Below are 57,671 nucleotides of genomic sequence, written 5' to 3'. Positions count from 1 at the left end.
GTTGAAGATGTAGCGTGGGTTCCCGGTTTGGCGGTTCCAGTTGTTGGGGGCGTTGACTTTGAAGCGGTTTTTTATCAACAGTGGAATCTAACCCCCTTTTGCATCAAAAAAGCTTTACCGCCATCCCATCGTGCCGCATAATGCGGAATTCACCGTATTTTTCCGTATAATCAGGCAAAAGCGGCGGTTAACCCCTAACCTTATATAACCGGCGCTGGCAGTGAATCAACCCCTACTCATTGTCCCATATGCTTACCAAACTCTGCGCGGCGGCGCTGCTGGGCATCGATGCCCTGAAGGTCGAGATTGAAACCAACGTCTCCGGCGGCTTGCCCGCATTCACGGTGGTCGGGCTGCCGGACAGCGCGATCAAGGAGAGCCGGGAGCGGATTCTGACGGCTATCCGCAACTCCGGCTTCGAGTTACCGTCGAAAAAAATCACGGTCAACCTCGCGCCTGCGGACGTCAAAAAGGAGGGCACCTCGTTCGATCTTGGCATCGCCGTCGGGCTGCTTGGCTCGCTTGGCGAGATCAAGGGACAGTTCGAGGATACCATCGTGCTCGGCGAACTGGCGCTCGACGGCTCGGTGCGACGCATCAGCGGTACGCTGCCGATGGCCGTGATGGCCGCGAAGGAGAACATCCGGTGGATGATCGTGCCGAAAATGAACGCGGCGGAGGCGGCGGTGGCCATTTCGGCGACCGGAGCGGCGACGCAGGTGTTCGGCGTCGAAACGCTCGTCGAGGCCGCCAGGCTGCTCAACGGCTCCATCACCGCCGAGCCGGTGAACGTCAACGTGGCGGAGCTGTTCGACTGCGAGCCGGAGTACCCGGTCGATTTCGCCGAGATCAAGGGGCAACTCGCCGCCAAAAAGGCTATCGAAATCTCGGCGGCGGGCGGGCACAATCTCTTGATGATCGGCCCGCCCGGCAGCGGCAAGACGCTGCTGGCCAAGGCGATTCCGGGCATTTTGCCGCCGCTCGGCTTCGAGGAGTCGCTCGAAACGACCAAAATCTACTCGGTATCGAGCCTGCTCGAACGCAACCGCCCGCTCATGATCACGCGCCCCTTCCGCAACCCGCACCACACGAGCAGCAACGTCGCCTTGATTGGCGGCGGCGCGCAGGCCAAGCCAGGCGAGGTGAGCCTGGCGCACAACGGCGTGCTCTTCCTCGACGAGCTGCCGGAGTTCACCCGCAGCGCGCTCGAAGTGCTGCGCCAGCCGCTCGAAGACCGCGAAGTGACCGTCTCGCGGGCGGCGCTTACGACGCGCTATCCGGCGGGCTTCATGCTGGTGGCGGCCATGAACCCCAGCCCCGCAGGGCCGCTGAAAGATCGCGACGGCCTGCCGACCGCCTCGCCGGAGCAAATCCGGCGCTACCTCTCCAAAATCTCCGGCCCGCTGCTCGACCGCATCGACATCCACATCGACGTGCCGAAGGTCGAAAACATCGAGCTGTTCTCGAGCAATCTGGCCGAAAGCTCCAGCGCGATTCGCAAGCGGGTCATCGCGGCGCGAGCCGTGCAGCACGAGCGCTACGCCGCGCTGCCCTCGCCGCGCATCTTCACCAACGCGCAGATGAACTCGAAGCTGATCCGCAAGTTCTGCAAGCTCGACCAGCAAAGCGCCGAAAAGCTTATGGACGCCATGAACCGCCTGAACCTCTCGGCCAGGGCGCACGACCGGATTTTGAAGGTCAGCCGCACCATCGCCGACCTCGACGGCGCGGAGCATATCGAAATGAAGCACCTGGTGCAGGGCATCCAGTACCGCAGCCTCGACCGAGAGTTCTGGAGTTTTTGAGGGGGGAGAGCGAACGGATCAGGGGAAATGCGCTTGAGCGCGGATGTTCAGAGAAAAAAAGGCCGCTTGGCTATATTAGGAGCCTTACCGTTCTTTCTTGGACACATCCGACGATGCACATCAACACATTACCGATCACAGAATGAAAGCAAATGGATCATTCCGGCATACGCTACTGCTTGCCGGAGCACTTCTCGGTTCATCACCGGCCATCGCTGCCGAGCCGATCGAGCAGAGGATTGCCGGCCTCGAAAAGGAGCTTGCCGAACTGAAAGCCCTGGTCAAAGCACAGAGTGCGACTTCATCCACGTCGCAGACGGCTGCCGCCCCCCAGACCGCCAGCAAGCCCGAAGTTTCGTCTCCGGCGACCGTGACGGTCTCTTCGGGCGCGAAGCTCCAGTTTTACGGATTCGCCCGTTTCGACGCTTCGTACGACACAGGCCGGATCACGCCGGGCAACATCGCGCTCTACGCCCCCTCGGAGAGAACGGTCAACGACGATGCCGAATGGAACCTCACGGCAAATGCAACGAGAATCGGCATGAACCTCTACGGCCCCGATACCGAGACGATGAAGCTGACCGGCAACATCGAGTTCGATTTTCTGAGCTACGTCGGCGCGGAAAACAATTCGAGCCCGCGCCTTCGCCACGGCTACCTGAAAGCGTACTGGCCGACAAGCGATTTCAGCATCATCGCCGGGCAGACCTGGGACGTGAACGGCTCGCTCATCCCGTTCGTGGATGATCCGGCCATCATGTGGGATGCAGGAAACATCGGCGGACGCCATCCGCAGCTTCGCCTCACCAAAGGGTTCAAGTCGGGTGACAAGAGCCGCGTCGAGGTTGCCGTGGCGGCAGCGAGGACGATTGGCGAGACAAACATAAGCGGCGCGGATTCGGGCAAAGACGCCGCGATGCCCTCGATTCAGGGACGCCTGGCGCTTTCGACGCCGCTCCTTGTTTCCGGAAAACCGGCAACCATGGCTGTCTCTGGCCATTACGGGCAGGAGGAGTGGGACACGGCTGCCGACGGAACACATGAGACTCTCGACTCGTGGTCGTGCGTGCTCGAACTGTCGCTGCCACTGAGCGACAGGCTGCTTTTCGCCAGCGAGCTGTTCACCGGCGAGAATCTCGACGATTACTGGGGCGGCATCGGTCAGGGCCGGAACGGCGTCACGGCCATCCGCTCGCGCGGCGGCTGGGCGGCCCTGCGCTATGCGGCAAGCCCCGAGACGACGCTGAGCATCGGCGCGGGCATGGATGACCCGAATGATGATGATGTGCTGTCGATAACCGGCCGGACGCTGAACGAAACGCAGTTCATCTCGGTAACGCACCGCATCACGCCGAACTTCATTCTCGGCAGCCAGCTATCCCGCTGGAGAACCGACTACAAGGATGCCGACGAGGGCGACGCCATCCGCGCCCAGACTTCCGTGACCTACTCGTTCTGAGCTTTTCCGGGGCGGCTCTTGTGGCCGCCCCTGGAAAATTCAACCAACCGTCACTTTATCGTCACTTCGACCGGATCGAGCGCCAGCACTTGCGGCTCTTCCGTGCGGAGGAGGAAGCGGGCGGTTTTTGTGCCGGGCAGGCGGGTGAGCGGCTCCAGCTCGCCGAGCGATTGCCGGAGCACTCCGGCGGTCAGCGCCGATGCCAGCTCAGAGGCGTCGCCCGCGAGCAGGTATTCGAGCCAGGTTTTGCGGGCGGGCAGGTAGAGCAGCTCCGGCTTGGCTTTGGCGTCCATCTTCGCGAGCTTTTGGGCCTCCTGCACGGCGTCGGCGAGGCCGCCGATGCGGTCGATGAGACCAACTTCGAGCGCCCGCTTGCCGCTCCAGACGCGGCCTCCAGCCACGGCATCGACCTCGGCGGGCGTCATCTTGCGGCCTTTCGCCACTTTGGCGATGAAGTCGTCATAAATCGTGCCCGCGGTTTCGACGAACTTGCGGAACGATGCGTCGTCGAACGCCTTGAATGGCGTGTAGGCGTCGGCGAAACGTCCGCGCGTGAGCACTTCGCGGCGGATGCCGGTCTTTTCGAGCAGGCCGCCGAGGTCGGGCTTGAGCGAAAAGACGCCAATCGAGCCGGTTATGGTGAGCGGTTCGGCGAATATCTTGCTGCCCGCGAGCGCCACCATGTAGCCGCCCGAGGCCGCCACGCCCGACATCGAGGCCACGATCGGCTTTTGGAGCCGAGCCTCCTGGAGCAGTTCGAGCATCGTCGAAGCGGCAAGCGCGTCGCCGCCGGGACTGTCGATGCGCAGCACGATCGCCTTGACCTTCGGGTCGTCGAGCGCGGTCTGGAGCGCCTGCTTCACGGTGGAGACGTCAGTGACTTCGGCTTCACCCACTCCGCCCGCGCCGTCGCTGACGATCATGCCGGTGATGGCGACCACGGCGATCCGGTCGCCGCTGCTCTTCGGCCTCATGCCGCCGGTCGCGCCGAGATACTCCCGTCCGCCCACGAACAGCTCTCCGGCGGGTTTGCCGAGCCGCTCTTCGTACTCCTTTTCGAGCTGGCGCTCGGTGGCGACGCGGTCGACGAGGCGCAGCGCGAGCGCCTTTTCGGGCGTCAGCACGGCGAGCGAATCGACTACGTTCCTGAACTCAGCCGGGTCGATATGGCGATGCCGCGACACGGAATCGAGATAATCCGCCCAAGCGTCGTCGAGCAGCGCATTGGTCTCTTCGAGATTTTCCGGGCTTGGCGAACTCCGCGTGAAGGACTCGACGGCGCTCTTGTACTTTTTCCACTGCGCCGCCTGGAAGCTCACGCCAAGCTTTTTGAGCGGATCGCTAAAAAAGAACATCTCGGCCTTCAGGCCATCGAGCATCATCCACGAGCCTTTCCGGACGATGACGGAGTCGCAGGCGGCGGCGAGCCGGTAATCCTTGTCTTCGGGGGTATCGAGCAGGGCGGTCACTTTTTTGCCAGATTTCCGCAGTTCGGCGATGGAGCGCTCCAGCTCCTGCGCCTTCGCCGCCGGAGCGCCGAGGCCATCGATTTCAAGCAGCACCGAATCGACCCGCTTGTCGGCTCGGGCGCGATCGAGGATCGTCAGCAGCTCTTCGAGCGAGAGCGGCTGGCGCGCGCCGCCAAGGGGTAACGACGCGGCATCGGGCGAGCGCTCGTCGATAGCGCCGCTCACGGGCACGCGGAGCACGAAACGACCCGGAAGCCGGTTGCCCCACTGTTGCGCAAACCATCCCAACCCGGCAAGCAGCAGGACGGCGACGACCGCCGTCAGGCATCCGGCGCGGAAACATCCGCCTTTTTCTCGATTCTTGTCGGCCATATCAGATGGATTGAATCAATGATAAAGAATGCAGCTCACCTTGTGCGACGGGTCATCCTCGAGCGGCAGCAGCTCCGGCTCGCGCTTCCGGCACTCCTCTTTGGCGAAGGGGCAGCGGGGGTGGAAGCTGCATCCGTCGGGGATTGAGAGCGGCCCCGGCAGGTCGCCCTTGAGCACGATGCGCTCGCGCTTGTGGCCGAGTTCTGGCATCGGAATGGCCGAAAGCAGCGCCTGGGTGTAGGGGTGCTTCGGACTGGCGTAGAGCGTTCCGGCGTCGGCGATTTCGACGATCTTGCCGAGATACATCACCGCCACGCGATCCGAGATGTACTCGACCACCGAGAGGTCGTGCGCGATAAAAAGATAGGTCAGCCCCAGCTCGCGCTGCAAATCCTTGAGCAGGTTGATGATCTGCGATTGGATCGAGACGTCGAGCGCCGAAACCGGTTCGTCGCAGATGATGAACGACGGGTTGACGGCCAGCGCCCTGGCGATGCCGACGCGCTGGCGCTGGCCGCCGGAGAACTCGTGCGGATAGCGGTTGGCGTAGTCGCGGTTGAGGCCCACCGTGTCGAGGAGCTGGTCGATTTTCCTGGCGGTGGCCGACGCGCCTTTGGTGATGCCGTGCACCTTGAGCACCTCGCCGAGCGTCTGCCCGACGGTCAGGCGCGGATTGAGCGAACCGAAAGGATCCTGGAAGATCATCTGCATCTCCGTGCGCAGCGGCCTGAACTCCCGGTTGCCAAGGTCGGTGATGTCGCGGCCACAGAAGACGATTTTGCCCCCTTTCGAGGGCTGCACGAGCCGCACGATCGAGCGGCCAAGCGTGGTCTTGCCGCAGCCCGACTCGCCGACCAAACCGAGCGTTTCGCCCCGGAAGACCTCGAACGACACGCCGTTGACCGCCTTTGCGACCTGCTTGCCGCCGGATAGTCCGGAGTTCCTGACCGGAAAATGAACTTTCAGTCCGCTGACCGACAGTATCTGTTCACGCTGCATGGGTTCGCATCGATCTGTTTCTCATAATTTTTGCTATAATAATGGTCATAATATACAAGCTTCCCGAATAAAGGCCGCCCCTCTTCAACTGGCGCAACCATTGATACACTCCCGCGACGAACATAAAGGTACGCTCTCCGTGGTGGCCACCCCGCTCGGCAATCTCGACGACATGACTTTCCGCGCGGTCAAAACGCTGCACGACGCGGGCGCGATCGCCTGCGAGGACACCCGGCGCACCTCGATTCTGCTCAAGCACTTCGGCATCGAGGGCAAGCGGCTGGTCAGCTACCACAGCTTCAACGAGGAACGCGCCGTGCGGCAGGTGATCGAGCTGCTCGAAGCGGGCGAGGACGTGGCGCTCGTGACCGACGCGGGTACGCCCGCCATCAGCGATCCCGGCTACACGATGGCGAGCGCCGCGCACTCGGCGGGCCTGCCTGTCGTGCCGGTACCGGGCGCGAGCGCCCTGACGGCTGCGCTCTCGGTCTGCCCGCTGCCGTCGAGCAGCTTCTTCTTCGCCGGGTTCCTGCCGCACAAAAAGGGGCGCAAAAGCCGCCTCGAATTTCTGGCGTCGCTGGACAGCACCGTCGTTTTCTACGAATCGCCGCACCGGATCGGGCGGCTGATGGAGGAGGTCAAGGAGCACTTCCCCGAAGCGCAGGTGTTCGCCGCCCGCGAAATCACCAAGATGCACGAAGAGTACGTCACCGGCGCGCCCGACGACCTGGCGGCCCACTTCACCGGCCAGAAGCAGCGGGGCGAGTTCGTCGTGGTCGTCCATCCGGCAGACAAACGTTCAAAAAAGAGACAGGAACATGCAGATCATCACTAATCCGGCTGAAATGCAGGCTATCGCCGAAAAGCTGCGCCTCCAGCACCAGTACATCGGCGTCGTCATGACGATGGGCGCTCTGCACGAGGGACACCTGAGTCTGGTGAAACTCGCCAGGGAGAAGGCCGGAACGGTCATCATGACCCTCTTTGTCAATCCGACGCAGTTCGGCCCCGGCGAAGATTTCCACCGCTATCCGAGGCCTTTCGAACAGGACGCCGCCCTGGCGCGGTCGGCAGGCGTTGACTACCTGTTCGCGCCATCGACGGAAGCGATGTATCCGGAAAGCTACTCGACGATGATCGATCCCGGTCCCATCGCAACGCGCTTCGAAGGCGCGTCGCGGCCCGGCCACTTCAGCGGCATGGCGACGGTAGTGGTCAAGCTGCTCGGCATCACGCGCCCACACCTCGCCATCTTCGGCGAGAAGGACGCGCAGCAGCTCACCGTCATCCGGCGGGTGGTAGCCGACCTGAACATCGCCGTGACAATCCTCGGCGCTCCTGTCGCCCGCGAAAGCGACGGACTGGCCACCAGCTCGCGCAACATCTACCTCTCGTCGGACGAGCGGCAGCAGGCCTCGGTGCTCTACCGCGCCATCAGGTACGCCGCCGAGCAGATCGAACAGGGCCGCGCCGACCTCGACGCCATCGCCTCGGAAGCCGAAGCGCTGGTGAACTCCGAACCGGACGCGCAAACCGGCTACCTCTCTTTCGTCGATGAGGCGACCTTCGAGCCAGCCGCCAAAGCGGCGCCAGGCAAAGCCTGTCGGCTCATCATGGCCGTACGCATCGGTTCGACCAGACTGATCGACAACTGGAGATTTGAATTTCAGTAACGCGCCGGAGCGGGAGCAGCGCGAAAGCGCCGCCGATACTGGAAGGCAACAATTTTATAGTATATTACTTAACTTTTTAATTTTTTTGAATTGGCTTCGACCGTGACCGGCATCCAGCTCCCTGATTTTTCCATCTGACATGGAATCGCCGCGAAGGTCAACCGAAGAGGTTCATCACTACTAACCACAACAGATTTCCATGTTTATCAAAAAAGAGATCGATCTTGGACAGGGTAAGGTAATCACGATCGAAACCGGCAAAATGGCCAAACAGGCTGACGGCGCGGTCGTCGTCGCCCTCGGAGACACCATGGTGCTCGCCACGGTGGTTTCGACCAAAACTCCGCCGCCGCTGAACCAGGACTTCTTCCCGATGCAGGTCGAGTACCGCGAAAAATATTCGGCGGCAGGCAAGTTCCCCGGCGGCTTTTTCAAGCGCGAAGGACGCCCTTCCGAAAAGGAGATTCTCTCCGCCCGACTGATCGACCGCGCTTTGCGCCCGCTCTTCCCTGACGGTTACTACCACGAGACCCAGATCATCATTTCGGTCATCTCCTCCGACACGATCAACGACGCCGACGTGCTTGGCGGCATCGCCGCTTCGGCTGCCATCATGGTTTCCGATATTCCGTTCCAGAACCCGATGTCCGAAGTTCGCGTCGGTCGCGTCAACGGTTTCTTCATCGTCAACCCCGACATGAACGAGCTGTCGCAGAGCGATATGGACATCTGCATCGGCGGCACCGAGGATACCATCTGCATGTTGGAAGGCGAGATGAAGGAGATCTCCGAAGTCGAAATGCTCGACGCCATCCGCTTCGGCCACGAAGCCATCAAGAAAATCTGCGCCCTCCAGCGTGAACTCGCCACCGAGGTAGCCAAGCCCAAACGCCCATTCTCTCCGACCGTCGCGCCGAACGTACTGGTCAATTTCGTCGAGGAGCACTGCTCGGCCGAGCTGAAAGCTCTGGCCTACACCCCGCTCGCCAAGGAGGAGCGCGCCGAAAAGACCAAAGCCATCTACACGCAAACCCTCAGAAAAACCCTCACGCACTTCACCGACCGCGTCGGCCCCGATCAGATCGAAGCCGATCCGTCCAGCGCCTTCTGCCTGAACGAGCACATGATCGAAGAGTGCATCCACGCCGTCGAAAAGAAGGTGATGCGTCACATGATTCTCGACGATAGCAAACGCCTCGATGGCCGTACGCTGGAGCAGGTTCGTCCGATCAGCATCGAGCTGGGCCTCATTCCGAGGGCGCACGGTTCTGCGCTCTTCACGCGCGGCGAAACGCAGGCGCTCGTCACGCTCACGCTTGGCACCAAAAAGGACGCCCAGTCGGTCGATACGCTCACCGACGACAAGGACAAGCGCTTCATGCTGCACTACAACTTCCCGCCCTTCTCGGTCGGCGAAACCGGCAGGCTCGGCGGCACCGGACGGCGCGAGATCGGTCATGGCAACCTGGCCGAGCGCTCCATCAAGATGGTGATGCCTCCGGAGCAGGAGTTCCCGTACACCGTGCGCCTTGTGTCTGACATCCTCGAATCGAACGGTTCGTCGTCGATGGCCTCGGTCTGCGGCGGTACGCTGGCCGCGATGGACGGCGGCATTCCGCTCCGGAAGCCGGTCTCCGGCATCGCGATGGGCCTCATCAAGGAGGGCGACCACTACGCCGTGCTTTCGGACATTCTCGGCAACGAGGATCATCTCGGCGACATGGACTTCAAGGTTGCCGGCACCCGCGACGGCATCACCGCCTGCCAGATGGACATCAAGATCGACGGCCTGGACTACCACATCCTCGAAACCGCGCTCGAACAGGCGCGTCGCGGACGCCTGCACATCCTCGACGTCATGACCGAGGCCCTTCCCGAATCGCGCGAAGACATCGGCAGGTACGCGCCGCGCCTCACCACCATCCAGATTCCGGTGGACGCCATCGGCATGGTGATCGGCAAGGGCGGCGAAACCATCCGCAGCATCACCGAGGAGACCGGCGCGGAGATCAACATCGAAGACGACGGCACGGTCACCATCGCCTGCTCCAGCCCCGAAGGCACCAAAGCGGCGGTCGAGACCATCAAAACCCTCGTCTCCAAGCCGGAGGTCGGCACGGTTTACATGGGCAAGGTTCGCGACATCCGCGACGAGCTTGGCGCTTTCGTCGAGTTCCTGCCGAAGACCGACGGCCTGGTGCACATCTCGGAGATTGCACGGGAGCGCATCGCCAAGGTGAGCGACGTGCTCAAGGTGGGTGACCGGGTCAAGGTGAAGCTGATCGACGTGCGCAAGGATCCGCGCACCGGCAAAACCAAGTTCGCCCTCTCGATCAAAGCGCTGCTCGATAGCAATGAGCAGCCAGCCGGAACAAACGGCGCGACGCAGCCGGAACGGGACTAAACGCGACGCAACTGAAACGAAGGCAGTGCGGGGGAAATAACCCTGCACTGCCTTTTTTCATTACCGGCGCGGGATTATCTTCCCGGCATCATTTTTGAAAACGATCAGTGCAATAATGAAATACGATTTTTCAACCATAGAGCGGAAGTGGCAGGCCCGGTGGGCAAACGAAGAGACCTTCGCATCGGGACAGGATCGGGAAAAACCGAAATATTACGTGCTCGACATGTTCCCCTATCCGAGCGGATCGGGGCTGCACGTCGGCCACCTCGAAGGTTACACCGCCACCGACATCGTCGCCCGCTACAAGCGCTGCCGGGGCTTCAACGTGCTGCACCCGATGGGGTGGGACGCCTTCGGCCTGCCCGCCGAGCAGTTCGCCATCAAGACCGGCACCCATCCCCGGCTGACCACCGAGGTCAACGTCTCCAACTTCCGCGAGACCCTCAAGAGCATGGGCTTCTCCTACGACTGGAGCCGCGAAATCAACACCACCGACCCGAACTACTTCAAGTGGACGCAGTGGATTTTCCTGAAGCTCTACGAAAAAGGGCTGGCCTACATCTCGGAGGTGGACGTCAACTGGTGCGAGGAGCTGAAAGTCGTGCTGGCCAACGAGGAGGTTGACGAAAAGCTGGCCGACGGCTACACGGTGGTGCGCCGCCCGCTCCGCCAGTGGGTGCTGAAGATCACCGCCTACGCCGAGCGGCTGCTTGAGGATCTCGGCGACGTTGACTGGCCGGAGAACGTCAAGCAGATGCAGCGTAACTGGATCGGCCGCTCCGAGGGCGTCGAAATCGACTTCGAGCTGCGCTGCCACCGCACCAACCTGCGCGTCTATACCACCCGCCCCGACACGCTTTTCGGCGCGACCTACCTCGTCATTTCGCCGGAGCATCCGATGGCCGAAAAGCTCGCCATCGCCCAGCAGCTCGTCGAGGTCAAAAAATATATCGAGCAGGCCAGGCTCAAAACCGAGCTGGAGCGCACCGGTTTGCAGAAGGAGAAAACCGGCGTATTCACCGGCTCCTACGCCATTAACCCGGCCACGGGCGAGGCGCTGCCGGTCTGGATTTCGGACTTCGTGCTCACCAGCTACGGCACCGGCGCGATCATGTCCGTCCCGGCGCACGACAGCCGCGACTGGGAGTTCGCCAAGAAATTCGGCCTGCCGATCCGCGAAGTGATCAAAAGCCCGCACGACGTCGAGGAGGCTGTGTTCGAGGGCAAGGAGAGCCTCTGCGTGAACTCGTCGAACGACGAAATCTCCATCGACGGCCTCGACTTCAAAACCGCCTTCGACCGCATGGCTGCGTGGCTGGAGTCGAAGGGCAAGGGCAAGGGCAAGCGCAAGGTGAACTACAAGCTGCGCGACTGGGTCTTCAGCCGCCAGCGCTACTGGGGCGAGCCGATCCCGATCAAGCACTACGACGACGGTTCGATGCGCCCCGAAACCACGCTGCCGCTCACGCTGCCCGAAGTGGAGGCCTACCAGCCCACCTCGACCGGCGAGTCACCACTGGCCAACATCGAGAGCTGGCTCTACGGCGAGGACGAGCACGGCAAGTTCCGCCGCGAAACCAACACCATGCCGCAATGGGCCGGAAGCTGCTGGTACTACCTGCGCTTCATCGACCCGCAAAACAGCGACGAGCTGATCGATCCGGCGCGCGAACAATACTGGATGAACGTCGATCTGTACATCGGCGGCGCGGAGCACGCGGTGCTTCACCTGCTCTACTCGCGCTTCTGGCACAAGGTGCTCTACGACCTCGACGTGGTCAGCACCAGAGAGCCGTTCCAGCGCCTCTTCAACCAGGGGATGATCCTCGGCGAGGATAACGAGAAGATGTCCAAATCGCGGGGCAACGTCATCCCCGCCGACCACGTGCTGAGCGCCTACGGCGCGGACGCGGTGCGGCTCTACGAGATGTTCCTCGGCCCGCTCGAACAGGTCAAGCCATGGAACACCAACGGCATCGAGGGGATCAGCCGCTTCCTCGGCAAGGCGTGGCGTCTGGTCTGGGAGGAGTTCGCCGAAACGCCGAGAGTTACCGATGACAAGCCGTCGGAGGCGATTCTCAAACGGATGCACAAGGCGATCAAAAAAGTGACCGAGGACACCGAACAGCTCAAGTTCAACACCGCCATTTCGGAGATGATGGTGCTCGTCAACGAGCTGCACAGGGCGAACTGCTACAGCCGCGAGGCGGTGGAGACCGTGCTCGTGCTGCTCTCGCCCTTCGCGCCGCACATCACCGAAGAGCTGTGGCAGACGCTCGGCCACGCGGAGTCGATCAGCGGAGCCGCATGGCCGGTGTTCGATCCGGCGCTCGCCGCGGACGACGTGCTGACCATCGCCGTGCAGGTCAACGGCAAGCTGCGGGGCACTTTCGAGGCTCCGGCGGGCTGCGCCAGGGAGGAGATGATCGAGGCGGCCAAAAAGGTCGAGAGCGTCGTGAAGTTCCTCGACGGGCAGAGTATCGTCAAGGAGATCGCCGTGCCCGGCAAGCTGGTCAACTTCGCCGTCAAGCCAGCAGGAAAGTAAACGGGATCATACCGATGCGATATAAAATTACCTTTTTGGCATGACCTGATTTTCTGTAAATTTTAGTTCACAATTTTCAAGGGCTGGCTGCCGGGCCCTTACCCAAAACCGGCCAACCGTCAGCGCCCTCTCAAGGGGTGGCAGGCTTTTTTTTCAATACAAAACCGTTTTACCAATGGCAACTGAGCAAACAACCGGCCAGCCCTCTGAATCGATCAGTTCGGTTCTCTCCGAACGCAGGAAATTTCCGCCGACGGCAGAGTTCTCTTCCTCAGCGCACGTTTCGAGCATGGAACAGTACGAACAGCTCTATGCAGATGCCGCCGCCGATCCTGACAAGTACTGGGGCGACCTGGCCTCGCAATTCCACTGGTTCAAACCCTGGGACTCGGTGCTCGAATGGAATGCTCCTTATGCCAAATGGTTCAACGGCGGCACCACCAACATCAGCTACAACTGCCTCGACGTTCACGTCAACAGCTGGCGCAAGAACAAGGCGGCGATCATGTGGGAAGGTGAAGAGGGCAACGAGCGTATCCTCACCTACGGCGAACTGCACCGCCAGGTCAGCAAATTCGCCAACGTCCTGAAAATCGCCGGCATCAAGCCGGGCGACAGGGTGGCCGTCTACATGGGCATGGTGCCAGAACTGATCATCGCCGTGCTCGCCTGCGCCAGGGTTGGCGCGGTGCACAACGTCATTTTCGCCGGCTTCGCCGCCCACGCCATCACCGAAAGGGTGAACGACTCCCGCGCCAAAATGGTCATCTGCGCCGACGGAACCCGTCGCCGCGGCGGTTCGATCAACCTGAAAAACATCGTTGACGAAGCGATCGTCAATACCCCGTCGATCAGGAACGTCATCGTCCTGAAAGTCACCAACGAGCAGATCACCATGCACGACGGCATGGATCACTGGTGGCACGACCTCATGGGGCTGGCCGAAGACGAGTGCGAAGCGGCGCAGGTGGAGGCCGAACATCCGCTCTTCCTGCTCTACACCAGCGGCTCGACCGGCAAGCCGAAAGGCATTCTGCACACCACGGGCGGCTACATGGTGCACGCCGCCGCCTCGTTCAAATATGTGTTCGACATCAAGGACGAAGATATCTACTTCTGCACCGCCGACGTTGGCTGGATCACCGGCCACAGCTACATGGTCTATGGCCCGCTGCTCACCGGCGCGACCGTCTTCATGTACGAAGGCGCACCGAACTATCCGCAGTGGGATCGCTTCTGGGACATCATCAACCGCCACAAGATCACCATTTTCTACACCGCGCCAACGGCCATCCGCGCCTTCATCCGCGCCGGCAACGAGTGGGTCACCAAGCACGACCTCCGTTCGCTCCGCCTGCTCGGCACGGTCGGCGAACCGATCAACCCTGAAGCATGGATGTGGTATCACAAGTACGTGGGACAGGAGAAGTGCCCGATCGTCGATACCTGGTGGCAGACCGAAACCGGCGGCATCATGGTTTCGCCAATGCCCGGCGCGACCCCGACCAAGCCCGGCACCGCCACCCGCCCGCTTCCGGGCATCATGGTGGACGTCGTGCACAAAGATGGCACCCCGTGCAACGCCAACGAAGGCGGCTATCTGGTGATCAAGCACCCGTGGCCCTCGATGCTCCGCACCATCTACGGCGACAACGAGCGCTACGAAAAGACCTACTGGTCTGAATTCCCCGGCATGTACTTCACCGGCGACGGCGCGAGAAAGGATGATGACGGTTACATCTGGATCATGGGCCGCGTCGATGACGTGGTGAACGTCTCGGGTCACCGTCTCGGCACCAGCGAGGTCGAAAGCGCTCTCGTGTCGCACGAAGCGGTCGCCGAAGCCGCCGTGGTCAGCCGTCCGGACGACATCAAGGGCAATGCGCTCGTCGCGTTCGTCACGCTCAAGGACGGCTACGAAGGTGACGCGAAGCTGCGCGATGAACTCGGCAAGCACGTCGCCAAGGAGATCGGCGCCATCGCCAAGCCGGACGAAATCAAATGGGCGAAGGGTCTGCCGAAAACCCGGAGCGGCAAAATCATGCGCCGCCTGCTCCGCGAGCTCGCCACCTCCAACGAGATCAAGGGCGACGTCACCACGCTCGAAGACCTCGGCGTGATCGAAAACCTCCGCGAACAGGAAGACGAAGGCTAAGCTGAACACAGCGCCACAATGAAGAAGCCCCGGCAAAAAAACCGGGGCTTCTTCGTTTAGGTAAAACCATTTTCTCTCAGACCGATCAGCCAGATCAGTCTGATTGGACTGATCTGGCCTGCCCCCCGCAAGACTCCCGCCCAATCGGCGTCAAACATGGTGAAACAATATATTCACCACTCCCAAAACCAATCATGAAACCGACACTGAAATCCTGGGCGACTCCGCTTATCATCGCGACCTTCATCATTTCCGCCGTCACCGGCATCCTGATTTTCTTCCACAAAGAGGGCGGTCTCATCAAGCCGGTGCACGAATGGCTGAGCTGGGCGCTCGTCACAGGCGGCGTACTCCATACGATTGCGAACTGGAAAAGCTTCACCAACTACTTCAGCCGCAAGGCGGCGCTGGCGATCATCTCCACGGGCCTGATCGTCACCGTCGCCGCCATCACGGTTCCCTCGCAGGGCAAAGGCGGCAACCCGATGAAAAGGATCAGCAACACGCTTTCGACCGCCTCGGTTGAAACCCTCGCGCCAGTCGTGAAGTTGAGTCCCGAACAGGCGATCGCCAAGCTCGAACAGAAGGGTCTCAAGGTCGGTGATGCAAGCCAGAGCATCAAAGCAATCGCCGCCGCCAACGGCAGCGAAGAGCAAAAGGTTATCCTCGCACTGTTTGAATGACGGATGATTTGTAGGGGCAGACCTGTGTGCCTGCCCTTACTCAATCCTCGTAAAATCGTCTGTCAAATTTTCTCCATGATCCGCTCAATGGCAGAGGCGATCGCCTCCACATCATCCGGCGACACCTCGGAAAACCAGAGCTTCTGCGGATAAATCATCACATTGGCCCCCTGAGCGCAAACCCCCATGCAGCCGGATGTCGAAACCCTCACCTTCCCTTTCCACCCTTTCCCGTCAACCGCTTTTTTCAATTGTTCTTTCACAAGCTGACTGTCATTGTCCGCACAAGATTTCCGCTCTCCCCCGCGATCATTGGTGCAAACGAAGACATGAGCGATGTAAGGTGATTCGTTTTGTTGAAGCATGGTTGAATATCTTTGAAGTGAATATTTCGTCTAACGCTTACGCTCAACCGCCAGCTGACTGCGAAGCAGTTGGGAGGCCGACTGGAGCAACTTGTTAGAAATAAACATCAAAACTTTTCTCTCGCCGCCGAAAGTTACCGTTCAATGTGGTAACGAAGAATGGACTGTAGTGTTTGATACTTGTCACCGGAAGCACGAAAGTCAAGAAGTTCCGGACGATGGGAACGAAGGTATCCGTAGAACACCAGTACGTCATTCTCTGTTCGTTCTTTGTCAGGGCGTTTTAACCATTCCTGGACGATCAGAGGTTCTACGTCGGCACGTTTTTTCATATCCCCTCCCAATTTCTAACATTATTTTTACTGATCTGCATAAAACGCGGTTTTTGATTTTCAGTCCATATAAACGCATACAGACAGAGCCTAAAGCATCACACACAGCAACATCCGCCCTTCCCATCAAGCAACCCAATCGCGCCGCCACCACATCCGGCAAAAATTCCCTACTTTTCAATGTAATCCATCCACCGAAAATAAAATCACCTCACCTCATGCGACCAGCACACATCATCCGGATTCTCCCGCTCTGCGCTGTCCTGCTTTTTGCGGGATGCGGCGGCGACTCGTCCCGGCAGTCTGATACCGGCGGCGGCAATGCGACGGTTCAGCCGCAGGCTTCTAAAATCATCGAACCCTGCCAGCTCATCACGCAGGAGGAGGCCGCAAAGCTGCTTGGGGAAGCGGTCAGGCCTGCGGAGAAAAGTGAACAGCAGGTGGTCGGCATGAAGCTCTGCCTGTACAACCCGGCCAGCGGCGAACCGATACCGTTCTTGCAGGTCTCGCTGACGCAGGACGCATTCTTCCCGCCCGGCGGCGCTGGCGCGGCGTCGATCGACAAAAGCCTCAAGGATAATTTCGAGGGCATGAGAACCGATGTTGAAGGAGTGGGCGACGAAGCGTTCATCACGACTGGTGGCATCTACATTATGGCTGACGGCTACTACATCCAAGTCGGAGCCGGAAACACCAGCAATGCCGCCATCCGGGAAAGGCTGATCGAAGCGGGAAAAATCGCCGTCGCGAAGCTGAAAACGCTGGAGTAACGGCAAAGTCTTATTCGCCCTATAAGTCCTATAAGTCTTATACGACCTATAGGACTTATCCCCTTCTCGTCACGGATTCAGTTGCAAAATGGTGAAGTTCAGGAAAGAGGCGAAACTCACCCAGGCGAGGTATGGCGCGAGCAGCAGTGAGGCCGGTTTCGAGACTCTGGCGAAGGCGAACATGGTCAGGACAATGAAAATCCAAAGCAATGCAATGACGACCAGCGCCTTCATCGGCGACTGCATTCCGAAAAACGACGCCGACCAGCCGAGGTTCAGGATCAGTTGAATCGCGAACAGCGCAACGCCGGTTTTGACCTCGTTCTTTTGCCACCCCGCCCCGAGCACCTTCGCAAGCGCCGTGCCCATCATGATGAACAGCACCGTCCAGACCGGCGCAAAGAGCCAGTCGGGCGGATTCCATTCCGGCTTGTTGAGCGTGGTGTAATACCAGGAACCAGGCTCCGGCGTGAAGGTGCTTCCGGCAAAGCCGACAGCAAGGCAGAGGCCGATGCAGAGCGCGAGCGTGAGAATTCGGTTGTTCATGATGGTTGGTTGGTTGACGAATCGGGAAGTTCACACTACAAGCCCCATTCCGGGCAGTTAATTCCCCGCGCGGACGAGGTGAACAAAGATTTTGACCTGCTTTACGTTGCCGGACGGTCACAAGACCCGACCCTGCAATTCGCTGACAAATGATATATTGGGCCAGCAATTTTCGTTCACCCGATCACGACGCAGCGTATGAATCTCGAACTCCAGACAGCCGTCAAGGCGGCCAAAGCGGCAGGCGCTATCACCCTTTCCCGATTCGGCGAACTTTCCCAGCGAGAGATTGTCACCAAGGAGTTCAAGGATTTCGTGACCGAGGTTGACAAGCATTGCGAGGCCACCATTGCGGCCACCATCGCCGAGGCGTTTCCGGAAGACGGGCTGCTCTGCGAGGAGGGAACCAGCGGCAACGGAGCGTCCGGGCGCGTCTGGATTGTCGATCCGCTCGACGGCACGCTGAACTTCATCCACTCGTTCCCGGTGTTCGGCATCAGCATCGCCATGCGCGACGCATCCGGCGAACTCGCGGTCGGCGTGGTGTATCAGCCGGTGCTCGACGAGCTGTTCACCGCCGTCCGGGGCGAGGGCGCATTCCTGAACGGCGAGCGCATCGGCGTTTCAACTCGTGATGAAAAAGGGAGTTACCTGTTCGCCACCGGCCTGCCTTTCAGGGATTACGACCATTACATCGACGACTACATCGGCTTGCTGCGGGATGTCATCGCCGATTCGGCGGGCATCCGCCGCGCCGGATCGGCCTCCATCGACCTCGCTTACACCGCCGCCGGGCGCTTCGACGGCTTCTTCGAGTACCGGCTCTTTCCGTGGGACTTCGCGGCGGGCGTACTGCTGGTGCGCGAGGCGGGCGGCATCGTGACCGGCATCGACGGTTCGCCGGACGTGTTCGCCCATACGAGCATTCTTGCCGGAAGCCCGCTGACGCACCGGCTGCTGCTGGAAAAAGCGCAGAGACATTTTGGAGACGCGGTGTAAATATTGACGCCTGCGAGCTGACGAGCGATAATATCGCAACATCCCGATGTTCGGACGGATTCGGTTAAGGGCAGACACACAGGTCCGCCCCTACAAGATTCAGAACCACAACCTTAGTGACAAACCGACAAAACCCCGATTTGAAGAGTTAGCGCCACTTTCGTATCTTTGCAATTTTCCATCGCAAGCCCACGCCAGCCATGCTCATTCATCAGCGCACCCTCCAGAACGAAATTTCACTCACGGGGATCGGCCTGCACACCGGCCGGGAATGCACGATCACCTTCAAGCCCGCACCGGTCAACACCGGTTATATTTTTGTCAGAAACGACATCGATGATTGCCCGGAAATTCCGGCGCTGATCGACCACGTCGTCGATGTGCTGCGCGGCACCACCATCGGCATCGGCGAGGTCAAGGTGCACACCACCGAGCACGTGCTCGCCGCGTTGTACGGCTTGCAGATCGACAACTGCCGCATCGAACTCAGCGGCCCCGAACCGCCGGTGCTCGACGGCAGCTCCCGTCCCTTCGCCGAAGCGCTGCTTTCGGCGGGCATCGCCGAGCAGGACGAGCCGAAAAATTACCTCGTCATCGACGAGACCATCGAGTACCACAATGCCGAAAAGGGCGTGGACATCGTCGCCCTGCCGCTCGACGGCTTCCGCGCGACGGTGATGGTCGATTACAAAAACCCGGCGCTCGGCTCGCAGCACTCCGGCCTGTTCGACCTCGACAAGGAGTTTCTCGGCGAATTCTCACCGTGCCGCACCTTCTGCTTCCTCTCCGAGGTCGAGGCTCTGGCCAACCAGGGCATTATCAAGGGCGCGGACATCGACAACGCCATCGTGATCGTTGACAAGCAGCTCGACGAGTCGCAGATTCAGGGGCTTGCGGGCAAGGTCGGCGTGGACGCTTCGCACCTCGTGCTCGGCGAGAACGGCATTCTGAACAACCGCGAATTGCGCTTCACCAACGAACCGGCCCGCCACAAGCTTCTCGACCTGCTCGGCGACCTGGCGCTGCTCGGAATGCCGGTGAAGGCGCAGATTCTCGCTGCGCGTCCGGGCCACGCCTCGAACGTGGAGTTCGTCACGCAGCTCAAAAAGTACGCCGACCGCAACAAACTGGCCCGCCAGTTCCAGCACGAAAAGAAGGCCGGCGTGATCTTCGACATCAACGCGATCATGAAGATTCTGCCGCACCGCTACCCGTTCCTGTTGATCGACAAGATCGTCGAGTTCAAGCTCGACGAAAAGATCGTGGCGATCAAGAACGTCACGATGAACGAACCCTTCTTCCAGGGCCATTTCCCCGGCAATCCGGTGATGCCGGGTGTGCTCATCATCGAGGCGATGGCGCAGACCGGCGGCATCATCATGCTCAATGGCAACGAGAACCTCCAGGACTCCGTGGTCTTTTTCATGGGCATCGACAAAGCCCGCTTCCGCAAGCCGGTGCTGCCGGGCGACACGCTCGTCATCGAAGCGATCATGACCAACAAGCGCCGCTCGGTCTGCCAGTTCGACGCCAAGGCTTACGTGCGCGGCGAGCTGGTCTGCGAAGCCTCGCTGATGGCCACCGTCATGAGCAAAAAGAGCTGAGGCGACACGAGAAAATACGTCGTTATGAAAAAACCCCGGAACTCCGGGGTTTTTTGCGTTTTTCACGCCCTTCCACACCTTGCCAACAGGTTCGCCAACAGGTTATCAACAATTTGTCCACACCTTCGGCGCTGCCTGAAAAAGGGCGTAAACTACCAGTATCTCATTGAAATAAATACACTTGATAATGCCTATATACACTTTGACATATCATTTGAGTACACTTATCCATATTGAGAGCGTTAAGATAGAGGTAACATCCTGCATTCAAAGAAATTAGGGAGAAAAGGGAAGCTGTGGAGAAAATCAGGCTTTGAATTCGGCCCCTTTCTGGATTTTGTAGAACCTGATGCAGTATTCTACAAACGAGTAGAAAAGCATGGCGGCGGACAGATACATGAAGAACTCCTTCACCGGCCACTGCCGGAACAGGGGAAGCGGCCAGACCATCGTGATGAACATCATCGAAACGAAGCCCACCGCCCATTTGCCGGGCCAGAGCGACGTCGTCAATACGTTGTGCCGGTGACGTATCCACGCCGCACCAAAAAAGATCACCAGGTCACGAACCAGCACGAACGTCACGAACCAGAGCGGCAACTCCCCTTTCCAGAGGTAGTAGAGCGCGACGCTGGCCAGGCAGAGCTTGTCGGCCAAGGGGTCGAGAATCTTGCCCATGTCGGAGACCTCGTTGGTCCACCGGGCCGTCTGGCCGTCGAACCAGTCGCTGAGCAGCGCGACAAACATGATGATGATGGCGGTTTGCGTGTCACCCGCATCGAGGCTGTAAATGAACCAGGGAATCAGGAGAATCCTCAGGAAACTCAGCGAATTGGGAAGATTGAAAATATGTCCCTGCACGATCGGTCTTGTTTTGTTCCAGGAAAATTCTCAGGCCACCAGCTCCGGGTGGTCAGTCACGAAGGCCGCCCACCCCCGGCTCCGGCTGTTCCCGCTTTTCTTTGTCCCGTCTTCAGGCCGGATGGCCGACGCGCCCCGCGCCAGATCGCAATACGCGATGCCAAGCGCGTCGGTGACGTCGAGCGGCTTCGGCTCAAGGCCAAGTTCGAGCAGCCGCGACAGCATCGCCGCCACCTGCTCCTTTCGCGCCGAACCGGTGCCGGTGACGGCAAGCTTGATCTCGCGCGGCGCGTATTCGCGCACGGGCAAGCCGTGCTTCAAGACCGTGGCGAGCATCGCGCCCCGCACCTGGCCGAGAATCAATGCGCTCCTGACGTTGCGCCCCACGAAGGCCGTTTCGAGCGCCACAGCTTCGGGCCTCAGCCGCACGACCACCTCGTCGATGCCAAGGCAGAGCTGGGCGATGCGCTCATGCAGCGTGGCCGAGGCGCGAGGGCGGACAAGTCCGCAGCCCACGACGCGATAGCCCTCCGCCGTTCCGGCGATGACGCCATAGCCGGTCTTGCGGCTGCCCGGATCGATGCCCAGCACAATCATGAATTATTCTTCGTCAAGAGCATTCATCACGCTTTCGCTGATGTCCATGTTGCTATAGACCGCCTGGGCGTCGTCGCTGTTTTCGAGCGCGTCGATCAGCCTGAGCGCCTTGCGGGCGTCTTCGATGTCGAGTTCGACATAGTTGCCCGGAATCATATCCATCTTGGCGTTCTCGAACGGAATGGCCGCATCTTCGAGCGCCTTCTTGACCGGCTCCAGATCCTTCACGTCGGTCAGGACGGTGTAGTACTGTTCGTCGTCGCTCTCCAGCTCTTCGAGGCCCGCGTCGAGCAGCAGCTCCATCAGGTCATCCTCGGAGATGGCCGATTTCGGCACCTCGATGGAACCCTTGCGACTGAACATCCAGCCGACGCTGCCGCTCTCGCCGAGCGAACCGCCGCTGCGACTCATCAGGTGGCGGATGTCGGCCACGGTGCGGTTGCGGTTGTCGGTCGCCGTCTCGATGATGATCGCGATGCCGCCGGGGCCGTAGCCCTCGTAGGTGATCTCTTCGTAAGTCGCGCCTTCGAGTTCACCGGTGCCCTTCTTGATGGCGCGCTGGATGTTGTCCATCGGCATCGAGTTGGCCCGCGCCGTATCGATGGCGAGGCGCAGACGCGGGTTGCCCGACGGATCGCCGCCCCCCATTTTGGCCGCGATGGTGATCTCCTTGACGAGCTTGGTGAAAAGGTTTCCTCTCTTCTGGTCGGTGGCGGCCTTCTTGCGCTTGATGGTCGCCCATTTACTGTGTCCTGACATAGATTACAAACCGATGATTGATGGTATTCCGGAAATGACGCGGTTATGAAAAGATTTCTTTTACTTTAAGAAAAGCAAATTCCACAGGGTATAAAATAAAAGCGCCTCTGAAAATCGCCACGGTTCCCGACAATTGCCGGGTCAGGTCGGCAAGGTTTCAAAGGCGTCCTTAAATTAAATACAAGAACGAAGAATGACAAACTGGTTGATCGCTTATCAGGGAGAACCCGGCGCGTACAGTGAAATTGCAGCGCTACGATTCGGCGAACCGCTGCCTTGCGAAAGCTTCGATGACGTCTTCACGGCAGTCACGGATCAAAAAGCCGATTACGCGGCCATTCCCATCGAAAACTCGCTCGGCGGAAGCATCCACCAGAACTACGACCTTCTGCTCCACCGTCCGGTGGTGATCCTCGCCGAGACCTTCGTCAAGGTGGAACACTGCCTGCTCGGCCTGCCAGGCGCGTCGGTGGAAGAGGCCACGCGCGTGCTCTCCCATCCGCAGGCGCTGGCGCAGTGCCATCACTTCATCGCAACCCACCCGCGCATCAAGGCCGAAGCGGCCTACGACACGGCGGGAAGCGCCAAGATGATCTCGGAAAGCGGCGACCGGAAGGCGCTCGCCATCGCCTCGAAGCGGGCCGGCGAGCTGTACGGACTCGACATTCTCCGCGAAAATCTCGCCGACGAGGAGTGGAACTTCACCCGCTTCTTCTGCATCACTCGCGAGAACAATCCCGACCTGTCGCATCTCAAAGTCCAGCCCGACACGGCGCGACCGAAGACCTCGATTGTCTTCGCGCTGCCCAACGAGCAGGGATCGCTCTTTCGGGCGCTGGCCACCTTTGCGCTGCGGGGTATCGATTTGACCAAGATCGAGTCGCGCCCATCGCGCAAAAAAGCGTTCGAGTACCTCTTCTACGCCGACTTCATCGGCCACCGGGAGGACGAGAACGTCCACAATGCACTCGAAAATCTCCGGGAGTTCGCCACGATGGTGCGGGTACTCGGCAGCTACGGGGTGGTAAATCCATGACGAGCGACAACCAGATGGGCCTGTTCGACGCGCCCGCGACAGAAACGCAGCCTCAGCCAGACCCGGTTCCAGACAAGAATCCCGATAACGCAATACAGGGCAGGCAAAAGCCGGGCCTCTTCCTGCTCGACGGTATGGCGATGGTTTACCGCGCCTTCTACGCCTTACAGCAGGCGCGGATGAGCACCCGTGACGGCGCTCCGACCGGCGCGGTGTTCGGCTTCGCCTCCAGCCTTTTCAGAATCATCGAGGAGTACCGCCCGGACTACCTCGCCGTCACGTTCGACAGCCCCGAAAAGACCTTCCGGCACGAAAAGTACGAGGCGTACAAAGCCAACCGCCCCGCCCCGCCGAACGATCTCATCAGCCAGCTCGGCGACATCCGCGAGCTGATTCTGGCGTGCGGCATTCCGCTGGTCATCATGCCCGGCTTCGAGGCGGACGACCTCATCGGCACGGCGGCGCGAAAGTTCGAGGAGAGCTGTCGGGTCTTCATCGTCACGCCGGACAAAGATATGTCGCAACTGGTGCACGACGGCGTACGCATCCTCAAGCCCGGCAAGAGGCAGAACGAGTTCGAGCTGGTCGGCAGCGCCGAGGTGGCCTCGCAGTTCGGCGCACCGCCGGAGCAGTTCATCGACCTGTTGACGCTGACCGGCGACACCTCCGACAACATTCCCGGCGCGAAGGGCATCGGCCCAAAAACCGCCTCCAGCCTGCTCGAAAAGTACGGCTCGCTCGAAGGCATCTACGCCAACCTCGACAAACTCACGCCAAAGACGCGCCAAAGCCTCGAAGTATTCCGCGAGATGATGCCGCTCGTGCGGGAGCTGGTGACGATCCGCACCAACCTCGACCTGCCGCTCACCCTCGAAGCGCTGCACGCGAGCAAGCCCGACCCCGAAGCGCTTTTCGCGCTTCTGGCGAGGCTGGAGCTGAAGAGCATCGCCGCGCGCGCCCTCGCCGTGCTGCGCATCGCCGCGCCCGCCGCCTCGTCCGCCGCTTCCGACGCGAGCGCACCGACGGCGGCAAGTGCGGACGATCCCGGCGATCCGCCGCTCACTCCGGCGGGCGAAGGCTCCGAGTACCACCTCGTGGACACCGGGGAGGCGTTCGACACGCTTCTCGAAAAACTCGAAAGCTCCGGTGGATTCGCGGTCGATACCGAAACCACGAGCCTCGACACCTTCGAGGCGGAGCTGGCGGGCATCTCCTTTTCGATCAAGCCCGGCGAAGCGTTCTTCGTCTATTTTGGCACACCGGGGTTGGACGCAAAAACGACCGTCGCCAGGCTCAAGCCGCTGCTTGAAAATCCGGCCATCGGCAAGACCGGCCAGAACCTGAAATACGACATCCTCGTGCTGAAAAAGTATGGCGTGGAGCTTGCGCCGGTCGAGTTCGACACCATGCTCGCCAGCTACGTGCTCGATCCGGAGGCGCGGCACAACCTCGACGACCTGGCCGCGCTGCACCTCGGACGGCAGACCGTCAAGTACTCGGAGCTGGTCGGCACGGGCAAAGCGGCCATCGGCATCTTCGAGGTGGAGCCGCAAAAGCTTTCGGACTACGGCTGTCAGGACGCCGACATCGCCCTCAAGCTCCGCCACGCGCTCGAAGAGCGGCTCGAAAAAAACCCGGAGCTGCTCGACGTCTGCCGCCAACTCGAATTCCCGCTGGTCAGCGTACTGGCCCGGATGGAGCACGAGGGGGTCTCGATCGACACGGCGCACCTCGCCACGCTCGCCGTCAAGGTCAATGAAGAGCTGGTCGGGCTGACCGAACGGATTTATGAAGCCACTGGCGAGACCTTCAATATCGACTCGCCAAAGCAGCTCGGCCACATCCTGTTCGACGTGCTGAAGCTGCCCGCCAGAAAGGCGACCAAAACCGGCTACTCCACCAACGTGCAGGTGCTCGAAGAGCTGGCCCTGCTGCACCCCGTCGCCTCCGACCTGCTCGAATACCGCAGCCTGCAAAAGCTCAAAGGCACCTACATCGAGGCGCTGCCAAAGATGATCAACCCGCTGACGGGCCGGGTGCACACCTCGTTCAACCAGTCGATCACCGCTACCGGGCGGCTCTCGTCGTCGAACCCGAACTTACAGAACATCCCGATCCGCACGGAGCTGGGCAAGGAGATTCGCCGCGCCTTCATTCCGTCGAGTCCCGGCAACCTCCTGCTCTCGGCGGACTACTCGCAGATCGAGCTGCGCATCGCCGCCGAGCTGTCGGGCGACCCGATGCTCATCGAGGCGTTCCGCAACCGCGAGGACATCCACGCCGCCACGGCGCGGGTCATCTTCGACACGGCGGAGGTGACGCCCGACATGCGGCGCAAGGCCAAGGAGGTCAACTTCGGCGTACTCTACGGCATCCAGCCCTTCGGCCTCGCCCAGCGCCTCGGCATCACGCAGAAAGAGGCCAAAGAGATCATCGACACCTACATGGCCAAATATCCCGGCATGTTCTCCTCGCTCCAGGCGACCATCGAGGAGGCGCGGAAACGCGGTTACGTCACCACGCTCATGGGCCGCCGCCGCTACGTGCCCGACCTCAACAGTCCGAACGCCAACATCCGCAAGGCCGCCGAGCGGGTCACGATGAACACGCCAATCCAGGGCGCGGCGGCGGACATCATCAAGTACGCGATGCGCTCGGTCAGCCGCGAGCTGAAGAGCGGAGAGTTCCGCTCGGTGATGCTCTTACAGGTGCACGACGAACTGCTCTTCGAGACGCCGCCAGCCGAAGAGGCGCGGCTCAGGGAGATGGTGGAGCGGAACATGGTCGAAGCCGCCGCGAAATGCGGTGTAAAAAGTGTGCCGGTGGAGGTGGAGACCGGGGCCGGAAAAAACTGGCTGGAGGCCCATTAGCCGTTGACTATTCAAAAAATCTTTTTATATATTTCGTGAGCTTGAGCGGAACCACGCTGTTATTCGGCAACCACGAACTCAAAACCTTTTACAGCAATGAGTTACGTCCTTGTCAAAAACAACGCGAGCGACGGTTTCGATAAAGCTGACTCAGGAACATGAGCGTCCGCGTGACGCCTGTGTAGCCGGGCTTCTCCCCATTGGCGCTGACTGCCGGTAATACTTTTATCCGGCGCGAGAAGCGCTCATCTGGAGTTACATGCACAGAAAACAGCCATGAAACGCGACGTTTACTCATCACAGAATCAACCATTTACCGTCAGTATGTACTGGAATCTCGATTTTGCCCGATATATTGCCGATGCTCCCTGGCCTGTCACCAAGGATGAACTGATCGACTACGCAAACAGAACGGGTGCTCCGCAGCAAGTCATAGAAAACCTTGAAGATTTGCCCGACAGCGACGAGCTCTATGAAACGCTCGAAGAGATCTGGCCCGATTACCCGACTGACGAAGATTTCGGTTACAGCGACGAAGAACCGCTAAACTAAGGGAGACCGGGAAGCGATGTTTTTTTTTTAAAGATAATTTCCCGCCGACTCAGGGCGGCAATGGCCGTCTGGCTTCTTCTCATTCTCTCCATGCCTGGAGCGCTGTGGGCTGAACAGAGTTCGCCCCCCTCGAACGGCAATGCTTCATCGCTCCCCCAGGTCAAAAACATCAAAATCACCGGCAACAAAGCCCTGAGCACCGAAGATATCCGGGGAGTCATGTCAACCACCACGCGCGACTCATTCCTCGGTACCGGACTTTTTGCGGGTGCGCGCAGGCCATTCATTGCCGATGATTTCCAGAAAGACATCGACCTCATCCGGAAGCTCTACACCTTCAAAGGCTACTTCTTCGCCGATGTCGATCCCACCGTCACACGCAGCAAGACGGGCGACGCGAGCATCGTCATCCGGATCAGGGAGAACCAGCCGACCCTTGTCGATTCGCTCAGCTATGCGGGTCTCGACTCCGTATCGGCAAATCTCCGCTCACGTTACCTCAGAAGTCGCCGTCTGAAAACGGGACAGATATTCTCCGTTGAAAACCTGATCGACGAGAGGGATCGTACGCTCGATTTTTTCCGCGAATACGGCTACACCTTTTTTCATCCCGACAGCATCAGGATCACGGTCGATACCCTTGGCCTTCATGCCGGAGTGCGGTTTAACATCAGCCTTCCCGGACGCCACGCCTACGGCCCGGTGAAAGTGTTCGTCCACAATCCGCTCGCCAAGGACAATCCGGCAACCGCGAAGACCTTCGAGCGGGAGAACGTTTCGGTCACCATTTACGGCAACCAGAAATTCTCGCCAAAAGTATTCTCGTCGGCCATCGCCTGGAAACAGGGTGCGCTGACCCGTCAGTCGCTCGAACAGCGAACCCTCGAAAATTTCGGTTCGACCAATCTTTTCTCATCCATTTCGATACAAAAAGATACCGTCAGCACTGCCGCCATTCCCGTGACCATCGATCTCGATCCGAGTCCCAAGCACCAGATCGAACCGAAGCTGCTGGTTGACAATCGCTATGGCTCCCTGTTCGTCGGCGGCGCGCTGGCTTACGAAAACCGTAATCTCTTCGGCGCTGGCCAGCAGTTCAGACTTTCAACCAACTACGGCACACAGACTTCGTCGAACACCAGCGTACTTTCCAACCTCAGCCCCGACCAGTACGACAAGATCATCCCTTATGAATTCAATATCAAGGCGGAGATGGTCATTCCCACACTCGGCAAGCAGGGTTCATTTTACACCGGCACTCTCGAATATGCCCAATCGAAACAGCCCGTACTGATCGACAGCCAGCGGAAGATCATCCGGGGCACCTACAGCACACGGCCAACGAGAAATTCGAAACTCAGCTTCGATTTCTTCGAACTCGAAGTCGCCCGCAAGGACTCTCTGCGCGGCTTCCAGCAACTGTTCAAAACCGATCTGGCTGAAAATATCGGCATCGATCCCGCCGATCCGGTCGCGGTGAAACGGGGTCTGGACAGCCTGCTCCAGACCCGCCTGAACCAGACCTTCAGGCTACGCTACAACTATTCGAACCGCGACAACGCCTCGCGACGCAGGAAATCGACCTTGTGGAACTTCTCGGCCGTGGCCGAAGAGTCCGGCAGCCTGTTGTGGCTGATCGACAACGTTGTCGATACAAAATCATACAACGACTTCGCCAGCTCGGATGCCCAGATTTTCGGCACGCCCTACAACCAGTACGTCAAGTTCGACACGCAGCTCGCCGTAACGAAAGAGCTTTCGCCCGACCGGCAAGTGGCGGCGAAAGTCGCCCTCGGCTGGATGAGTCCGTACGGCAAGGCCAATACAACGCCGGAAGATCACCGTTTCTACGCGGGCGGATCGAACAGTATGCGCGGCTGGGTTTTCGGAACGCTCGGCCCCGGAAGCAACTCGAACGAGGCTGTTTCCAATTTCGGCGCGGACATCAAGGCCGAACTCGGCCTCGAATACCGGATGCAGCTTTTCAAGGTTTTCGGACAGAAATCCGGAGTCACCCTGTTCACCGACGCGGGCAACATCTGGGACAGAACCGGCCCTTACGCCTTCTCGCTCCAGTCGCTGACCCGTGATTTCGCCTGGGACTTGGGAGCAGGACTGCGCATCGGTTCGCCCATCGGCCCGTTCAGGTTCGACTTCGCCTGGAAACTGCACGATCCCGCCGATCCGCAACGCTGGCAGTTTTCAAAGATGAATCTGACCGATTTCACCTTCAATTTTGGAATCGGAGAAGCTTTTTAACCAACTTTTATTCACGCTTAATTTTTTGACCCTATGCCCGGAAAAACTACGCTGCTGGCTCCCTCCGTTTTATCGGCGGACTTCACGAACCTGAAAGCCTCCATCGAGCTGGCGGAAAACGCTGGCGCGGACTGGATGCACTGCGACGTGATGGACGGCGTTTTCGTGCCCAACATCACCTTCGGCCCCTTCATCATCCAGGCGATCAAAAAATGCACCTCGATGGTGATCGACACCCACCTGATGATCACCGATCCCGACCGCTATATCGAGGATTTCGTCAAGGCCGGGTCCGACCAGGTGACGGTGCACCTTGAAGCCTGCCCGCACCTGCACCGCACGATCCAGTTCATCAAGAGCCTCGGCGCGAAGGCCGGTGTGTCGATCAACCCCGCCACGCCGGTTTCGCTGCTCGAACCGGTGCTGGCCGATCTCGATCTGGTGCTCTTGATGTCGGTCAACCCCGGTTTCGGCGGCCAGAAATTCATTCCCGGCGCGCTCAAAAAGATCGCCCAGCTCGACGCCATGCGCATGGAGATGAATCCGGAAATGGTGATCGCCGTCGATGGAGGCGTCACCGAAGAGAATTGCGCTGATGTGGTCGCCGCCGGAGCCGACGCGCTGATCGCAGGTACGGCATTTTTCCGCGCCGCCGACCCGGCGAAGGCCGCCAGAAAACTGAAAGGACTGGAGTAAGAGAAGAAAAGAATAGGACTTATAGGTCTGATAGGGCCTATAAGTCTTATGGGAGAAAAGCCAAAGAGAGAAGAGATTCCGCAGTTTTACCTGTCCACCAAGTCCACAGCTACCCTCTCGCCCCCCAGGCGAACTTCCGCAGCTCTTCGCTGACGAGCAAACCTTCGCCGATGAGCGCGGCGTCGAAGCCGGCTTGCTGCATCAGCTCGATGTCCGCACGGCGTTTCAGGCCGCTTTCGGCGACGGCGAGTACGCCTTCGGGATAGTCGCGCTTGAGGTTGACCGAGGTCATGAGATCAACGGTGAAGTCGCGCAGGTCGCGGTTGTTGACGCCGACAATCGTGGAACCCTGTTCGAGGGCTGTGTCGAGTTCGCGTCGGTCGTGCACCTCGACCAGCGCTTGCAGGCCGAGTTCGGCGAAGAGCTGGAGGTAGTCCCGCAACTGCGACGGTTCGAGCGCCGCCACGATGAGGAGCGCCGCGTCCGCGCCCATCAGGCGGGTTTCGTAAATCTGGCTCTCGTCGATGATGAACTCCTTGCGCAACACGGGAATGGAGAAGTGCTGCGTAATCGCTTTGAGATAGTCGGGTGACCCCTGGAAGTAGTGCTGGTCGGTGAGGACGGAGAAGGCCGATGCGCCGAGTTCGGCGTAGCGCCTGGCGATGTCGAGCGGACGGAAATCTTCGACCAGTACGCCGCGTGACGGCGAGGCTTTCTTGACCTCGGCGATGAGGTTGATCCCGCCGTCACGACTCGCAATGGCCGATCGGAAATCGCGCGTAGCCGGAAGTTCGCCGCAAACCTCGCGATAGCGGCGCTCCGGCTCTTCTTTTTTCAGTTCGGCGACCTCTCCCCTCTTGGTTTCGAGAATCCGGGTGAGGTAGCTCATGCCTCGCTTCCCGCGGCCATCTGACGAAGCTCCTCCTCGAATTCGACGATCTGGCGGATGTTGTCAAGAAACCACGGATCTATGCCGGTTGACTGTTGCACCTCCTCGACGGTCGCGCCAGCCTGGAAGGCGTAGCGCAGGTAGAACATCCGGTCGGCCTTGGGAATCTTGATCTTTTCGAGCAAGTCCTCCTTGGCGAACTTGCGCTGCTGCTGGGTCATATCGATGACGTTCATGATGTCCTTGCCGTCGCAGCCAAGACCGGCGCGTCCGATTTCGAGACCGCGCAGCGACTTCTGCAACGCCTCGCGAAAGTTGCGCCCGAAGGCCATCACCTCGCCGACCGACTTCATCTGCACACCGAGGCGGGCATCGACATTCTTGAACTTCTCGAAGTCCCAGCGCGGCACCTTGACCACGCAATAGTCGATGGATGGCTCGAAACTTGCGGGCGTGGTTTTGGTGATGTCGTTAGTGATCTCGTCGAGCGTGTAGCCAACGGCGAGCTTGGCGGCGACTTTGGCGATGGGAAAACCGGTCGCCTTCGAGGCCAGCGCGGAGCTTCGCGACACGCGCGGGTTCATCTCGATGATGACGATGCGGCCGTCCTTCGGATTGATGGCGAACTGGATGTTGCTGCCGCCGGTCTCGACGCCGATTTCGCGGATGATCCGGATCGAGGCGTCGCGCAACTCCTGGTACTGGCGGTCGGTGAGCGTCTGCGCCGGAGCGACCGTGATGCTGTCGCCGGTGTGAACGCCCATCGGATCGACGTTTTCGATGGAGCAGACGATGATGACGTTGTCGGCCAGGTCGCGAATCACTTCGAGTTCGTACTCCTTCCAGCCGGTCAGGCACTCCTCGACCAGCACCTCGCCAATCGGGCTTTCGGCCAGGCCGCGCCTGACGGCATCGTAGTAGTCGGCCTTGGATTCGGCGAAACCTCCACCCGTGCCGCCAAGCGTGAATGAGGGGCGGATGACGATCGGCAGGCCGATTTCGTCGAGCGCCTCTTTGGCCTCCTTCTCGTTGCGCACGAAGAAGCCCTTGGCCATTTCGAGACCGAGCTTCCGCATCGCGTCGCCGAAGAATTCGCGGTTCTCGGCCTTGCGGATCGCGCGGAGTTTCGCGCCGATCAGCTCGACGCCGTGGCGTGCGAGTACGCCCGATTCGGCCAACTTGACCGCCGTGTTGAGCGCCGTCTGACCGCCCATCGTCGGAAGCAGCGCGTCCGGCTTCTCCTTTTCGATGATCTTGGTGACATAGTAGGGGGTGATCGGCTCGATATAGGTGGCGTCGGCCAGCTCTATATCGGTCATGATCGTGGCCGGATTGCTGTTGACCAGGATGACGCGATAGCCATCCTCTTTGAGCGCCCGACACGCCTGGGTGCCCGAATAATCGAATTCACACGCCTGCCCGATAACAATCGGACCGGCTCCAATCACCAGTATGGACTTGATATCCTCGCGTTTTGGCACTTGTCTTCAGCTTTAAATCTTGTGGTAAACTTTCAGTTGCGCAATGTACAAAATTTTCAACTCTTCTTTGAGAGGGCGAAGCGGACTTGGTGGACGATGTGGACAAGCAGAAATTCCTTCTTCAATTCATCATTCATCATTCGTATTCACGCCACCACCTTGATCTGCTCCTGGTGGAAGCCGCCGGAGTCGCGGCGGAGCCATGCGGTGACCTCCCTTGGGACGCCGCCGTAGAGGGAGATGATCAGCATCGAATGGCCCGCGCTGGCGAAGTCGATGTCGTTGCGCGAGGGCACGGCGGTCGAGTTGATGTGCGAATGGTACGAGCCGACGACCACCAGCCCCAAGCTTCGGGCTTCGCGCTCCACGTCGATGAATTCGTTATAGGCGATTTCAAAGCCGTTCTCCTTGCCATAATAGAGCGCGTTGTGACAGGGGGCGACTTCGAGCACGATGTTGTCGATATTTCCGCGATGATCGACGACCTTCCGGCCAACGAGCAGGCCGCAGCACTCGTAGGGCAAATCCCTGACGGCGTGCTCCTGGATGATCTCAAACTTGCGACGAGGTAATTTCATGTACAGCCTACTACAAAGAATGTCCCTGATGCTTCAAAGGGCCTTGGCCCCGATGTCCCGGCGGCAGTACGCCCCCTCGAATCCGATGGCGGCCACCGCGCCGTAGGCCCGGTCGAGCGCCTCTTTCAGCGAATCTGCGCAGGCCGTCACCGAAAGTACGCGGCCACCGGCGGTGACGAGAGCGTCGCCCTCGCGGCGCGTTCCGGCATGAAAAACAAGCACACCCTTCATATCGTTCACCGAAGGGTCGATGGTGATTGCCTTGCCGGTTTCGTATGCGTCCGGATAGCCCGCCGAGGCCATGACGACCGTCGCTGCGGCTCCCGCCTGCATCTCGAACGGCACCGCTTCGAGGCCGCCATCCACGCTGGCGAGGAGCGCATCGAAGAGATCGCTCTTCAGCATCGGCAGCACCACCTGCGTCTCCGGATCGCCGAGGCGGGCGTTGTACTCGACCACCGACGGCGCGCCGTTGTCGATCATGAGGCCGACGTACAGAAAGCCGGTGTAGGCGTAACCGTCGGCCTTCATGCCCGCGAGGGTCGGGCGGATGACCTCCTCCTCGACCCGCGCCATTACCTCCGGCGTCACCAGTGGAGCCGGGGCGTACGCGCCCATGCCACCGGTGTTTTTGCCGGTATCGCCCTCGCCGATGCGCTTGTGATCTTGCGCGGAGAGGAAAAGCCGGTAGTGCTCGCCGTCGGTCAGGGCGAACACGCTCGCCTCCTGGCCGGTGAGGAAGGATTCGATCACCACCTCGTCGGCGGCGTCGCCGAAGATGCGTGACTCGAAAAATTCGTGGATCGCCTCCAGCGCCTGTTCGCGGCTCTCGGCGACGACAACGCCCTTGCCCGCGCAGAGGCCGCTGGCCTTGATGACCTGCGGGAACGACCCGCACGATTCGAGGAACGCTTTGGCAGAGGCGTAATCGCGAAACACCTCGTAACCGGCGGTCGGGATGACGTGGCGCTTCATGAACTCCTTGGCGAACACCTTGCTCGTTTCGAGACGCGCCGCCTCGGCGGTCGGGCCGACAACCTTCAAGCCCGCCTCGCGGAACCGGTTGACGATGCCCGCTTCGAGCGGCTGCTCCGGGCCGACCACCGTCAGGCCGATCGACTCCCTGGCGACGAGATCGAGCAGCGCCTCGATGTCGGTCGCCTTGACGGCGACGTTGCGAACCTTGCCGCCCATCGTGGCCGTGCCGCCATTGCCGGGGGCCACGAAAACCGTTGAAACCTTGCTGCTGCGCGCGACGGCCCAAGCCATGGCATGTTCCCTGGCGCCACTTCCGATAATCAGAACGTTCATGTTTGCGTAAAACGATGGCCTCAAATCACCCTGTGGTTTGTCGGCGTGGATTGTTAAATTGCACCCGGCTGAGCGGGGCGAGCCAAACGCATGTATATAATGCATCGACGCTCACAAAAACAATAAAAAAATCCGCCCTGAAAACCTCGCCTCCATTTCCAGACACACCGTTGACCCACTGAATGGCTTTCGTGAAGCACATCCTTTTGAAGAGCGCCACCCGCCTGCTCCCCCACGTTCTCAAACTGCTTTTCGGCACGCTGAAGATCGACGTCGAGCACACCGGAGAACGAATGCCGGAGGATGAGCGGGGCGTGATGTTCGCCTTCTGGCACGGCAAGATGATCGCCGGATGGCTGCTGGCGAGGCGTCTGTTTCCCGGACGCGAGATTTCAGCGGTCGTCAGCCTCTCCGGTGACGGGCAGATTCTCTCGGACGCGCTCGACCGGCTCCGGTTCCGGTTGATTCGCGGATCGAGTTCGCGGGGCAAGGAGGTGGTCAAACGCAACATCGGCGTCGCCCTGAGTAATCGCGGCATCGTGGCAGTAACGCCCGACGGCCCACGCGGCCCGCACCACCGCTTCAAGTACGGTACACTGCGGCTCGCCGCGCTGCACGGCGCGCCGGTGGTGTTCGCGAAGATCCGTTACGACAACGCGCGAAGCCTCAAAAGCTGGGACAGGTTTGAAATCCCGATGCCCTTCAGCCGCGTCAAAGTCACGCTTCGCGTCGTGCAGGTGCCGGAGTTTCCGTCCGAGGAAACCTTCCGCGCCTGGGCCGACAAGCTTTCCGGCGGATTCGACGATGAGTAGCGCCACCCTGCTCCGGCCAGCCGCCGCGCTCTACGGCATGGCGATGAGCCTGCGCAACCGGCTCTACGACCGGGGCATTTTCAAAAGCTGGCGCTCGCCGATTCCGGTGGTTTCGGTGGGCAACATCACCACCGGCGGCACCGGCAAAACCCCGCTCGTGGACTGGATCGTCAAATTCTACGAGGCATCGGGAATCGCGACAGCCATCGTCTCGCGAGGCTACGGACGCCGGACGAAGGGCGTCCGACTCGTCTCGGACGGACGCCGCATCCTCGTCGGCAGCCGCGACGCGGGCGACGAAACCGCGATGCTCGCCGCCCGTAATCCCGGCGCGATTGTCATCGTCGCCGAAAATCGCGTCGAAGGAGTGCAATTTCTGATGCGCCAGTTCGCCAACCGCCTGCCCGGCGTGATCGTGCTCGACGACGCCTTCCAGCACCGCAAAATCGTGCGAGACCTCGACATCGTCGTGGTCAATGCCAGCGCTCCGAAAGAACTCGACGCCATGCTACCCGCCGGACGCCTGCGCGAACCGCTGCGAGGATTGCATCGCAGCGACCTCGTCATCTTCAGCAAAATCACGGACGAAGCCAAAGCCGCGCCACTGCTTGCCCAGCTCAAACAGTTCGGCCAGCCGGTGCTCCGCTCGCGAATCAAGCCGGGACGATTGGTGAAAGTGGATGGATCGGAGAGCAGAGGCGAAGCGTCGCTGAAAGCACTAGCCTTCGCGGGCATCGGCGCACCGGCGGGCTTCCTGCACAGTCTGGAAGAGGCGGGAATAATCGTCAAGGCGACAAAGTTCTTCCGCGACCACGAACCGTACACGGAGGCGGCGATCCGCTCGATCATCGCCGAATCAGCCCGGAAAGGACTCGTGCCGATCACCACGGAAAAGGACTGGTTCCGCATCGCCGATGATCCGGAACTCGCCGGACTGCTGGCGAACGCCGGATGCCGCTATCTGACGATTGAGCCGTATTTTATCGACAGCGCGGCGGAGCTGGAGAGGATGTTACTGGGTGTGCTGAAACGAGGGGCGTGACGGACACAAGGCAGGTAGAGCGCAAAAACCGGAAAATTCTGCAGGGGCAATCCCTTGCGGTTGCCCTTCCCTGATGAAGCCAAAATCGACGTTCACCAAAGGGCAGGCGCAAGGCCTGCCCCTACGATGGTTACGAAGAGATGCTTCGATTTCGGGAAAGGAGTCGTCAATCCTCCTTGACGATTTTCGATATTGCCTTGAACGTATCCCCTTCGGCGACTCGCAACAGCTCGAAAATCGCCATCTCGGTGCTGGTGAGCGCGGCTCCGGCGCATTCGATGCAGCGGATGCCGAGCGTACGGTTTTCCTCGCTTCTCGACGAAACGCCGTCGGTCACCAGATGCACGTTGTAGCCAAATTCGAGCAGCTCGACGCAGGTCTGGTAAACACACACATGAGTCTCCATGCCGGTCACGAGAATGTCATTGCGGCCAAGCGAGCGCAGATGCTTCATGAAATCGTCGTTGCCGCAGCAACTGAACGAAAGCTTCTCGAACGGCGTTTCCTCTCCGATCAGCTCTTTCAGCTCATCGACCGTGCGGCCAAGTCCTTTCGGGTACTGCTCGGTATGAACAACCGGTACGCCAAGCAGCTTGCTCGCCCGGATCAGTTTTCCGGTATTTTTTATGACGCTATCTGACTGAAAAACGGCGGGCGCGAGTTTTTCCTGAATATCGATAACAAGCAGCAAGGTCTCTTTCGGAATGATCATGGGGGTCGGCGATAAGGATGTTGATCGGGTTGCGGGGGACATTTCCTACAATTTTGAAATTTTTGAAGATAGGGCAATTTAAAGGATTGTCAAGCGAGCAGCATGGAAAAGGAATATGGTAAATCGAAACCCTTCGGAGCAAAAGGAGAGCACCTGGTCGTCATCCAGATAGCGCTCGTGGCGCTCTATTTTTTTACTCCCGTCTGGCCCGATCTGCGGGGCGGAGAACTCTGGCGGCAATTTGCGATTCTGCGCTGGGGTACCCTCGTCATTGGCGTACTCGCCGGAGCCGCGCTCGGCATCGGCGGTTCGCTGAATATCCGTCGATACCTCACCCCGCTCCCCTACCCGGTCGATCACAGCAAGCTGGTCGATACCGGCGCCTATGCGCTGGTGCGTCATCCGCTCTACAGCGCCCAGCTCCTGGCCGCCGCCGGATGGGCGGTATTTTCGCTGAGCCTTTCGCACCTGTTGGTAACGGCGCTGGCCCTCGCATTTTTCAACTACAAAGCCTCGAAAGAGGAAGCCTGGCTCACCGAGCGCCACCCCGAGTACCGCAGCTACGCCGCGAAAGTTGGCAAGTTCGCGCCAGGGTTGGGAAAGCTGAAAAAGTAATGCGGCTTGCGGTTCCCCCAGATCCGTCCGATCATTTTTCACGATTCTTCACGCATCGCACCGAAAGGCCCAGGCCTTTCGCTACGCGGACTCGTTGCAGCTTGCGGCTGCCCTCGCTGATTTCGCGGTTCCAGGCGTCGAACTCGCCGGATGGCGTGGCCGTCCAGAAAAAGGCGCTGCTGCCCTTGCCAAAGAAAATGCCGAGGCAGTTGCGACTTCCGGTGAAGGCGGTCTCGAAGCCCCGACCGCCAGTCACTGCTTCGAGTTCACGCCATTCGGCATCGGTGGGCACATGCCACCCTTCGGGAGCCAGACCGCGCGGGTCTGCGACGGCGAACCAGTTGTAGAGGCGGCCGTTTGCAGGTTGGTTGCCGTAATGACACCATGCTCCCTCGTGCCTGGAGATCGCGTCGTTCCACTCCTCGACGCTTCTGGCATGGCGAATCGGGTCGCCGTTGCGGTAGCGGTCAATAGCGAGATTTTCCGCCATCCAGATTTGCTTGCCGATGGCGATGCCTCGAGCGGCATCCTCACGCTTCGCGCAGCCAGACGCCAGCAGCAGCACAACGGCGAGCAGCAAGCTCAGGCGGTATGTCGGCTTGTAGCGTTTCATGTTAAAAGAATAGGGCTTAGAGAACTTATGGGACAAATGAAAAGACATTTCTGGCTTGGTGAGTGCATGGTGAGCCTTGTCACTTTTTTTTCAAAAGCTCCAGCTTTTTCATACCATAAAAATATACGTCTCTGCCAATCACTAAATCCGGAACACCATGAAAAAGATCGGAGTCATTCTTTCGGGGTGCGGCGTCTATGACGGAACGGAAATCCATGAAGCGGTGCTCACGCTTTTGTCGCTCGACAAGGCCCAGGCCGAAGCGGTCTGCTTTGCCCCCGACATTGCGCAGCGCCACGTCGTCAACCATCTCACCGGCGAGGTGTCGGAGGGCGAAACCCGCAACGTGCTGGTCGAATCGGCCCGCATCGCGCGTGGTTCGATCCGGAACCTGCGGGACATCGACACGATGATCCTCGACGGCCTCATCATTCCCGGCGGTTACGGTGCGGCCAAGAACCTGAGCGATTACGCCGTCGCCGGAGCGAAATGCGAAGTGCTTCCCGAGGTCGCCGACGCGGTCACACGGTTCCGTAAAAGCGGCAAACCGGTCGGATTTCTCTGCATCGCACCGGTCATCGCGGCAAAGCTGTTTGGCCCGGAAGGCGTCGAAGTGACCATCGGCAACGACCAGCAGACGGCGGCGGACATCGCGGCGATGGGCGCGAAGCATATCGCCTCTCCGGTCGAAGAGATCGTCGTCAGCACCGGCTCGAAGATCGTCACCACCCCGGCCTACATGCTCGGCCCCGGCATCAGCGACATCGCCAAAGGCATCGACAAACTGGTCGCCAAAGTGCTCGAACTGGCGTAAAAACACCAGATCGGTCGGATCCGTCAGATTTGTCGAACCGACCGATCATTATCATCCGTCGCCAGAGGGCAACCGCAAGGGTTGCCCCTACTTTGGCTTGTACGGCACGCCGACCTCTTTCGGCGGCGTGGCCTTGCCGACGAAACCGGCGAGCACGAGTAGCGTAATAACATACGGCAGCGACTGCACGAGCTGCGAGGGGAGCCAGCCTGACGGCAGCCACATCGACATCGCTTCGGCGGCGGCGAACAACAGGCTCGCCAGCGCCGCGCCGACCGGCGACCACTTGCCGATAATCATCGCGGCCAAGGCGATGTAGCCGCGCCCGGCGGACATGTTGTCCGTGAAGCTGTGCTGCTGGAAAACGAGAAAAGCGCCGCCGAGCGCCGACAGCGCGCCAGAAATGAGCACACCGGAGTAGCGCAGCTTCCGCACGTCGAGGCCCGCTGTTTCGACCGCCTCGGCGCTCTCGCCCGCCGCGCGAAGCCGCAGGCCGTAGGGCGTCCGGAAGAGCACGAACTGCGCCGCCACGACCGACAGCACAGCGATGAGAAGCAGCGGATCGAAGAGCGGCATCGGCGCCTCCATCCCGGCGATGCGGGCCGAGTTCATCGCGCTGCCGAAAAGGAGGCCGAGCGCGAAGCGTGTCACGCCCATGACGAGAATGTTGATGGCGATGCCGCTGACGATCTGGTCAGCCCGGAGCGTCACGGTCACGAAAGCATGCAAAAGCGAAACGACGAGGCCAAGCGCCAGAGCCAGAGCCACGCCCGCCCAGGCTGAGCCGGTCAGGTACTGACCGAGCATCGCCCCGAACGCGCCCGCGAGAATCAGCCCTTCGAGGGCGAGATTGATCACGCCGCCTCGCTCCGAAAAAACCGCTCCCACCGAAGCGAACAGATAAGGCACTGAAATCCTGAGCACCTGCAGAATGAAAACGACTGCCAAACTCTCCATGAATAACTGACGATTTGAACCCCTTTCCGGGTTTTTTCCGAACGGTTTTTCTGTTAAATTGACGACTCGGAAAACCCAATTTTCCGAGACTATAATTAACAGCTTCATGAAATTTATTTGTTTTTCCGGGTTAACCAACCATTAGCAACATGCCGAATTCTCAAGCGAACGAAGAATCTGCCGTAGCCAAGCAATACATTTACAGTTTTGCTGGCGGTTCAGCGGAAGGGGATGCTTCCATGAAAAACCTGCTCGGAGGCAAAGGCGCCAACCTGGCGGAAATGGCCAACATTGGCCTGCCTGTTCCTCCCGGCTTCACCCTTTCGACCGAGGTCTGTACGTACTACTACGATCACCAGAAAACCTACCCTGCGAACCTCTTCGAAACCGACATTCCGGCAGCGCTCAAAAAAGTCGAAGATTACCTCGGCAAAAAGTTTGGCGACCCCGAAAATCCGCTCCTCGTCTCCGTCCGCTCCGGCGCTCGCGCCTCGATGCCGGGCATGATGGACACCATCCTCAACCTCGGCCTCAACGATACGACCGTCGAAGGCCTGGCCAGCAAATCGGGCAACCCCCGTTTCGCCTGGGACTGCTACCGCCGCTTCGTGTCGATGTACGGCGACGTGGTGCTCGACCTCAAACCGGCTGACAAAAAGCAGATCGACCCCTTCGAGGAGATTCTCGAACAGAAAAAGCACGAGCTTGGCATTCACCTCGACACCGAGTTCCAGGTCGATGACCTCAAAGACCTCGTGGCCCGCTACAAAAAAGCGATCCTCGACAAGACCGGCAAAACCTTCCCCGAAAATCCGACCGAACAGCTCCTGGGAGCCATCGGCGCGGTGTTCAACAGTTGGAACAACGAACGCGCCATCGTTTATCGCAAGCTGAACCACATCCCCGGTTACTGGGGCACGGCCTGCAACGTGCAGGCGATGGTGTTCGGCAACATGGGCGAAAATTGCGGCACCGGCGTGGCCTTCACCCGCGACGCCGCCGCTGGCGACAACATTTTCTATGGCGAGTTCCTCATGAACGCGCAGGGCGAGGATGTGGTGGCCGGAACCCGTACGCCGCTGAAAATCGCGCAGCTCGCCGAGGGCAAACCGGAGATGTACAACCAGCTCGAAGAGATTCGCTCGATCCTTGAAAAGCACTATCGCGACATGATGGACATCGAGTTCACCATCGAGAACGACAAGCTCTTCATGCTCCAGTGCCGCGTCGGCAAGCGCACCGGCTTCGCCGCCATCAAGATCGCCGTTGACATGTTCAACGAAGGCTTGATCGACGAAAAAGAGGTGCTGCGCCGCATCGAACCGGAACAGCTCAACCAGCTTCTCCGCCCGGTCTTCGACCTCAACGAGAAGAAAGCCGCCATCGACGGCGGACGCCTGCTGGCCACCGGCCTGAACGCCGGCCCCGGCGCTGCCTGCGGACGCATCTACTTCAACGCCGATGACGCAATCGAGGCCTCCGAGCGTGGCGAAGAGGTGATTCTCGTCAGAATCGAGACCTCGCCCGAAGACATCAAGGGCATGGACGCCTCCGAAGGCATTCTCACCGAACGCGGCGGCATGACCTCACACGCGGCGCTCGTCGCCCGCCAGATGGGCAAGGTCTGCGTGGCCGGTTGCGGCGCGCTCAGAATCGACTACAAGACCGGCGAAATGCGGGTCAACGGCTGCGACATCGTGCTAAAAGAGGGCGATTACCTCTCCATCGACGGCAGCACCGGCGAAGTGATCGCAGGCGAGGTCAAGACCAAGAACTCCGAAATCCTCGAAGTGCTGATCGACAAGACGCTCGCTCCGGAGGATGCCCCGACCTTCAAGATTTACGACCAGCTCATGCAGTGGGCCGACAAGTATCGCAAGCTCAACATCCGCACCAACGCCGACCAGCCCGACCAGGCCGAAATCGCCATCACCTTTGGCGCGGAAGGCATTGGCCTGTGCCGCACCGAGCACATGTTCTTCGGCGGCGACCGCATCGACGCCATGCGCGAGATGATTCTGGCCGACGACATCGCAGGCCGCAAGGTGGCGCTCGACAAGCTGCTTCCCTACCAGCGCGACGACTTCTTTGGCCTCTTCAAGGCGATGGGTTCACGCCCGGTTACCGTCCGCCTCCTCGATCCGCCGCTGCACGAGTTCCTGCCGCACACCGACGCCGAAATCGACGACCTGGCTGGAAAGATCGGTAAGTCCAGCGCCGAGATCAAGGCCCGCATCGAAAGCCTGCACGAGTTCAACCCGATGCTCGGCCTGCGCGGTTGCCGCCTCGGCATCCTGCATCCGGAGATTATCGTCATGCAGGTACGCGCCATCATCGAAGCCGCCTGCCGCATCAAGCAGGAGGAGAAGCTCGACATCGTCCCCGAAATCATGGTTCCGCTGGTCAGCACCGTCAAGGAGCTCGAAATCACCAGCGAAGTGATCCACAAAACCGCCCGCAGCGTCATTTCCGAGCAGGGCGTCGGCGTGAAGTACCTGGTCGGCACCATGATCGAAGTGCCGCGCGCGGCCATCACCTCCGACCAGATCGCGCAGGCCGCTGACTTCTTCAGCTACGGCACCAACGACCTGACCCAGATGGGCCTCGGCATGAGCCGCGACGACTCCGGCCAGTTCCTGCCGATCTACCAGCAGCAGGAGATCTTCGCTCGCAACCCGTTCGAGAGCATCGACATCGATGGCGTTGGCCGCCTGGTCAGCATCTCGGCAAAAGAGGGTCGCTCGGTCAAACCCGACCTCAAGCTCGGCATCTGCGGCGAGCACGGCGGCGATCCGGCCACGATCGAGTTCTGCCACAAGACCGGCTTGAACTACGTTTCGTGCAGCCCGTACCGCGTACCGGTCGCCCGCCTCGCGGCAGCCCGCGCGGCCCTGCTCTGATTGCGGACAGCAACACATCTCAACGCAAAAAGGCGGCTCTCGACGGGCCGCCTTTTTTGTTGAATGACGTTGGGTAATAACGAAAACACCTCACCATTCCGCAGGGCAGACACGCAGGTCTGCTCCTACAATGCCCGCAACAATTTGGCAATTCAGCGACAGCACCTTCGATCTGTCCGGTCACGCTTTGCTGCGTTGCAGAAACACGCGCATGACGAGCCGATCTACATCCCCGATGTACAGTGGACAACAGGAAAGTCGTAGTCGAGACATTTCGGAGCTGTAGCCGAAGATCATGGAAATCAGGCGGGGACAAAAAAAGGGGAGATGCGAAGCGTATCTCCCCAAGCGTCGAATGGCGGGAACAGAGCTGCGGCAAACTACGGAGACAGCTTACCGGATCGGGCAAAAGTGATGTTGGCGACCTCAGTCGGCGTATTTGTTGGAGGTAACCCCAAGCACCTCATAAAGCGGGCAGTAGCCAATGATTGCCGTGACAATGGGAATCAGGCCGACAAGGCCGACAAGGTTCTGGAAAACAATGCCATACAACAGCATGGCCACGCCCAGGATAGCACGAACGGCACGATCTTTTTGCCCCATATTTTTCTTCATGGCTGCTCCGTAAAGAGTTAATGATCAGGATTGAAGATTTTTGTCAGACCGCATCGAATCTCCTGCTTCGGGCCACGCAACCGCGCAACACGCAATGGTTGTCAAGGTGCTTGAAGATCACTGCTTTCTGAACTTGCAATTCTTTAAATATACAAAAAGATCGCCCAGAAAAACCACACCTGACGAACCTTATGGAGTCATCGAGAGGTCAGGAATCATCAACCCTCGCCGAGCGACGCTGTCACGACCGTTTACGGCATAAAAACATGCCTCCCATTTGTCTTATATTCTGCGACGACTTGAATTTGTTGCTGTCACGCTTTTACGCCAACCGGAATAAACAGAAACCGCCGCCCGGCTGCCGAAACAATTATCACAACACGTTCGGGCAGAAGACACAAGTGGTAACGTATTTTTCAGGAGTTCACTATCACCTACGCACATTTACCCGCCGGATATATCGTCGGCAAGCTTCTTTCCGGCAGATTCAAGCACAAAATCAAATCATACCCACGCTACTGGTTCTGGGGCCTGCTCGGCTCGATCGCTCCCGATCTGGACTACCTTTATCTTGACCTGTTCGATCCCCAGAAATATGACCATCACTACTACCCGACACACTTCCCGTTCTTCTGGGCAATAGTGCTGGCAGGGTCGGCGCTGTGGCTTTATTCAAGCAAAAAAAGCCAGAATCCTGTTTTTGCATTCATCTTCGCTCTGAACGGCTGCATTCACTTGATGCTGGACACCTTGCCAAACAAAATTTTCTGGCTGGCCCCTCTCTCATACCGTGGGTTCAGCGTCAATTCACTGCTCATAAAGATTGCCCCCTCGATAGCCTATGAACATCCTTACTGGAGCTTTTCCGTCGAAGCGATCATCATCATCCTGGCGGTGTACCTTTTTTTAAAAAAACGAAGAAACAGCACGGAAACTGCCAAACATTTATCAGTCAAAAATTCCAATCCCGGCCTACCATGACCTTCAGAGATGCCCTCAAGTCAAAACCGCAACGGTCAATCGGCGACCCACCGTCAGTCATTGTCGAGCATCACGCACTCCCCAGCCACGCAATGGCTTCAGAACGATCCATAAAAGCTTTCATGGTGAAGGCTAACGCCAAATCATCCGCATCCTCGCAAAAAAGCTGCGCCATGGCATGATGCATGCTTGTGGAAGTCACTATCGCGGTCTTTGCTCTTGTCGCTTTCTTTGGGTAGTAAGCCCTGACCATCTGAAGCAACTCGAACATGCTGATATTTGAAAAATCACACTCACACCCTTCAAATACCCAGATCGAGTTCTTGAATGGATACTCCGGATGTATGAATATGTCCCGCAAAGCCCGGAAAAGCTGTTCTTGATCGACAGCTCCTGAAAATATCACGCTGATATAACTGGCTCCGGATTCTATAAAATGCATAAATCAAGGGGGTTACGAAAAAAGTTACCAGATTGCCTTACCGAATTTTTACCATATCCCAAACAAAATGATGTGAGGGTATGAATTTTTCCTGAGTGAAATATCGATGTTCAGTTACGTGGCGTTGATCTGTTCCAACTTTTTATAATAAAGAATAGTTCCTGCATAAAAAATACGCAATTAAATCGACGTAATATCTGTAACCGAGTGATTACAGACTTTAATCGACAACGTCTTTTTCAGTCAGTCATCGACATCCTTGGCCTATTACCAAATCCACCAACCGGATTATAAGTAAATTGATGGACGATATAATTAAAGTTCTTTGTATATCAAACAGAGTAAACTACAGGCACAAGGATTTGAACGCGTATTCGATGGTATATAACTCTTATGAAAAGAGATAGCGTAGAAAATGAAACCCGGAAAACCAGCTTTGCGGGGACTGAGCCGATGCTTCTGCCATAGACCCCTGGAAATTCTGAAAGGCGTGTTGAAAGAGCTGAAAAGTCGCGAAAGCTGAATGGAAGGCGGCATAGGAGTCGAGGCTAAGGAGTGGATAAAGCCGCAACCGAAACGTTTAACAATTGTTTATCGCCTCAAAACAAACATGATACCGAAACGTCGAACTCTCGAACATTTTACATTCATAATACCTCCGTCAGAATTCAAGCATCAAACTGAACCCTATAAATGAAGAACCCCGCCGCAAGCGGCGGGGAATTTAATCCGTAGTGATGAACGTGAAAAACATAGATAAACGTTATTTTGAGGCATTTTATCAACATTTCTTACGTACTTTTCCGAGAAACCCGTATATCTCTTAAGGCTATAAAATGACGTTCGTTTTGCATCACATAAGAGCCGAGACCTTTTCCTTTGATTGCGCATTTCTTCATAGCCTCGACATGATCTCGTCCCACATTCTCATAAGTGTAGTCGCGCACAGCTCCGGACACGAATTCAATCCTGATCGATTCATCACCAAGTTCATAGGCCAGAATAGATGATAAACGGTGAAGATTTTTATAGGGTATCATCATTTCAGTGCTTTTTTATTCAACAAAACATAATTATCCAGAATCATTGACAGAGGCTCACATCCTGTAGCGAATAGACTTCAGACCTTAACGAACAGCAGAAAAGAGAGTGCTATCTATAGATAATAACTGTCACCCAAGGACAATAATATAGAAAAAGCATTATTAATATTTAGTAAATTCGCTATCTCTTTACCGCAAATACTAACCATACATATTCTGACTAATCAGAATGAAAAGGCAATTCTGATGCCCTTGCAATACGATCTATTACGCATTTGAAAAATCTTACGCGAATTTCGTAATCATTTCACCTCATGACAGAATTGATTCAGAATCAGTCATCTCTATTAAATATGTTCGATGGTTTGAAATGTTTTTTACCATACAAAGAAACAAATAAGAGTAATATTTACGCACAAATAAATATACAATATTTATTGTAAAAGCCACAAGATCGGACAAAAAAAGTCTGAAAAATTTTTCGACGACAAGGTATTTTCAATGATACTATCACAATAATACACACATAATCACACACACAATACAATGCGACGTGTCACAAACAACAAAAAACATAGCTTGCGGGTATTTATTGACGACGCAGAAAACAAAAAACGCGGATCAGATAGTAGCGCTAAAAGGCGCCTCTAAAAAGTGTCATGAGCCGTTCGAGAGCAAGACGGACGGAGCGGACATGAAGTGCGTGAGAATTTCGTACACCGCCCGACGCGGTAATCGGAACGCGCAATAAGTTTTTAGAGGCGCCCTAAAATCAAAGCCTGCACCTGCTCTTGTCCTTTCTTGAGCCGGATTTCATGACAGACGGAGACTGCTGCGTACTGATCAATCCAAGCAGCATCCGTCAAGGTCTCATCAGGCCGCAATACGTCATAATTCTTCCTCTGATGCAGTACATTTGACTCCCCCCCACGTCGCGATGGTCTGCTAAAAATTGGCGACCAAGAGTTGGCGCACCTGATTCGGCCTGCCATGCTCCGTCTTCTGATGGCGCGTGATCCGTGATCATCAGCTCTCCTGTTTGCGCGAAGCACTGGTAACTGCGGGCAAATTTGCGTTCACGATATTTTCACACTTTTTTCGCAGTCACGAAACCTTATTGAATCCGCGGCGGTTGAAAGCGACGAACCGCCTCTTGACCGTTGCCGTTTCAAGGAACATTGATAGATTGAGGTACAGGAATTTCAGAGGTTCACCATAACACCGCGAATGGATTTCAGTCACATCAGCATACGAGGCGCACGGGTTCACAATCTCAGGAACATCTCGCTCGACATTCCCCGCAACAAGCTGGTCGTCATTACCGGCATCTCAGGCTCCGGCAAGTCGAGCCTGGCGTTCGACACGATCTACGCCGAGGGGCAACGGCGTTTCATGGAGACGCTCTCGCCCTACGCCCGCCAGTTCATCGGCAACATCGAACGGCCCGACGTCGATTTCATCGAGGGGTTGTCGCCGGTGATTTCGATCGACCAGAAAAGCACCAGCCGCTCGCCGCGCTCGACGGTCGGCACCGTGACCGAAATCCACGATTTCGTGCGGCTTCTGTACGCGAAGGCCGGGCGGCGCTACGACCCTGTGACCGGGCAGATGCTCCAGAAGCAGAGCGAGGAGAGCATCTGCGAGGCGATTGGCGCCTTGCCGGAGGGCGCGAAGCTCCAGATTCTCTCGCCGCTGGTGACGGGGCGCAAGGGCCATTACCGTGAGCTGTTCGAGCGGCTCGTCAAGAAGGGCTTTCTCCGGGCGCGCATCGATGGCGAGTATGTGGAGATGAGCGCCGGAATGCAGCTCGAACGCTACAAGAGCCACAACATCGAGCTGGTGGTGGACCGACTGGTGTCGGGGCCGGAGATCACGGAGCGGCTCAAGCAGGCGGTCAACCTCGCCATTTCGATGTCGGAGCACAAGTCATCGGTGATCTGCGACACGGACGACAGCGAGCGCGGCGAGCTGTACTTCAGCACACAGTACGCCTACGCGGATAGCACCGTGCCGGTCGATGTGCTCGCGCCGAACCAGTTCAGCTTCAACTCGCCCTATGGCGCGTGCCCGGAGTGCAACGGCCTCGGCGACATCATGCAGCTCTCGGCGGAGCTGATGGCGCCCGACATGACGCGCTCGCTCGATGACGGCGCGATCGAGCCGTTCGGCAAGCCGGGCAAGCGCAACGTCTGGCAGGTGATCCGCGCCATCGCCAAACAGTACGACTTTTCGCTCTCCACGCCGCTGGCGAAAATTCCCGCCGAGGCGTTCGACATCCTGCTCTACGGCTCCGGCAGCAAAACCTTCGACGTCGGCTACAGCTACGCGGGCAAGGAGCATCTCTATCCGCAAACCTTCCAGGGGGCGGTGCCCTACGTCGAGGAGGTGCGGGTGAACGCCAGTACGCCGAAACTCCGGGAGTGGGCCGAAAGCTTCATGATCCGCCAAACCTGCCCGGTGTGCGGCGGCGCGCGACTGAAGCAGGAGAGCCTGCACGTCAAGGTGGACGGCCTGAACATCGCCGAGGTCGAGGCGCTGCCGCTGCCCGAAGCGCTGGAGTTCTTCCGCCTTCTGCCGCCGAAGCTCACCGCAAAGGAGAAGCTCGTCGCCGCGCCGGTGCTGCATGAAATCACCAAGCGCATCGACTTCCTGCTCAACGTCGGCCTCGGCTATCTGGCGCTCGACCGCAACTCGCAGACCCTCTCCGGCGGCGAGGCGCAGCGCATCCGGCTCGCCTCGCAGCTCGGTTCGCAGCTTTCGGGTGTGCTCTACGTGCTCGACGAGCCGAGCATCGGCCTGCACCAGCGCGACAACCACAAGCTCATCGACTCGCTGCACCGCCTGCGCGACCTCGGCAACACGGTGCTGGTGGTCGAGCACGACAAGGACACCATGCTCCAGGCCGACCAGATCATCGATCTCGGCCCCGGTGCGGGCGAGCACGGCGGCCTCGTCGTAGCGCAAGGCACCGCCTCGACGCTCGGCCCGGACTCGGTCACGGCGGGCTACCTGAACGGTACGCTCTCGGTCTCCTGCCCGCCCGCGACCGATGGTAAAACGGCGGAAAAGCGTTTTCTCAAAGTGAAGGGGTGTCGTGGCAACAACCTGAAAAACGTCGATGCCGACTTCCCGCTCGGCTCGCTCATCAGCGTCACCGGCGTGAGCGGCTCCGGCAAATCGACCCTCGTCAACGAAACGCTCTACCCGCTGCTCGCCCGCCACTTCTACCGCTCGAAAATCCTCGCGCTCCCGTGCGACGACATCAGCGGCATCGAGCTGATCGACAAGGTGGTCAACGTCGATCAGTCGCCCATCGGGCGTACGCCGCGCTCCAACCCGGCCACCTACACCGGCGCGTTCACCTTCGTGCGCGACTTCTTCACCCGCCTGCCCGAAGCGCAGATTCGCGGCTACAAGGCGGGGCGCTTCAGCTTCAACGTCAAAGGCGGACGCTGCGAGGTGTGCCAGGGCGCGGGCACCCGCAAGATCGAGATGAACTTCCTGCCGGACGTTTACGTGCAGTGCGAGCATTGCAAGGGCGAGCGCTACAACCGCGAGACCTTGCAGGTGAAGTACAAGGGCAAGTCGATCGCCGACGTGCTGGAGATGCCCATCGAAGAGGCCGCCCTGTTCTTCGAGGATTTCCCGCGCATCCGCCGGATTCTGGATACGATGCAAAGCGTCGGCCTCGGCTACCTCAAGCTCGGCCAGCCATCGCCGATGCTGTCGGGCGGCGAGGCGCAGCGCATCAAGCTCTCGACGGAGCTGGCCAAAATCCAGACCGGCAAAACGCTCTACATCCTCGACGAGCCGACCACCGGCCTGCACTTCCAGGACATCCAGCACCTGCTCGAAGTGCTCCGCAAGCTAGTGGACAAAGGCAACACGGTGATCGTCATCGAGCACAACCTCGACATCGTGCGCAACAGCGACTGGGTCATCGACCTCGGCCCCGAAGGCGGCCACGGCGGCGGCGAAGTCGTCGCCACGGGCACGCCGGAACAGATCGCCCGCCGGGCCGACACGCACACGGGCCACTACCTCAAGCTCGACTCCGGCGATATTTTGACGGGAACCGCCTGAGCGCCGAAAACCATCAACGCCAGACCATCATGACCGCTACCGAAACGCATACGCCCGAATGCCAGATTTGCGGAACGAAAAAGCGCTCGGAGCTGCGGCGGGCGATGATCGTGCGGCCCGCCGTCTCGAAGATCATCCAGAAAAAAACCGGAAGCTGGAACGAGGATGGCTGGATCTGCATGGACGACTTGCAGCTCTTCCAGCACCGCTATGTCGAATCGCTGCTCGAAGAGGAGAAGGGCGAGCTGACCGAGCTGGACAAGGAGGTGATCGAGGGACTCAGGAAACATGAGCTTCTGGCGGCAAACCCGGAAATCGATTTCGAAAAAAAACTGACGCTTGGCCAGCGCATGGCCGATATCATCGCCAGTTTCGGCGGAAGCTGGAAGTTCATCATCATCTTCGGCGTATTCATCGCGCTCTGGATAGGCGTGAACCTGCTGGCGCTCTTCGCCAAACCGTTCGACCCCTATCCGTTCATTCTGCTCAACCTCGTCCTCTCGACGCTGGCCGCCCTCCAGGCCCCGGTGATCATGATGAGCCAGAACCGCCAGGAAGACCGCGACCGCCAGCGAGCGATTTATGACTACAAGGTGAACCTGAAGGCGGAACTCGAAATCCGCCAACTCCACCAAAAAGTCGATCACCTGCTCTCAAAGCAATGGGAACGTTTGGTTGAAATTCAGGAGATTCAGATGGAGCTGATAAATGAGTTGCGGGAGAAGAAGTAGGCCGGGGGGACAGATTCATGCATGACAATGCACAGGTATTTGCACTACTTGTATCCGTTGAACGCCGTCAGCTACTGCTGATGAACAATTTCTCGACCAAGTCCGAATAGGCATTCGCTAGTTTATTGGGTGTAGGGAATAGCGAAGAAGTGAGGTTGGCTCTGTGTCTTGCTTATTTCACGTCCGAATTCCTTGCCCCGAACGTCGCTGCCACGATTGTTGAGAAATTCGATCTCAAAGAGATCAACACTGTTGCAGCCACGTGGAAACGATGATGACTGGAAATTGAGAGCGATTGATTGAATAATGACACAAACGACTACGAGCTTCGGCTCGCAGTCGTAGTTTCTTGAGAAGACATCTATAGCGAGGGGATTTCCTATGTTTGAGATCAACGAAGTAAGGCTTTTTGGATAAAAAGAGCTATTTCTTAATTATCAGTTCCAGAAAAGAATAAGGATGTTTGCCCCAATAAGTTGTCCCTATGCGTAACTTTTTTTGCAGACTCTAATGCGCAGTCTGTCTCGCCAATAAAAAAGCTGGCATAACTGTTGTTCAGCTTGTCAAATACACGTTTAACGCTGTCAGAACTGTGCCCCTCAAGGAATCGAAATACCGATGTGACAAGATATTCCTGGTTCATTTCAAAAGTCAGCCACTTTCTCTTTAGAGATTCAGCGATAAATCCGGTTGTATTTGACCCGCCAAAGATGTCGAGCACAACATCCCCCTCGTCAGTCAGCATTTTGATAAAAAACGCAGGAAGTTCTGAGGGAAATCGAGCCGGATGGCGTTCAAGTCCGAGTTCTTTGCAAAGCCGGAGATAGCTTGAATTACTGTCGGTATTAGGTATAGAAAGAAGGTTGGAAGGAATTGCACCTCCATTATCCTTGCCAAATCCAGCACCAATGTCATGGCCTGAAGGCCGTTTTTTCGGCGTGTAGAAACTCTCAGGATCCTTGATCAACTTTTTCATCCGATCAGAATACGGAGCCAGTACATTTCGAACGTCAGCTTTCGGAGAATCAGTCTTACTAAACCACCATACAGTATTGACGGAATCCTTTGCCCTAATTTTTCGTTTGTTTACCCATTCAATTGGTGACGGCAGTTTCGCCGGATTGAACCAGTAGAAATCTTCGGCTAAGTGAAACCCAATCTCGTCGCAAAAAGCCATAAGTACGCGGAAGTTATATAGGGAGCGAGATGGCATCCCTGAACGGTATGCACCACCTAAGTCGAGAACGAAGCTCCCTCTTTCCTTGAGAACTCGGAAAACCTCTTGACCAAATGGTTTAATCCATTGCACGTACTCCGCTTCTTCAACATTGCCATAGGTTTTCTGACGCCTAAGCGCGAACGGTGGTGATGTCATGACTAAATCAATGCTGGCATCGGGTAACTCTGCGAGAAGTTGAAGCGAATCTCCGACATAGGCCTGACCTTTGGTAGTGTGGTAAAGCGACTTGCTTTGCATATCAATACTCCTTCAGGTCGTTTACCCAGCTTGCCAAAATCTGCCACAACACACTCGCGGCAAAATAAACTTCTGAATCAGCCTCACAGATTGCCTCGACATCGCCATGAACGAACTTTTCTTTACCATAGCCAACGATGTAGCTCATCCATTTTCTAAGGTTCTCATCAGCTCCAACAACAATGTCTAAAGGATTGAATTTGCCAGTTCGAGCAAGCACCCATGAGAGGCCATCGCGCTTGGCGGGGTCGCTACTTTTCAGGAGATCCATCAAGTGAGGAATTTGTGGTTCAGCAATCCGTAGCAGTGCGCGTGCAGCTTCAACCTTGATCTCCAAAGGGCTTGAGTTGAATGTCTCAACAAGTGCAGTTGCAGAAGTCGTGGTGACGAATTGGCCAAGCGCCCATGCAGCTCCAGCGCGCAGTTCATCCTCACGTTGCGAGTCCCGCAAAACTTGGATTAATAGCTGTTCGCTCCGGCTCTTGGGTATTTCGGATGCAACGATGACTGTTTCAAGCTGTGTTTCAAGTGGAACCATCATGGCAGAACTACGCAACTTGTTTTCAATGAATGCCCAGCCATTCGGGTCATCATATGCTGCAAGCGCAGCCGCAGCCTCAAGCTGGACGTAAATATCTTCTTCGATATCAGTCATTCTTGATTCGAGAATCGGTTTAGCGGTCGTGTAGCCTCTGTACCGCAACGCTTTTGCTGCGGCATACCGTTCGCTCAGGTTGACACTCACGAGCTTATCGACGAAATAGGCTTCGCCGACCGACACAGGGCACTGGATCGAGGTGTTCACAGGAACGACTGCTGCGACTATCTGATTGGCCTCGACTGTTTCACCGACTTCGATCTGTGGCAGCAAGGCTATCTTGCCTTTGCTACGGCTTAACTGAATGAATTGTCGCCGCATCATTGAAATAGGAGTCAGGCTGATTCTTCTCGGTTCCACGGCTTGAACAACTGACCGCTGGTTCGCCGCAGCGCATGTCCACATCACCCGAATTTCAGAACCTTCCTCAACCCCCTTCGGTTGAGTGATGGATACCTGTCCTGCGGCGAATGCCTGCCGCATTTCTCTAACGCTGACGAAGTGAACAGGTGAGACTTGTTTCAGCTCTATTGGGGAATCGTCGTTTTGCTCGAAGACAACGATTGAAACTAGATCATCGTCACGCATACCCGCATCCCAAGCCCGCTTCGGGTCATTGAGCGAATGAGACATTGATATTTCAAGCTTTGTCTTTCCACGAGACTCGAACCGTATGCCTGTGTTCAAACACAAAATATCAGGGACCCGCACTCGCTTGATCTTGATCTTTTTCCAGATTTTGAAACCTGTAGAACCGCGCTCAAGTTCTATGGGATTGAATCCCATCTCTATCAAGCGGTTGATCGTTGCATTTGTGCCAGCGGCACCAACAGCGAGTTTTCTCAGGAAGCTATCGTCACTCTTGAAGTTATTAGCCACTACGTCACTATTACATTTTACTTCAGATACAGTTACTTAATTCAATATCAAACCTTTGTGTTCACAGCCTATGATAGAACTGATTAAAAATTAATCTACCAAAATCCAGAGATTTTTACTCACCCTTCACCACCTCACGCCTCGCCCCGACCATCCGCGCCGAGGCGAAGTTCCATCCGACTGATCCAACCAATCCAACCTATTCCCCCTAACTCACATAAACTCTTCGAAATAATCGAGATCCTTGTGAAACGTCTCCTCCAGCGCGGCGAGCGAAACGAACGCTGCGACCATGCAGATCGCGCCGACGATGATCGCGCCGGTTTCGAGGCCGAAGTGGCCGCGCGTGAACTGGAAGAGCATCGTGATCGGCACCACCATGCCGCGCACGAGGTTCGGCACGGTGGTGGCTACCGTGGCTCGCAGGTTGGTGCCGAACTGTTCGGCGGCGACGGTCACGAAAATCGCCCAGTAGCCGCCGGAAAATCCGAGGGCGAACGAGACCCAGTAGAAGAACGTCGGCGTCGCGTCGCGCTGCATGAAATAGAGCGCGATGGAGACGATGTTCAGCACGAGGAACACCAGCACCGCCTTCTTGCGGCTTTGCAGCACCTGGCTGAGCAAGCCGCTACTCAGGTCGCCGAAGACCAGGCCGAGGTAGCAGAACATCACGGCGTTGCCCGCCGACACCGCGCCTTTGATGCCTAGCGCCGTGGCGAACTCCGGCGAGAAGGTGATCAGTACGCCCACCACGAACCAGATCGGTACGCCGATGAGAATCGAGTTGAGGTAACGGAAAAAGCGGTCGCGGCTGGTGAAGAGCGCCAAGAGGTTGCCCTTGCTGACCGCCGCCTTGTTCTCCATCGTCTGGAACATCCCCGATTCGGAGACCTTGAACCGCGCCACCAGCAGCACCAGACCAAGCGCGCCGCCAATGAAAAAGGCCGTGCGCCAGTCGTAGTGCGTCGCCACCGCGTTGGCCAGAATCGCGCCGGTCACGCCAATCGAGGCGACGAGCATGGTGCCGTAGCCGCGCACCTTGGTGTGCAGAATCTCCGAAACCAGCGTAATGCCCGCCCCCAGCTCGCCGGCCAGCCCGACACCCGCGATGAAGCGCAGCACGGCGTAGGCCTCCAGCGAGGTGGCGAAACCGTTGGCGAAGTTGGCCAGCGAATAGATCAGGATCGAGCCGAACATAATCTTCAGCCGCCCCTTCACATCGCCCAGCCAACCCCACAAAATACCCCCGAGAAGCATCCCGATCATCTGCATGTTGAGCAGATAAACGCCGTAATCGATCAGCTCCTGCCCCTGCAAACCGAACGCCTTGAGGCTCGGTACGCGCACGATGCTGAAGAGCACGAGGTCGTAAATATCGACGAAATAACCAAGCGCGGCCACAATGACCGGCAAGCTGAAAACGGCGCGAAGATTTGCGCGGGATGAATCCTGCATAAGGGGAGAAAAGATAAAGGGTTGATGATAGAAGAACACAAAATAAAACCTTTTTCGGGGATATAACCCGAAGCGCAAACTCCGGCAATCAAGTGTGCGATACGGCTTCACGCCCGGATCACAAATACGGCATCAGCCAACCAAAAACAGCACTGTTGTTATAAACATTCTATATAAATTGTTATAAAAAAATATATATTACGCTTGTTATTCACGAACAATACGTTCAGAGACGCATCGGGAAATGGCCATAACCACGCCCCGATGGCAACCATTTTATCAAGCATTGGCGCGAAACTATCTCCATGCCTGGAAACCTGCGCAAATCAACTCCGCAACCCCTTCCTTTCGACAAATTTCTGTCTTCGGATCCCCATGCCTCTTCGGACGCCATAACAGATTACGGCACGACGACTTACAACACTCTGGCCGCAGTCACCGAACTGTACGACGCCATTCCGGCTTCGGTCATCATCATCGATGCGAGAATGCGCCTCGTCGGCTGGAACCGCTTTTCGCGCGACTCCATCAACGGCCTTTCCGACCATGAGATGCCCGGCATCGATCCGCTGAAGCGGGTGCATCCCGATGATCTGCCCGAAATGACCAGGAAAGCTCGCGACATCATCGATTTCGATACCGAAGAGAGCGGCGAGTTCAGAATGTACCACAAAAGCGGGCCGCCCTACAAATGGGCGACGTTCCGGGGCAAACGGGCGGTCATCGAGGGAGAACCCTGCGTGGTGGCGGTCGTGACGGAAATTACCGAACTCAAAGAGGCTGAAGCGCAGCAGCAAAAGCTTCAGGAGCAGCTCTTGCAGTTCCAGAAAATGGAGCTGGTCGGCCAACTTGCCGGAGGCATCGCGCACGACTTCAACAACACCCTGGCGGCCATCATCGGCAACACCGGACTGGCGATCGAAAAGCTCGACCCCGCCAGTCCAGCCGTTTCGAACATCACTGACATTCACAAGCTCGCGCTCCGTTCGGCGGAGATGACCCGGCAGTTGCTCGCGTTCGCAAGAAAGCAGACGGCGACGCCGAAAGTGTTCGAGTTGAACGAGGCGGTTTCGGAGTGCATCCATTTGCACCGGAGTCTTATCGGCAACAACATCCGGATCGAATGGAACCCGCACGGCGAACCGGTTCAGGTGAAGCTCGACCCGATGCAGCTCGACCAGATTCTCTCCAACCTGCTCGTCAACGCGCGCGACGCCATCACCGGCAGCGGACGCATCCGGATCGGGTGCCAAACCGTCCGGCTCGCACAAGCCGATTGCGTCATCGGCCGCCCGGAATTGGCGCCGGGAGCGTACGTGAAACTCTCGGTCTCCGACAACGGCAGCGGCATCGAAGCCTCCGCGCTGCCCCATATTTACGAGCCATTCTTCAGCACCAAGGAGGTCGGCAAAGGCACCGGGCTGGGGCTGTCAACGGTTTATGGCATCGTGATGCAGAACAAGGGGCGCATCGAGTGCCATTCGGAGCCGGGCAAAGGCACGGCTTTCACGGTTTACCTCCCGCTGCACCATGACGAGCGCCACGCGAACGATGGCGCTGCCGAAAAAACGAAGGCCGCGCCGAATGCAGCGGAGACGATCCTGGTGGCTGACGGCGAACCGTTCATCCTCACGCTGATCCAGGATATTCTCGAAAGCCGCGACTGCACGGTTCTTGTCGCCAAAGACGCCGCGGAGTGCCTGCAAATCGCCAACGAATGCGCCCGCGCTCTCGATCTGCTGGTGGCGGACATCATGCTTCCGGATATGAACGGCATGGAGATGAGCCGTCTGCTCAAACAGCGGAACCCTTCGATGAAGCTCCTGTTCATGTCGGCCCACGCGCCGGAACCATTCGCCCGGAGCTGGGCGGAAGAGCATGAGATGAACTTTATCCAGAAACCTTTCAGCATCAGCGACTTCACAGAAACAATCGACCGCGTACTGAATCCGGCCTGAAGGGTATCGAGGACGAGGACAATTTGGATTTGGATGAAAAGAGAGGCTCCGGCGATATTTACCGTCGCTTCATCGCCTTGGCTGGCGCGTCGCGCTGACGTGCTTCAGTACGCCCGAAGCATCCGCCTCGACCGCGAAAGCCCGCTCGAAGCGCTGGATCCGCGTCAGCGCGTTGGGCACCGCGATGCACCGCAGCCCGGCGGCCACCGCCGAATCGAGTCCGCGCCGCGAATCCTCGACGGCCAGGCACCGCTCCGGCTCGACGCCAAGCAGCTCCATCGCCTTGAGGTACGGCTCCGGATGGGGTTTGGCATGGGTGATTTCGTCATCGGTGATGATCACCTCGAAGTGGTCGAGCAGGCCGTGCGCCGCGTGCATCAGCATCACCTTGTCGCGCGGACTGCCCGTCACGATGGCGAGCCGCACGTTGCCCGAAAGCGCCTCGATGGTTTCGCGCACCTTCGGCATCAGCGGCACCGGCGAGCGCAGGCGCTGGACGAACGCCTCGTTGCGCCGGTCGAGCAGCGGGCCAATCAGCTCCGGCGCGAGACCGAGTTCCCCGGCGATCTGGTAGCTGTGCTTGGCGTTACCGAGGTACTCGACGCCCCAGTACTCCGCATCGACCTGCAACCCCGCTTCGGCAAAAAAACTCCGCGTCATCTCAAAAAAGAGCGACTCGCTGTCCACCAGCACCCCATCGTTATCCCAAAGAATCGCCTCGATCATAAAAGTCGGTTACATCGTTGAATGAGAAATTGCGCCGGCGCCGGAGGGAGCAGGAAGAGGGGCCGGGAGATGGAAGTCGGGGGGGGGGTGAAAGAGGGGGGTGTTGTGGGTTGGGGGGGGCGCCCGGGCGGGGGGGGGGGGGGGGG

At 58.4% G+C, this 57,671-nt stretch carries 45 protein-coding genes; 25 read left to right on the top strand and 20 right to left on the bottom strand.

The features are described 5' to 3' along the window. The first annotated feature begins 248 nt into the window (after positions 1 to 248). Positions 249 to 1,805, top strand: coding sequence for a YifB family Mg chelatase-like AAA ATPase (locus tag FGF66_RS03285; RefSeq protein ID WP_139456279.1), 1,557 nt, complete (start codon positions 249 to 251; stop codon positions 1,803 to 1,805). A 142-nt stretch (positions 1,806 to 1,947) separates the two neighbouring features. Next, positions 1,948 to 3,264 carry a DcaP family trimeric outer membrane transporter gene (locus FGF66_RS12565; protein WP_170181187.1) on the top strand — a complete coding sequence of 439 codons (1,317 nt, stop codon included), beginning with the start codon at positions 1,948 to 1,950 and terminating at the stop codon, positions 3,262 to 3,264. 50 nt (positions 3,265 to 3,314) lie between these two features. Here the strand turns inward: FGF66_RS12565 and sppA are convergent, their stop codons facing one another. After that, entirely contained in the window at positions 3,315 to 5,105 is a 1,791-nt protein-coding gene (gene sppA, locus FGF66_RS03275; RefSeq protein ID WP_139456278.1) for a signal peptide peptidase SppA, read from the bottom strand. A gap of 15 nt (positions 5,106 to 5,120) precedes the next feature. Next, the gene (locus FGF66_RS03270) at positions 5,121 to 6,104 is read right to left on the bottom strand and encodes an ABC transporter ATP-binding protein (protein ID WP_139456277.1); all 984 of its coding nucleotides are present in this window, start codon (positions 6,102 to 6,104) and stop codon (positions 5,121 to 5,123) included. A gap of 103 nt (positions 6,105 to 6,207) precedes the next feature. Here FGF66_RS03270 and rsmI point away from each other — a divergent pair, with 103 nt between their 5' ends. From rsmI to FGF66_RS03240, 6 genes are all read left to right on the top strand, one after another. Beyond that, on the top strand, positions 6,208 to 6,939 hold the full coding sequence (gene rsmI, locus FGF66_RS03265; RefSeq protein ID WP_139456340.1) for a 16S rRNA (cytidine(1402)-2'-O)-methyltransferase: 732 nt from the start codon (positions 6,208 to 6,210) through the stop codon (positions 6,937 to 6,939). Next, positions 6,923 to 7,777, top strand: coding sequence for a pantoate--beta-alanine ligase (gene panC / locus FGF66_RS03260; RefSeq protein WP_139456276.1), 855 nt, complete (start codon positions 6,923 to 6,925; stop codon positions 7,775 to 7,777). The genes rsmI and panC overlap by 17 nt, the downstream gene beginning before the upstream one ends. Before the next feature lie 199 nt (positions 7,778 to 7,976). Next, a complete protein-coding gene (locus tag FGF66_RS03255; RefSeq protein WP_139456275.1) occupies positions 7,977 to 10,181 on the top strand; it encodes a polyribonucleotide nucleotidyltransferase in 2,205 nt (734 codons plus the stop codon). Between the two features lie 115 nt (positions 10,182 to 10,296). Then, the gene (gene leuS, locus FGF66_RS03250) at positions 10,297 to 12,729 is read left to right on the top strand and encodes a leucine--tRNA ligase (protein WP_139456274.1); all 2,433 of its coding nucleotides are present in this window, start codon (positions 10,297 to 10,299) and stop codon (positions 12,727 to 12,729) included. Positions 12,730 to 12,904: 175 nt separating this feature from the next. After that, positions 12,905 to 14,884 carry an acetate--CoA ligase gene (acs, locus tag FGF66_RS03245; protein WP_139456273.1) on the top strand — a complete coding sequence of 660 codons (1,980 nt, stop codon included), beginning with the start codon at positions 12,905 to 12,907 and terminating at the stop codon, positions 14,882 to 14,884. Between the two features lie 194 nt (positions 14,885 to 15,078). Then, a complete protein-coding gene (locus tag FGF66_RS03240; RefSeq protein ID WP_139456272.1) occupies positions 15,079 to 15,567 on the top strand; it encodes a DUF4405 domain-containing protein in 489 nt (162 codons plus the stop codon). Between the two features lie 62 nt (positions 15,568 to 15,629). Here the strand turns inward: FGF66_RS03240 and FGF66_RS03235 are convergent, their stop codons facing one another. Continuing rightward, the gene (locus tag FGF66_RS03235; RefSeq protein ID WP_139456271.1) at positions 15,630 to 15,932 is read right to left on the bottom strand and encodes a (2Fe-2S) ferredoxin domain-containing protein; all 303 of its coding nucleotides are present in this window, start codon (positions 15,930 to 15,932) and stop codon (positions 15,630 to 15,632) included. A gap of 550 nt (positions 15,933 to 16,482) precedes the next feature. On the opposite strand from FGF66_RS03235, the gene FGF66_RS03230 reads away from it, so the two are divergent. After that, positions 16,483 to 17,034, top strand: a complete 552-nt coding sequence (locus FGF66_RS03230) for a hypothetical protein (RefSeq protein WP_139456270.1) — start codon at positions 16,483 to 16,485, stop codon at positions 17,032 to 17,034. Between the two features lie 69 nt (positions 17,035 to 17,103). Here FGF66_RS03230 and FGF66_RS03225 read toward each other — a convergent pair whose 3' ends face one another. Continuing rightward, positions 17,104 to 17,580, bottom strand: coding sequence for a TspO/MBR family protein (locus tag FGF66_RS03225; RefSeq protein ID WP_139456269.1), 477 nt, complete (start codon positions 17,578 to 17,580; stop codon positions 17,104 to 17,106). A 198-nt stretch (positions 17,581 to 17,778) separates the two neighbouring features. Here FGF66_RS03225 and FGF66_RS03220 point away from each other — a divergent pair, with 198 nt between their 5' ends. Together FGF66_RS03220 and FGF66_RS03215 are read left to right on the top strand one after the other, a co-directional pair. Further along, positions 17,779 to 18,579, top strand: a complete 801-nt coding sequence (locus FGF66_RS03220) for an inositol monophosphatase family protein (protein WP_139456268.1) — start codon at positions 17,779 to 17,781, stop codon at positions 18,577 to 18,579. A gap of 200 nt (positions 18,580 to 18,779) precedes the next feature. After that, positions 18,780 to 20,183 carry a bifunctional UDP-3-O-[3-hydroxymyristoyl] N-acetylglucosamine deacetylase/3-hydroxyacyl-ACP dehydratase gene (locus FGF66_RS03215; RefSeq protein ID WP_139456267.1) on the top strand — a complete coding sequence of 468 codons (1,404 nt, stop codon included), beginning with the start codon at positions 18,780 to 18,782 and terminating at the stop codon, positions 20,181 to 20,183. Positions 20,184 to 20,489: 306 nt separating this feature from the next. Here the strand turns inward: FGF66_RS03215 and FGF66_RS03210 are convergent, their stop codons facing one another. From FGF66_RS03210 to FGF66_RS03200, 3 genes are read right to left on the bottom strand one after another with little or no spacing between them, the layout of a single operon-like run. Further along, positions 20,490 to 21,044 carry a CDP-alcohol phosphatidyltransferase family protein gene (locus FGF66_RS03210; protein ID WP_139456266.1) on the bottom strand — a complete coding sequence of 185 codons (555 nt, stop codon included), beginning with the start codon at positions 21,042 to 21,044 and terminating at the stop codon, positions 20,490 to 20,492. A 30-nt stretch (positions 21,045 to 21,074) separates the two neighbouring features. After that, positions 21,075 to 21,641, bottom strand: coding sequence for a crossover junction endodeoxyribonuclease RuvC (ruvC, locus tag FGF66_RS03205; protein WP_139456265.1), 567 nt, complete (start codon positions 21,639 to 21,641; stop codon positions 21,075 to 21,077). A gap of 3 nt (positions 21,642 to 21,644) precedes the next feature. Further along, on the bottom strand, positions 21,645 to 22,400 hold the full coding sequence (locus FGF66_RS03200) for a YebC/PmpR family DNA-binding transcriptional regulator (protein ID WP_139456264.1): 756 nt from the start codon (positions 22,398 to 22,400) through the stop codon (positions 21,645 to 21,647). 193 nt (positions 22,401 to 22,593) lie between these two features. On the opposite strand from FGF66_RS03200, the gene pheA reads away from it, so the two are divergent. The 5 genes from pheA to rpe all read left to right on the top strand — a co-directional run bounded on the left by pheA (position 22,594) and on the right by rpe (position 29,813). Further along, positions 22,594 to 23,436, top strand: coding sequence for a prephenate dehydratase (pheA, locus tag FGF66_RS03195; protein ID WP_139456263.1), 843 nt, complete (start codon positions 22,594 to 22,596; stop codon positions 23,434 to 23,436). Further along, positions 23,433 to 26,306 carry a DNA polymerase I gene (gene polA, locus FGF66_RS03190; protein ID WP_139456262.1) on the top strand — a complete coding sequence of 958 codons (2,874 nt, stop codon included), beginning with the start codon at positions 23,433 to 23,435 and terminating at the stop codon, positions 26,304 to 26,306. The genes pheA and polA overlap by 4 nt, the downstream gene beginning before the upstream one ends. Positions 26,307 to 26,630: 324 nt before the next feature. Further along, positions 26,631 to 26,858 (top strand): DUF2795 domain-containing protein, encoded by a 228-nt coding sequence (locus tag FGF66_RS03185; protein ID WP_139456339.1) that lies wholly within the window; start codon positions 26,631 to 26,633, stop codon positions 26,856 to 26,858. A 60-nt stretch (positions 26,859 to 26,918) separates the two neighbouring features. After that, complete coding sequence (locus FGF66_RS03180) at positions 26,919 to 29,117, top strand: BamA/TamA family outer membrane protein (protein ID WP_139456261.1); 2,199 nt, start codon at positions 26,919 to 26,921, stop codon at positions 29,115 to 29,117. 33 nt (positions 29,118 to 29,150) lie between these two features. Then, positions 29,151 to 29,813, top strand: coding sequence for a ribulose-phosphate 3-epimerase (gene rpe, locus FGF66_RS03175; RefSeq protein WP_139456260.1), 663 nt, complete (start codon positions 29,151 to 29,153; stop codon positions 29,811 to 29,813). Positions 29,814 to 29,922: 109 nt separating this feature from the next. Here rpe and trpC read toward each other — a convergent pair whose 3' ends face one another. From trpC to purD, 4 genes are all read right to left on the bottom strand, one after another. Further along, positions 29,923 to 30,702, bottom strand: a complete 780-nt coding sequence (gene trpC / locus FGF66_RS03170; RefSeq protein WP_139456259.1) for an indole-3-glycerol phosphate synthase TrpC — start codon at positions 30,700 to 30,702, stop codon at positions 29,923 to 29,925. Then, a complete protein-coding gene (carB, locus tag FGF66_RS03165; RefSeq protein ID WP_139456258.1) occupies positions 30,699 to 32,183 on the bottom strand; it encodes a carbamoyl-phosphate synthase large subunit in 1,485 nt (494 codons plus the stop codon). Before carB ends, trpC begins: the two co-directional genes overlap by 4 nt. A gap of 146 nt (positions 32,184 to 32,329) precedes the next feature. Next, complete coding sequence (locus tag FGF66_RS03160) at positions 32,330 to 32,761, bottom strand: Mov34/MPN/PAD-1 family protein (RefSeq protein ID WP_139456257.1); 432 nt, start codon at positions 32,759 to 32,761, stop codon at positions 32,330 to 32,332. Between the two features lie 33 nt (positions 32,762 to 32,794). Continuing rightward, the gene (purD, locus tag FGF66_RS03155) at positions 32,795 to 34,072 is read right to left on the bottom strand and encodes a phosphoribosylamine--glycine ligase (RefSeq protein ID WP_139456256.1); all 1,278 of its coding nucleotides are present in this window, start codon (positions 34,070 to 34,072) and stop codon (positions 32,795 to 32,797) included. Between the two features lie 182 nt (positions 34,073 to 34,254). Between purD and FGF66_RS03150 the strand changes: the two genes are divergently transcribed. Continuing rightward, positions 34,255 to 34,884, top strand: a complete 630-nt coding sequence (locus tag FGF66_RS03150) for a DUF374 domain-containing protein (RefSeq protein ID WP_139456255.1) — start codon at positions 34,255 to 34,257, stop codon at positions 34,882 to 34,884. Continuing rightward, the gene (gene lpxK / locus FGF66_RS03145) at positions 34,877 to 35,926 is read left to right on the top strand and encodes a tetraacyldisaccharide 4'-kinase (protein WP_139456254.1); all 1,050 of its coding nucleotides are present in this window, start codon (positions 34,877 to 34,879) and stop codon (positions 35,924 to 35,926) included. Before FGF66_RS03150 ends, lpxK begins: the two co-directional genes overlap by 8 nt. A 166-nt stretch (positions 35,927 to 36,092) precedes the next feature. Here lpxK and FGF66_RS03140 read toward each other — a convergent pair whose 3' ends face one another. Next, positions 36,093 to 36,638, bottom strand: a complete 546-nt coding sequence (locus FGF66_RS03140) for a hydrolase (protein WP_139456253.1) — start codon at positions 36,636 to 36,638, stop codon at positions 36,093 to 36,095. A gap of 102 nt (positions 36,639 to 36,740) precedes the next feature. Here FGF66_RS03140 and FGF66_RS03135 point away from each other — a divergent pair, with 102 nt between their 5' ends. Continuing rightward, positions 36,741 to 37,253, top strand: coding sequence for a methyltransferase family protein (locus FGF66_RS03135; RefSeq protein ID WP_139456252.1), 513 nt, complete (start codon positions 36,741 to 36,743; stop codon positions 37,251 to 37,253). A gap of 31 nt (positions 37,254 to 37,284) precedes the next feature. Here the strand turns inward: FGF66_RS03135 and FGF66_RS03130 are convergent, their stop codons facing one another. Beyond that, positions 37,285 to 37,866: a fibrobacter succinogenes major paralogous domain-containing protein gene (locus FGF66_RS03130; protein ID WP_170181186.1), complete on the bottom strand. Its 582-nt coding sequence runs from the start codon at positions 37,864 to 37,866 to the stop codon at positions 37,285 to 37,287. 157 nt (positions 37,867 to 38,023) lie between these two features. On the opposite strand from FGF66_RS03130, the gene elbB reads away from it, so the two are divergent. After that, on the top strand, positions 38,024 to 38,680 hold the full coding sequence (gene elbB / locus FGF66_RS03125) for an isoprenoid biosynthesis glyoxalase ElbB (protein ID WP_139456250.1): 657 nt from the start codon (positions 38,024 to 38,026) through the stop codon (positions 38,678 to 38,680). Positions 38,681 to 38,767: 87 nt separating this feature from the next. Here the strand turns inward: elbB and FGF66_RS03120 are convergent, their stop codons facing one another. Then, positions 38,768 to 39,637 carry an ABC transporter permease gene (locus FGF66_RS03120; RefSeq protein WP_139456249.1) on the bottom strand — a complete coding sequence of 290 codons (870 nt, stop codon included), beginning with the start codon at positions 39,635 to 39,637 and terminating at the stop codon, positions 38,768 to 38,770. 149 nt (positions 39,638 to 39,786) lie between these two features. Here FGF66_RS03120 and ppdK point away from each other — a divergent pair, with 149 nt between their 5' ends. Beyond that, positions 39,787 to 42,537, top strand: a complete 2,751-nt coding sequence (gene ppdK, locus FGF66_RS03115) for a pyruvate, phosphate dikinase (RefSeq protein ID WP_139456248.1) — start codon at positions 39,787 to 39,789, stop codon at positions 42,535 to 42,537. Positions 42,538 to 42,963: 426 nt separating this feature from the next. Here the strand turns inward: ppdK and FGF66_RS03110 are convergent, their stop codons facing one another. Continuing rightward, on the bottom strand, positions 42,964 to 43,152 hold the full coding sequence (locus FGF66_RS03110; protein ID WP_129050269.1) for a YgaP family membrane protein: 189 nt from the start codon (positions 43,150 to 43,152) through the stop codon (positions 42,964 to 42,966). A gap of 411 nt (positions 43,153 to 43,563) precedes the next feature. Here FGF66_RS03110 and FGF66_RS03105 point away from each other — a divergent pair, with 411 nt between their 5' ends. Further along, a complete protein-coding gene (locus tag FGF66_RS03105) occupies positions 43,564 to 44,133 on the top strand; it encodes a metal-dependent hydrolase (RefSeq protein WP_139456247.1) in 570 nt (189 codons plus the stop codon). Between the two features lie 70 nt (positions 44,134 to 44,203). On the opposite strand, the gene FGF66_RS03100 is transcribed toward FGF66_RS03105, so the two are convergent. Next, a complete protein-coding gene (locus FGF66_RS03100; RefSeq protein ID WP_139456246.1) occupies positions 44,204 to 44,575 on the bottom strand; it encodes a hypothetical protein in 372 nt (123 codons plus the stop codon). Positions 44,576 to 46,845: 2,270 nt separating this feature from the next. Here FGF66_RS03100 and uvrA point away from each other — a divergent pair. Both uvrA and FGF66_RS03085 read left to right on the top strand, forming a co-directional pair. Further along, entirely contained in the window at positions 46,846 to 49,701 is a 2,856-nt protein-coding gene (gene uvrA / locus FGF66_RS03090; RefSeq protein ID WP_139456245.1) for an excinuclease ABC subunit UvrA, read from the top strand. A gap of 29 nt (positions 49,702 to 49,730) precedes the next feature. Continuing rightward, a complete protein-coding gene (locus FGF66_RS03085; protein WP_139456244.1) occupies positions 49,731 to 50,432 on the top strand; it encodes a DUF1003 domain-containing protein in 702 nt (233 codons plus the stop codon). Between the two features lie 430 nt (positions 50,433 to 50,862). Here the strand turns inward: FGF66_RS03085 and FGF66_RS03080 are convergent, their stop codons facing one another. From FGF66_RS03080 to FGF66_RS03070, 3 genes are all read right to left on the bottom strand, one after another. Continuing rightward, entirely contained in the window at positions 50,863 to 51,909 is a 1,047-nt protein-coding gene (locus FGF66_RS03080; protein WP_139456243.1) for a DNA-methyltransferase, read from the bottom strand. 1 nt (position 51,910) lies between these two features. Beyond that, the gene (locus FGF66_RS03075) at positions 51,911 to 53,386 is read right to left on the bottom strand and encodes a HEAT repeat domain-containing protein (protein ID WP_139456242.1); all 1,476 of its coding nucleotides are present in this window, start codon (positions 53,384 to 53,386) and stop codon (positions 51,911 to 51,913) included. 213 nt (positions 53,387 to 53,599) lie between these two features. After that, positions 53,600 to 54,841, bottom strand: a complete 1,242-nt coding sequence (locus FGF66_RS03070; RefSeq protein WP_139456241.1) for an MFS transporter — start codon at positions 54,839 to 54,841, stop codon at positions 53,600 to 53,602. Positions 54,842 to 55,146: 305 nt separating this feature from the next. On the opposite strand from FGF66_RS03070, the gene FGF66_RS03065 reads away from it, so the two are divergent. After that, positions 55,147 to 56,799: a hybrid sensor histidine kinase/response regulator gene (locus FGF66_RS03065; protein WP_139456240.1), complete on the top strand. Its 1,653-nt coding sequence runs from the start codon at positions 55,147 to 55,149 to the stop codon at positions 56,797 to 56,799. Between the two features lie 69 nt (positions 56,800 to 56,868). On the opposite strand, the gene FGF66_RS03060 is transcribed toward FGF66_RS03065, so the two are convergent. Next, on the bottom strand, positions 56,869 to 57,525 hold the full coding sequence (locus tag FGF66_RS03060) for an HAD family hydrolase (RefSeq protein WP_139456239.1): 657 nt from the start codon (positions 57,523 to 57,525) through the stop codon (positions 56,869 to 56,871). Positions 57,526 to 57,671 lie beyond the last annotated feature (146 nt).

Source organism: Chlorobaculum thiosulfatiphilum, from assembly GCF_006265165.1.
Classification (GTDB): domain Bacteria; phylum Bacteroidota; class Chlorobiia; order Chlorobiales; family Chlorobiaceae; genus Chlorobaculum; species Chlorobaculum thiosulfatiphilum.
Note: the sequence above shows the minus strand (reverse complement) of the source record. Positions and strands in the feature narration are given on the sequence as shown.

Excerpts from the sequence above, each read along its gene's own strand:
- FGF66_RS03270 (WP_139456277.1), bottom strand. The coding sequence starts at position 6,104 with ATGCAGCGTGAACAGATACTGTCGGTCAGCGGACTGAAAGTTCATTTT.
- FGF66_RS03255 (WP_139456275.1), top strand. The coding sequence starts at position 7,977 with ATGTTTATCAAAAAAGAGATCGATCTTGGACAGGGTAAGGTAATCACG.
- FGF66_RS03150 (WP_139456255.1), top strand. The coding sequence starts at position 34,255 with ATGGCTTTCGTGAAGCACATCCTTTTGAAGAGCGCCACCCGCCTGCTC.
- FGF66_RS03180 (WP_139456261.1), top strand. The coding sequence starts at position 26,919 with ATGGCCGTCTGGCTTCTTCTCATTCTCTCCATGCCTGGAGCGCTGTGG.
- FGF66_RS03225 (WP_139456269.1), bottom strand. The coding sequence starts at position 17,580 with ATGAACAACCGAATTCTCACGCTCGCGCTCTGCATCGGCCTCTGCCTT.
- panC (WP_139456276.1), top strand. The coding sequence starts at position 6,923 with ATGCAGATCATCACTAATCCGGCTGAAATGCAGGCTATCGCCGAAAAG.
- FGF66_RS03140 (WP_139456253.1), bottom strand. The coding sequence starts at position 36,638 with ATGATCATTCCGAAAGAGACCTTGCTGCTTGTTATCGATATTCAGGAA.
- FGF66_RS03200 (WP_139456264.1), bottom strand. The coding sequence starts at position 22,400 with ATGTCAGGACACAGTAAATGGGCGACCATCAAGCGCAAGAAGGCCGCC.
- FGF66_RS12565 (WP_170181187.1), top strand. The coding sequence starts at position 1,948 with ATGAAAGCAAATGGATCATTCCGGCATACGCTACTGCTTGCCGGAGCA.
- FGF66_RS03120 (WP_139456249.1), bottom strand. The coding sequence starts at position 39,637 with ATGGAGAGTTTGGCAGTCGTTTTCATTCTGCAGGTGCTCAGGATTTCA.
- ruvC (WP_139456265.1), bottom strand. The coding sequence starts at position 21,641 with ATGATTGTGCTGGGCATCGATCCGGGCAGCCGCAAGACCGGCTATGGC.
- lpxK (WP_139456254.1), top strand. The coding sequence starts at position 34,877 with ATGAGTAGCGCCACCCTGCTCCGGCCAGCCGCCGCGCTCTACGGCATG.
- FGF66_RS03070 (WP_139456241.1), bottom strand. The coding sequence starts at position 54,841 with ATGCAGGATTCATCCCGCGCAAATCTTCGCGCCGTTTTCAGCTTGCCG.
- ppdK (WP_139456248.1), top strand. The coding sequence starts at position 39,787 with ATGCCGAATTCTCAAGCGAACGAAGAATCTGCCGTAGCCAAGCAATAC.
- trpC (WP_139456259.1), bottom strand. The coding sequence starts at position 30,702 with ATGAGCTACCTCACCCGGATTCTCGAAACCAAGAGGGGAGAGGTCGCC.
- purD (WP_139456256.1), bottom strand. The coding sequence starts at position 34,072 with ATGAACGTTCTGATTATCGGAAGTGGCGCCAGGGAACATGCCATGGCT.
- FGF66_RS03185 (WP_139456339.1), top strand. The coding sequence starts at position 26,631 with ATGTACTGGAATCTCGATTTTGCCCGATATATTGCCGATGCTCCCTGG.
- FGF66_RS03080 (WP_139456243.1), bottom strand. The coding sequence starts at position 51,909 with ATGCAAAGCAAGTCGCTTTACCACACTACCAAAGGTCAGGCCTATGTC.
- polA (WP_139456262.1), top strand. The coding sequence starts at position 23,433 with ATGACGAGCGACAACCAGATGGGCCTGTTCGACGCGCCCGCGACAGAA.
- FGF66_RS03065 (WP_139456240.1), top strand. The coding sequence starts at position 55,147 with ATGCCTGGAAACCTGCGCAAATCAACTCCGCAACCCCTTCCTTTCGAC.
- FGF66_RS03110 (WP_129050269.1), bottom strand. The coding sequence starts at position 43,152 with ATGAAGAAAAATATGGGGCAAAAAGATCGTGCCGTTCGTGCTATCCTG.
- FGF66_RS03235 (WP_139456271.1), bottom strand. The coding sequence starts at position 15,932 with ATGCTTCAACAAAACGAATCACCTTACATCGCTCATGTCTTCGTTTGC.
- FGF66_RS03100 (WP_139456246.1), bottom strand. The coding sequence starts at position 44,575 with ATGCATTTTATAGAATCCGGAGCCAGTTATATCAGCGTGATATTTTCA.
- FGF66_RS03215 (WP_139456267.1), top strand. The coding sequence starts at position 18,780 with ATGCTCATTCATCAGCGCACCCTCCAGAACGAAATTTCACTCACGGGG.
- acs (WP_139456273.1), top strand. The coding sequence starts at position 12,905 with ATGGCAACTGAGCAAACAACCGGCCAGCCCTCTGAATCGATCAGTTCG.
- FGF66_RS03085 (WP_139456244.1), top strand. The coding sequence starts at position 49,731 with ATGACCGCTACCGAAACGCATACGCCCGAATGCCAGATTTGCGGAACG.
- sppA (WP_139456278.1), bottom strand. The coding sequence starts at position 5,105 with ATGGCCGACAAGAATCGAGAAAAAGGCGGATGTTTCCGCGCCGGATGC.
- FGF66_RS03220 (WP_139456268.1), top strand. The coding sequence starts at position 17,779 with ATGAATCTCGAACTCCAGACAGCCGTCAAGGCGGCCAAAGCGGCAGGC.
- FGF66_RS03060 (WP_139456239.1), bottom strand. The coding sequence starts at position 57,525 with ATGATCGAGGCGATTCTTTGGGATAACGATGGGGTGCTGGTGGACAGC.
- FGF66_RS03135 (WP_139456252.1), top strand. The coding sequence starts at position 36,741 with ATGGAAAAGGAATATGGTAAATCGAAACCCTTCGGAGCAAAAGGAGAG.
- elbB (WP_139456250.1), top strand. The coding sequence starts at position 38,024 with ATGAAAAAGATCGGAGTCATTCTTTCGGGGTGCGGCGTCTATGACGGA.
- FGF66_RS03160 (WP_139456257.1), bottom strand. The coding sequence starts at position 32,761 with ATGAAATTACCTCGTCGCAAGTTTGAGATCATCCAGGAGCACGCCGTC.
- uvrA (WP_139456245.1), top strand. The coding sequence starts at position 46,846 with ATGGATTTCAGTCACATCAGCATACGAGGCGCACGGGTTCACAATCTC.
- FGF66_RS03230 (WP_139456270.1), top strand. The coding sequence starts at position 16,483 with ATGCGACCAGCACACATCATCCGGATTCTCCCGCTCTGCGCTGTCCTG.
- pheA (WP_139456263.1), top strand. The coding sequence starts at position 22,594 with ATGACAAACTGGTTGATCGCTTATCAGGGAGAACCCGGCGCGTACAGT.
- leuS (WP_139456274.1), top strand. The coding sequence starts at position 10,297 with ATGAAATACGATTTTTCAACCATAGAGCGGAAGTGGCAGGCCCGGTGG.
- FGF66_RS03240 (WP_139456272.1), top strand. The coding sequence starts at position 15,079 with ATGAAACCGACACTGAAATCCTGGGCGACTCCGCTTATCATCGCGACC.
- FGF66_RS03130 (WP_170181186.1), bottom strand. The coding sequence starts at position 37,866 with ATGAAACGCTACAAGCCGACATACCGCCTGAGCTTGCTGCTCGCCGTT.
- FGF66_RS03285 (WP_139456279.1), top strand. The coding sequence starts at position 249 with ATGCTTACCAAACTCTGCGCGGCGGCGCTGCTGGGCATCGATGCCCTG.
- rpe (WP_139456260.1), top strand. The coding sequence starts at position 29,151 with ATGCCCGGAAAAACTACGCTGCTGGCTCCCTCCGTTTTATCGGCGGAC.